This window comes from Kribbella sp. NPDC055110 (assembly GCF_053607525.1).
Map to the genome: position 1 here is coordinate 1 of NZ_JBSGTS010000024.1, position 50,198 is coordinate 50,198.

Below are 50,198 nucleotides of genomic sequence, written 5' to 3' on the forward strand. Positions count from 1 at the left end.
GCCCCCCCGGGGGGGGGGGTCCCCCCCCCCCGGGGGGGGCCCCCCCCCCCGCCGCTTGTCCCTGCCCGTCTCTAAGCTGTGGGTATGTGCGGTAGATATGCCTCCAGCCGGGAGCCGTCCGACCTGGTCGCGGAGTTCGAGATCCAGGCGGGCAACGTGCGCGAGACGGTCGAGGAGCTCGGCGAGAACTACAACGTCGCGCCGACCAACCAGGTGGTCGCGGTGGTCGAGCGGAAGAACCGCGAGCAGCCCGACGAGACGATCCGCAAGCTGACCACGGTCAAGTGGGGCCTGGTGCCGTCCTGGGCGAAGGACACCTCGATCGGCTCGCGGCTGATCAACGCCCGGATGGAGACGGTGGCGGAGAAGCCGGCCTTCAAGAAGGCGTTCGCCACCCGCCGCTGCATCCTGCCCGCCGACGGGTACTACGAGTGGTACACCGCCGAGGAGAAGGTGAACGGCAAGCCCGTCAAGCAGCCGTACTTCATCCACCCGCCGGACGGCAGCATCCTGTCGATGGCCGGGTTGTACGAGATCTGGCGGGACAAGTCGGTCGAGGACCCGGACAAGGACGAGGCCTGGCTCTGGACCTGCACGGTGCTGACCACGTCGGCCACCGACGACCTCGGCCGTATCCACGACCGGATGCCGCTCCTGGTCGAGCGCGAGCGGTACGACGCCTGGCTGGACCCGCTGTCCTCGGACCCCGACGACCTGCTCGAGCTCCTGGTCCCCGCCGCCCCCGGCCGCCTCGAGGCCTACGCCGTGTCGAAGGCGGTCAGCTCGGTGAAGAACAACGGTCCGCACCTCCTCGATCCGCTACCGCCTGACGGCGAGGACTCGCAGGACAGCCCGACCACTCTCTTCTGAGTTTCGTGCCCGCTCTTCACCGGTCGTGATGACAGGATGGGCCGGGTGACCGACGAACGGATTGTGGCGACGCTGCACGGAGAGGCCCGGATCGTGGCGCACCGCGCCCGCCGACCGGTGGCGACGCTGGCCCTCGGTCACGGTGCCGGGGCGGGGATCGAGTCGGGTGACCTGGCCGCGCTGGCTGCCCGGCTGCCGAAGCAGGACATCAACGTGTTCCTGATCGAGCAGCCCTGGCGCCGTGCCGGCCGCAAGCTGGCCCCCGCGCCGAAGGTGCTCGACGAGGCGTGGATCGCGATCATCGGGCAGCTCCGGGTCCGTACGCCGCTGGTGATCGGCGGCCGGAGCGCCGGCGCGCGCGTGGCCTGCCGCACCGCGAGTAGTCTGGGCGCTTCCGGCGTACTGGCTCTGGCATTTCCGCTGCATGCGCCCGGGAAGCCGGAGAAGTCGCGCGTCGACGAGCTCGAGACGGCCGGGCTGCCGACGCTGGTGGTCCAGGGGGAGCGGGACCCGTTCGGTACGCCGGAGGAGTTCCCGCCGCTCACCGAGATGGCCGTGGTGCCGGACGCCGACCATTCCTTCAAGGTGCCGAAGCGGGCGGAGCTGGACCAGCAGGAGACGTACGATCTGCTGGTCGAAGCCGTGTTCGAATGGGTCAGCCGCGAGGTGTCCGGATAGCGGGCCGCTGACCGGGAATGCTCCTGTGGCCGGTTGTGTTGTGACACACATGATGGCCACGAGGCAGGCTCCGGCGCGGACACCTGGGAAGACCCCGGTATTCTCGATCACGATGCCGACTCCCACCACGACTGAGACTCCCGAGCAGCGCACCGCGCGGTTCGAACGCGAAGCGCTGCCCTTCCTGGACCAGATGTACGCCGCGGCGATGCGGATGACCCGTAATCCGTCGGACGCCGAGGACCTGGTGCAGGACACCTTCGCGAAGGCGTACAGCTCGTTCCACCAGTTCACGCCGGGCACCAACCTGAAGGCGTGGCTGTACCGGATCCTGACCAACACGTTCATCAACGGCTACCGGAAGCGGCAGCGTCAGCCAACGCAGTCGCCGACCGAGGAGATCGAGGACTGGCAGCTCACCGCCGCCGAGTCGCACACTCCCGGTGGGCTGAAGTCGGCCGAGGCGGTCGCCCTCGAGCACCTGCCCGATTCCGACATCAAGTCGGCGCTGCAGGCCATCCCGGAGGACTTCCGCCTGGCCGTGTACCTGGCCGATGTCGAGGGCTTTGCCTACAAGGAAATCGCCGAGATCATGGGCACACCGGTCGGCACCGTGATGTCGCGGCTGCACCGCGGCCGGCGCCAGCTGCGTGAGCTGCTCGGCGATTATGCCCGGGACCGCGGCCTGATCCCGGCGGACGACAGCACGGATGTCAGCACGGGCGCGGCCGCGTCGAGCACCGGCGAAGCTGCGGAGAAGGAGGAGTCGTGAGCTGCGGCGAGCACCACGACGTCGACTGCGGAGAGATCCTGCAGCGGGTCTACGTCTTCATCGACAACGAACTCGAGGACGCCAGTTCCGACGAGATCCGCCAGCACCTCGAAGAGTGCGCCCCGTGCCTCGACGAGTACGACCTGGAACGCTGCGTCAAGAAACTGGTCCACCGCTCCTGCGGCTCCGACCACGCCCCCGACGCGCTCCGCCAGAAAATCCTCCTCCGGCTGACCCAAATCCAAATCGAAACCACCATCACTACGGACTGATTTGACTGCCGGTCAGATCGAGTAGCCCGTGAACCGGTAGCTGATGATTTCGCCGCTGCGGAGCTTTTCCAGTAGGTCCCGGGCATCCGCGATGTAAACCTCCGGTGCATTCCGGAGCAGCGTCATTGCAGCGTTCAACTGCTCGATCGCGGCGACCCGGTCGCCACGTGCCGCATTGATTCGCGCCAGTTCGATGCACAATCGTCCTTCCCGCAGGACATCGCGGGCGGCTCGCGACACCAGGAGACCGGATTCGATGTGGCCGGCTGCGGTGCTGTAGTCGCCTTGTGCGGCATAGATGACGGCGAGGAGGTGATAGCTGTCGCCCAGGAAAGTCGCCTCACCGGCCCGCTGCACGGTATCCAGAGCCCTCAGCGCCATCTGTACCGCAGCTTCGTGGCGTCCTACGTGGACATGTGCGATGGCCGCGTTCAGGCGCCGCTTGAAGACGGCCCGCGTGTCCTTGGCCTGCTCCGCCAGGCCGATGCCCTCGGCAAATGCCTCGTCGGCCAGGTCGAAGTCGCCGGTGCGATCGTAGAGCGCGCCGACCGCCGTCAGTGCGACGCCTTCCAGTGTGGCGTCCTGGATCGTCCGGCTCAGGGAGAGGGCCAACCGGCCGTACGCCAAGGCGTCGTCGAGCTTTCCCTCCAGGCCGAGCAAATAGGCAAGGGACGAGCAGGAGCGTGCCTGGCCGAACAGATCGTCGATCCCGGAGAACATCTGCAAAGCGATCCGGATCCTGTCGATGGCAGAACCGGTGTCGCCGCTCTCCGCGTCCGGGATCGCGCTGTCGTGCTGCAGCCAGGCGGCGGTCGCGAGGTGCTGGTGCCGTAGGGCCAGGCCGACCGCTCCGGCGCCGAGCTCGCGCATCTCCTGCCAGCGAATTCGCGACTCGTGATAGCTGAAGAACGCAAGTGGCAGCTCTGCGAGCAGCACGTGGCTTGCCAGGCCGGTCTGCCGCGCCTGCCGAAAGCGGTCCATCAGGTTTCGCTGCTCCGCGTCCAGCCAGCTCACGACGTCGTCTCGGCTGCTGAAGGTCGGCAGGAGCCCGCTGACGCCGACAGTTGCCAGCGGCAAGCGCGGACTGGTCGGATGCGTGAAGGCATGGCAGATCCACGCGGCCTCCGTGTACAGCCGGAGAACGCGGGCCAGGGCCTCGTCACGCTCAGCCGTAGACAGAGTCTGGTCCGCGACCTCTCGGCCGTACGCGCGGATGAGGTCGTGGAACCGATAGCGAGCCGGGGCGACAGACCCCAGCAGGTTGAGGTCGACGAGCCGCTCGACGATCGCGTCCGCCCGTCGGAGCGGAATCTCCAGGAGGGCGGCGGCGACGGCCGTCGTGATGTCGGAGCCGTCCGGGATGGACAGCAGCGGCAGGGCGTCGGCGGCCTGCTGATCGAGGCCGCGGTCGCTGGTTTCCAGGAAGTGCACCGAGCTGGCGATACTGGCACGCACTCCGGTTTCGTCGGAGCCCAGGCTGTCGAGGCGGCGCTCCTCGTCCTGAAGCAGGTCGACGAAGTGCTGGATCGGCCAGCTCGGCCGGGTCGCGAGTCGCCCGCCGACGAGCCGGATCGCCAGCGGCAGCCGGCCGGAGTAGGAAGCCAGAACCCGGGTGGCCTCCGGCTCCGCGGCGACCCGGGTCGGCCCGATGACGCCGGCCAGCAGGTCGACCGACTCCGACTCCGACAGTGCGTCGAGGAGGATCTGACGGGCGCCTGGCAGGCTGGCCAGCGAGCCCCGGCTGGTGATGATTGCCCCGGACCCGGGATGACCGGGCAGGAGCGGCAGGACCTGAGCGACGTCTGCGGCGTTGTCGAGAAGCATGAGCACGCGCCGGCCGGCGAGCTGGGATCGCAACAGGGCAGCTGCCTCGTCGACGTCGTCAGGGATCGAGGCGATGTCGGAGCCGAGCGAGCGCAGGAGGTGACGCTGTGCTTCGGCGGGGGTCATCGGCTCGCCCGGACCGTACCCCCGCAGGTTGAGGTAGAGGTGGCCGTCCGGGTAGCTCTCGTTCAGCTGGTGAGCGGCATGGACGGCCAGGGTGGTCTTGCCGATCCCGCCCATGCCGGTGACGGTGACCAGGCCGATGACCGCAGCGCCGTCACCGGTCGAATCCCGAAGTACAGAAAGGATGGCATCGACCTGGGCGACGCGGCCGGTGAAGTCCGGAGCGGCCGGTGGTAGCTGCCACGGGGTAGGGAGCTGGTCGGTAGCGGGCTCCTTCGGCGGTGTCCGGGGCGTGCCGAGCTTGCCGCGGGCAACGGAGAGGAAGCGGTCGGTTTCGGTGGGTGTAAGGGCGAGCGCTGCGGTGAGGGAGCGGACGGTGTCGATGCGTGGGCGGGTGCGGGTGCCGCGTTCCAGGACGCTGATGGCTTGTTCGCTGAGGCCCGCCTTCTCGGCGAGGGCGGCCTGGGTGAGGCCGGCGCGGATGCGGAACGTGCGTAGGAGTTCGCTCAGCGTTGGCATCGCCGGCTCGCTCATCGCGCCGCCCTCCTCGGATCCACGCCTCATATCGGTCAGTACCGGAAACATCCGGGCCCAACTCTAGAGGGATCCGCCGACGGCCGTCGGCCGCTATCCACAGGGTTCCCGGAGACCCAGCCGAATGCCAAACGATTGTTTGAAAGATAGCATTCAGTGTGCGCTTGAGAACTCTCCGAATACGAGACCTCTGGATAACTGGTCTGCTGTAAAGCTGTGACCAAATCGCAAAGACCCCGGATTTCCCCGGGGTCCTCGCTGTCCGTAGTCGCCTTGAGTCAGGCGTTCGGGCGCTTGCCGTGGTTCGCGCCCTTCTTCTTGCGTGCACGGCGCTTCCGGCCGGTCTTTCCCATTTCTAAGCCTCCCTGAAACAACTGCAAAGAGTCACAGTCTCTCATACCATGGCGGGTACTTCGAAGTCAGCGGCGGGTCACGGTCTGGCTTACAGTGTTTCGGCACAGCCGGGATGAGCAAAATTCAGATGAAGTCAGCGATGCGCTGTCTGCCCCCCTGGAGTCGCGGAATACCGCGAACCAAGACTACGTCGCTGATCGGAGGTGACATAGTATGTTCGATGAATGGGACTGGTGACCGACCGCGAAGGCCCTTGACGCCGGCATCACGCCGCGCAGGGCTGCGCCTGTACGTCTCGGTCGTTGCCGCTGCCGCGCTGGTCGTCTTCGTCGAGGCTGCACTCACACCGTCGGATTACCTGACGGTCTTCGTCCTCTGCTTGTTGGTCCTGTTCGGTACTGCGTTGCGCTCGCCGCACGGCCCGGCGCGAGGTGCCTCGCTGGGGTCGATCGTACTGATGGCGGTCTACGTCATCGCTGGGCCTTCGGCGGCTGTCCTGGTGGCCGGCGTCGCTTCCCTCGGGCAGCCCAGGCAAGTTCCGCTGTTGAAACGTGTCTTCAACAGCGGGCAACGTATCCTCTCCGCGGCCGGCGGCGCACTTGCCTTCGTCGCCGTTCACGGCCCGGTCGGTGAGTCGGCCCTGCACGACATACCGCGAGCCATACTCGCGGTGACCTTGACCGGGATCGGGTACCACGTCGTGAATGCTGTTCTTGTGTCGGGTGTCCTTTGGCTCGAGCGCGGCGGCACGGTAGTGCGCGCCTTCCTTCGGGAGGCCGTCTTGGCGACAGCTCTGCCGATGCTGGGCTACGGCTATCTGGGCTTGATCATGGCGTTCATGTGGCTGGGTGGCCTGGGGCTGATTGCAGGCATCCTCACCCTCGTGCCTCTGGTCGTCGCTCGATGGGCGCTCTCGCAAGATGCTGCTGAGCGCGCCGCTCAGGCAGCGACGATGCGGGCGTTCATCCAGGTGATCGAGACGAAGGACCTCTACACCCGGGGGCATTCCGAGCGGGTGAGCGAAGGCGCCGGGATGCTGGGGCGGCAGTTGCGGTTACCGGCCGCTCGGCAGCAGGCGCTCGAGCATGCCGGGTTACTGCACGATGTCGGGAAGGTCGGCGTACCGACGAGCATCATTCGCAAACCTGGGCGGCTGGACGACTCCGAGATGGACGCGATCCGCTTGCACCCGGCGCGCGGGGTCGAGTTGATCGGCAACATCCCGTTCCTGGAGGAGGTCAAGTCAGCGGTCCTGCATCATCACGAGAAGTACGACGGAACCGGGTACCCGGCAGGCCTCAGCGGGACCAACATCCCGTACTTCGCGCGCATCATCGGCATCGTCGACGCGTTCGACTCCCTGACCTCGACCCGGTCCTACCGTCCGGCCCGCACCATCGAGGAAACCGTCGCGATCCTGCTGCAGGACCGCTCCACGCACTTCGACCCGGACCTCGTTGACGCGTTCGTCGACGTGATCGGACAGGACGGCTGGAAGCCCGCGGCCGCCGAGCAGCCGGCTCCCAACGCCGAGCTCGAGACGCCGATCGACCACGACGACCTGAGCCTCGGCAGTGGCGGCGGGGCCACCGGATCTGCGGCCGGACCGACATGAGCATGTCCCGCGGGACCGAGGTCGGTGAGCTGCGCAGTTCGGGCAGCGGTGTGGTGATCCTGATCGCGGGCGCTGTACTCGGGGTCGCGGCCCTGATCCTGACCGCCAGGCGTGGCGTCACCGGCTGGCCGTTCGCACTCACCTTCGGGGTGCTGATCGCGGTCGGCGAGATGGTCCAGTTCCGAGTCGATGGGATGCGCAACCGGGCTCCCATCGCCACGAGTGCTGCCTTGGGCTACTGCTTTCTGTGCGGCCCGCAGGTCCCGATATCTCCGGAGGTCGCACAGGCGGTTGCCGTTGCCGCGGTGGCGACCGCTGTCGGCGTACTGCCGCGGATCGTGGCGGGACTGTGGTGGGACGCGGTGGTCTCGTGCCGGCGGCTGTTGTCGGTAGGCGCGGCCGCCGTGGTCTTCGCCGCGGTCGTGCCGAAGGGCGTGTTCTGGAACGGTACGGCATCGCATGCGGTGCCGTTGGGCGGTTCGATGCTGCTCGCGGTCTCCACCGCGGCCGCATTGGACGCGATCGTCGGAGCGGGTCAGGCGACCGAGCGGCTCGGCAAGCCGTTCCCGGCAGCGTTGCGGGACGAGCTCGGGGTGACGGCACGGATCGGGATGGCGATGGCGATCAGCGGCATGCTGCTCGCGGCCGGGACCTCGATCGCCGGCCTCTGGGCACCGCCGCTCGTTCTCGTGCCGCTGTTGCTGACGCAGTTCGCGTTCCGGCGGTACTCGTCGGCACAGCGGACCTATCGGAGCACGGTGCGGTCGATGGCCCGGAGTACCGAGATTGCCGGGTTCAGCAGTCCGGGGCAGAACGCGCGGACGGCGGCGTTGGCGGTGGCGATCGGCAACGATCTGGGGTTGACGCCGGCGCGGATGGAGGCCTTGGAGTACGCCGCTCTGCTGTCGGGCGTCGGCCAGCTGGCGTTGGCCGATCCCAGTCCTGGTGGGGCGTCGCTGCTCCGGACGCGGGAGGAGCGGCAGCGGGCGGCGGAGATCGGGGCGGCGGTGATCGAGCGGTCCGGCGTACTGGATCATGTCGCGGAGATCGTCCGGCATTCCAATGATCCGTACCGGCACGGGCGGGCGAACAACTCGGCGATCCCGGTGGAGAGCGGGATCGTGAACGTTGCCCTGGCCTACGAACAGCTCGTCGGCGAGGGGTCGGGACAGTCGCCGGACAAGGCGATGGAGTCGATCGGGCTGGGGATCGGCGCGGAGTACGACCCGATCGTGGTCGAGTCACTCCGCCGGATCGTCGGGCGCGGCTTTCGGTTCTGAGAGTTCCCGGCTCGCTTTCGGGGACAGGTGGAGCAGAGCCGGCGTACCGGCGCAGCGTTCTAGTTCGTCCCAGACTGGTGCGGTCGTCGCGGGCACGCGGCCCGAGCCGCCCATCCCGGCGTACAGCAGCAGACCGGCGCCGGCGGCAATCAGTACATCGCCTGGGCTGACCGCCTGTCCTAGGCCGGGTAGCGCCACCGGTACGACGTCACCGAGCCAGCGCAGTCGCGTCGCGGCGTCGGAGATCTCGTGCCGCGGATCGGTCACCACCACGCCGCCCACTCCGGCACGCGCCAACGCGTTCAGCGACACCGGCATGGCGCCGTTCAACGCGACGACGACGGCGTTGCTGAAGAACCCCAGCGCCAGCAGGCCGACGCCCGGGTGCCGCAGGTTCATCCGCAGGAAGACCGCGATGCAGACCGCCGACCCGATCAGGCCGACCGGGTACGCCGTACCGCCGAAGAGGGACCCGAGGAGCTGCCCGATCGCCGCCGCGGCCAGCCAGTGCACGCCGCTCAACGTGTTGCCGGACAACCGGCCGAACCGCCCGCCGGTCGCAACCGCCGCCCCGGCAGCGAGCACCATGACGAGGAGGACCAGCAGCACGCCTGCGATTCTGCCCAATCAACGGCCCGAAACCGGGCAAGCTGACCCCGCAGCGTGTCGATTTAACCGCAAACGGTGAGGGCGATCCGGGAAGGACCGCCCTCACCACCCTTCAGGACTTCGCCGGTGCGGCTCCGCCCTCGTCGAGCAGCTCCGGCAGGTCCTGCACGCCCGGGTCGCCGCGGTCCGCGACGAAGTCGGTCGGGTGCGTGCTGTCCTTGCCGTCCGGCACCTTCAGCGCCCGGAACAGGAACGTCAGCGCGATCACGACGACCAGGTTCAGCACGAACGCGGTCAGCGCGATGTAGGCCGGCGTACTGGTGCCCGGGATGTTCGCGATCGAACCGCCGAAATGCTTCTTGGTCGCCGGGTTCACCACGTTGTACGCCGAGATCGTGCCGAACACCATCGCCACCGCCCAGCCGGCCAGCAGCGCGTACCGGTGGAACCAGCGGGTGTACAGACCGACCACGATCGCCGGGAACGTCTGCAGGATCCAGATCCCGCCGAGCAGCTGCAGGTTCAGCGCGATCGTCTTATCCATCCCGAGCACGAACAGCAGCGCGCCCACCTTCACCACCAGCGAGGCGAGCTTGGAGACCTTGGCCTCCTGCGCCGGCGTCGCGGACGGCTTGATGAAGTCGCGGTAGATGTTGCGGGTGAACAGGTTGGCCGCCGCGATCGACATGATCGCCGCCGGCACCAGCGCGCCGACCGCGATCGCCGCGAACGCGATCCCCGCGAACCAGGACGGGAACTCCTGGTCGAACAGCCGCGGGATCGCCAGCTGCGGGTTCGCGAGGCCGTCCAGGCCCTTCACGTTGACGTTCGCCTTGATCGCCATGAAGCCGAGCAGGGCGAGCAGCCCCAGCAGCAGCGAGTACGCCGGGAGCAGTGTCGCGTTCCGCCGTACGACGTTCCGCGTCTTGGTGGACAGCACCGCGGTCACCGAGTGCGGGTACATGAACAACGCCATCGCGGACCCCAGCGCCAGGGTCCAGTACGACACGTAGCCGGCGTCGCCCGGGATGAACGCCCCGGTCGGCTTGCCGGTCGCCGGGTTCGGCTTGGCGAGCTTCTCCTGCGCCGCACCGAAGATCGAGTCCCAGCCGCCGAGCACGTGCGGCAGGTAGAAGATCGCGACCAGGATCACCAGGTAGATCAGGATGTCCTTGACGAACGCGATCATCGCCGGCGCCCGCAGACCGGAGGAGTACGTGTACGCCGCCAGCACCGCGAACGCGATCAGCAACGGCAAGTCCTTCGCGAGCGTGTTGTTGCCGCCCAGACCCATCGTCTCGAAGACCGCCTGCATACCCACGAGCTGCAGCGCGATGTACGGCATCGTGGCCAGGATGCCTGTCACGGCCACCGCCAGGGACAGCGCCTTGCTGCCGTAGCGGCCGCCGACGAAGTCCGCCGGCGTCACGTACCCGTGCCGGTGCGAGACCGACCACAGCCGGGCCATGAAGATGAACACGATCGGGTAGGCCACGATCGTGTACGGCACCGCGAAGAAGCCGCTGATCGCGCCGGTCGCGTACATGGCCGCGGGGACGGCGATGAACGTGTACGCCGTGTACAGGTCGCCGCCCAGCAGGAACCAGGTGATGAACGTGCCGAACCCGCGACCGCCCAGACCCCACTCGTCGAGGTTGTCCAGCTGGCCGGTCCGCCGCCAGCGGGACGCCAGGAAGCCCATCGCGGTGACACCGGCGAAGATCACGACGACGATGATCAGCTGCACCCAGTCGACCTTGGTGTTCACCGGTCACCCTCCTTCGCCGTACCGGCTTCCGGCGCCTCAGGATCACCAAGTCCCTGAGCCGCCCGCCGCCTGCGCTCCTCGGCGCGGAGCAGCCGGTAACTGATGCTGACCAGGATCGCGGAGAGGAAGACCCACATCAGCTGGTACCAGTAGAAGAACGGGAAACCCCACAGGTGCGGGTTCGCCTTGGCGTAGGTCGGCACCAGCAGCGGTACGACGACAGCCACCACCAGAAGCACACCGGAGATCCAGTACGCGGGTTTGACCGCGGACAATCGGGACACTGCAAACCTCCTCAAGACACAGGGCGCAACGCAGCACGCTACCGTTCGATCACAGCACGTACTAGACCCAACAGGTTGGTGCATGGATAACGAAAAGGCATGGTTCGTGCGGCGCGTCGTGCTGTCCGTGCTGTTCCTCGTCGTCGTTGCCGTGCCGCTGTATCCGGAGCTGTTCGGGCTGGACGAGGTGACGCCGTTCGCGCAGCTCGCCGCGTTCCGGCCGCAGGGCCTGGTCCTTGTCCTGGCCTTGGCGCTGCTGATGCTGGTACGTCGAGGTTGGCGGATCGCCGCCGCGCTCATCGCCGTACTGGCGTTGATCGGCGCAGCGCTGACCGCACCGCGGAAGTTCTCCGACGCGCGCCCGGCGCCGGCCGGAGCGCGGGTGCTGACGATCATGGTCGCCAACGTGCTGGGTGGCGGCGCCCGTGCCGCGGATGTCGCGCAGGTGATCCGGGACCGGAAGCCCGACCTGGTTTCGTTGCCGGAGGCACAGGTCGACGTCCGTGAGGAGATCCGGGCGCAGCTGCAGGACCAGCAGTACAAGGGGTTCACGGCCCAGCCGAGCCGGGCGGTCGAGAGCGCGACGAGTGTGCTGGTCTCTCAGGCGCTCGGCGACGTCGCGTTCGCGACCGAGGCCGGCACGACCTTCGGCAACATCGTCGTGACGGGCGGGAACCTCGGCGCGATCCGGCTGGTCGCGTACCACGGCTTCCCGCCGCTGCCGGACTCGGTCACCACCTGGAAGACCGACCTCCAGGCGGTACGGCGATGGTGCGCGCAGGATCCGCCGACGGTCGTCGCGGGCGACTTCAACGCGACCCTCGACCACGCGGACTTCCGGCAGGCGCTGGGTGGTTACTGCCGCAGCGTGGGCCCGACCGTGGGCGGCGGGCTGCACGGCACCTGGCCCGCGGATCAGCCGGCGGTGCTGCGGACGCAGATCGACCACGTGGTGGTGTCGCGGCAGTTCGAGCCCGGCCGCTTCACGACGTACCCGATCGAGGGGACCGATCATCGGGCCGTCGTCGCGACGGCCGCCGTGGTGCCTTAGGACGAACTTGTCGCAGGGCGGTAGATGTACGGCTGTGAGGACTGGACCGCTTCGGTCAGCATCAGCAGCAGATCCGCACGCGCCTCGATCGGGCGGCCGAACAGGTCGTCGTCGCCCGGGATCGGGAAGCCCTTCACGCCGATCGCGAGTTGGCTGAGCAGGACGTGCAGGACGCCGCGGGCGTTGAACACGTTCGGTGTCGGCCACTCCGGCAGCGTCTCGTGCATCAACGGCTGCTGGGCCGCGGTCGCCGCGATCGGCTTCAGCCAGCGCTCGAGCTCGTCGCTGGTCAGCATGTTCCGGTGCAGGATCGTCATCACCGCGTGCGCGACCCGGTCGTGCTCCTCATGCACCCAGCGGTACGGCGTGTCCTTGACGATCCGGTCCGCGAGAACGTCGAGCAACGCCCGCAGGACACCCGCGTCGCAATGCCGGGACCTCGCCAGCGCGCCGATCGCGTCGGCGCCGTGGGCAACAGCATGCGCCCAGCCGCAGTCCGCGACGTACCCGCGCAGGTCACGCTCCCGCAGCAGCCAGGTCGCCAGCCGGTCGCCCCAGCGCATCACCACCTCGTCGTGCACCAGGAACTCGGCGTTGTCGCGGTGGATCACCTCCGCCAGCGTCAGCGCCGTGAACGAGCGCCGGAAGACCGTGTCGGTGCCGTCCTCACCGAGTCCGTAGTTCAGCCCGGCGCAGAGACCGTCCCCGAACCCCGGCAGCAGGTCGTCGTACACCCCGCGCTCCAGCCAGGTGGCGAGCGTCGGGTAGGCCAGGGCGTCACGGACCTGCGGGTTGGTGCTCGCCAGGCCGCGCACGAGCTCCTCGGTGAGTTCGGTCAGCGTACGGTCGTGCGGTACCGCGTAGTCCGCGGCCATCACGTCCTGCCAGTACGTCGACTCCACCCGAGCATCCTTTCATCTGTGCCTGATCAATCAACACCTACACCCGCCCTCTTGTCGAGCGGACCAGCGGAGCGGCTGGTATAAGCGCTCGGTAGCATCGGGTCGTGCCGTCTTTGAGCGATGTGGCGCGCAACCACACCACGTTGGACCAGGCCGACCTGGATCGCCTGCAACTGCTCGTCTCGGACTGGCAGATGCTGGCCGACCTCTCGTTCGCCGACCTGGTGCTCTGGCTGCCGGACACCGAAGGGCTGGGGTTCTGGGCCGGTGCGCAGATGCGGCCGACGACCGGACCCACGGCGTACCTGGACGACATCGTCGGCAGTTTCATCCCGCGCGGCCGCCGGCACCTGCTGGACCAGGCGTACGACGGCGGCCGGATCTGCCGCGAGGGCGATCCGGAATGGCGCGACGACGTACCTGTGCGGGTCGAGACGATCCCGGTACGCCGGGGCTCCCGGGTGATCGCGGTGATCGCGCGGAACACCAATCTGCTCGGAGTCCGGACCCCGTCCCGCCTGGAGATCGCGTACCTGCAGAGCGCGACGGACCTGGCCCGGATGATCACCGACGGCATCTTCCCGTACGGCGGGGAACGGCTGCTGTCCACTACGCCAAGGGTCGGTGACGGCTGCATCCGGGTCGATCGGCACGGAATGGTGACGTTCGCGAGCCCGAACGCGTTGTCGGCGTACCGCCGGATGGGACTCGTCACCGACCTGGTCGGCTCGCGGCTGAAGGACATCACCGCGGACCTGCTGCAGTCCGGGCACAAGGTCGACGACGTCCTCGCGTCGGTGGTCACCGGGCGCGCGGCCAAGGAGATCGAGATCGAGAACTCCGACGCCACGCTGTTCCTGCGGGCGATCCCGCTGCGGGCCGACGGACAGCATGTGGGGGCGCTGATCCTGCTCCGGGACGTGACGGAGCTGCGGAGCCGGGAACGGGAGCTGGTCACCAAGGAGGCGACCATCCGGGAGATTCATCATCGCGTCAAGAACAACTTGCAGACGGTCGCCGCGTTACTGCGGATGCAGGCCCGAAGGATCACCGTCCCGGAAGGACAGGTCGCGCTGGCCGAGGCGGTACGGCGGGTCGGGTCGATCGCGATCGTCCACGAGACGCTGTCGGAGTCGTTCGACGAGCACGTGGACTTCGACGACGTGGCGGACCGGGTCGGCGCGATGGTCGCGGACGTGTCGACGGTGGCGACCGCGGTGGAGACACGGCGGAGCGGGTCGTTCGGCGTACTGGATTCCGAGATCGCGACCCCGCTGGCGATGGTGCTGACCGAACTGATGCAGAACTCGGTCGAGCACGCGTTCGGGGCCCGGGACGGGGGAGCGGCGAGCGGAACGATCGAGCTCACCGCCGAACGCTCGGTCGGCCGCCTGCACATCGACGTGATCGACGACGGGTCGGGCCTGCCGGCGAACTTCGACTCCGAACTGTCCGGAAATCTGGGCCTGTCCATCGTCCGCACTCTCGTCATCGGCGAGCTGGACGGAACCCTGGTCTTCGGCAACCGCCACGACGGCCGCCCCGGCGCCCAAGTCACCCTGGACATCCCGGTCAAGGACTAGAAGCGGCTGGAAACACAAAGGCCCCGCGGGTCTCCGCGGGGCCTCGAAGGAGGACTTGCTCAGGCGGTGCGGATGCGCTGGCGGGCGTTGCGGCGCTTCAGAGCGCGACGCTCGTCCTCGCTCAGGCCACCCCAGACACCGTGGTCCTGGCCGGCTTCGAGAGCCCACGCCAGGCACTGCTCACGCACGTCGCAGCGTCGGCACACCTGCTTGGCCTCTTCGATCTGCATGATCGCAGGCCCGGTGTTGCCGATGGGGAAGAACAGTTCCGGGTCCTCGTCGAGGCATACGGCCCGGTGGCGCCAATCCATGGCGGATCCCATCTCTCTCAGTAGTTGACGTATGCTGCGGGTCAGGTCTGTACCCGATCAGCGGTGCTGTACTCGTCGGTTCGTGTGGCACGGGGGGTTGGTGCCGCATTCGTTGTGAACGCATTCACGAACGAGACCATGTTCCCAATCTTGGGGGATCGAAACAAGGGTTATGCAGTTGTCGATCCGATCACAACGCTTCCTTAACACTTCGAACCGGAGTGCGGCGGTTCTCTCCATCCGGTTATCGGACGGAGCGGCCCTTCCGCAAGCACCCGTTCACTGCAAGTAACCGCTGCAACCTTCTTTTGGTTACGCACAACCTCAAATCCCTGTGGGGCTGGGGCTCGCGAACCTCCCGGGGACCGTGCACCGAACCGAGCACTAAGCTGGCGAAGTGCCGACCGACTCCCCAGTTGCCGCCGTCCCGAGACCGCTCAAATTAGCTGCGGCAGTGGTCGCTGTGGAAGGGGTTGTGCTCATCGTTCTCGGAATTGCCGAAGCCTTGACGATTCACAGCTCCCGGCTGGTGCTCGGCCTGACCACGACCGGCTTCTTCATCCTGTACGGCGCGGGGCTCGGTTTCGTTGCCGTCCGTGGCCTGTGGAGGGCGGCCCGCTGGAGTCGCGGGCCGACAGTGTTCACGCAGCTGATCCAGCTCCTGATCGCGTACAGCGTCTGGAACGGCGGCGCCCGCGTGATCGCTGCCGTGCTCGCCGTACTCGCCGTCGTCATCCTGGTCTGCGTGTTCCAGAAGGCCTCCACCGACGCGCTGATCGGTGGTGGCTCCAACGACCACCCGGTGCTCTAGGAGCTCTACTCCTTGAGCAGGCCGGCCCGGAGCTCGGTCAGCGTCCGGGCGAGCAGCCGGGAGACGTGCATCTGCGAGATCCCGATCTCCTCGGCGATCTGGGACTGCGTCATCCCGCGGAAGAACCGCAGTGTCAGGATCCGCTTCTCCCGGGTGTCCAGCTGCGCCAGCAACGGTTTCAGCGACTCCCGGTACTCCACACTCTCCAGCGCCTCGTCCTCGCCGCCGAGACCGTCCAGGACCGTGGTCGCGTCCGTCTCGTTCTGATCGGGAGCGTCCAAGGACAAGGTGTTGTAAGCGTTCGCGGACTCCAGGCCCTCGATCACCAGGTCCGGTGAGAGCCCGAGCCGGTCCGACAACTCCGCCACCGTCGGCGCGCGGCCGAGTTCCTGCGTCAGCTCCGCGGTCGCCGCGGTCAGCGACAACCGCAGCTCCTGCAGCCGCCGCGGCACCCGGATCGCCCAGCCCTTGTCCCGGAAGTACCGCTTGATCTCGCCGAGGATCGTCGGCGTCGCGTACGTCGAGAACTCGACGCCACGATCCGAGTCGAACCGGTCGATCGCCTTGATCAGCCCGATCGTGGCGACCTGCACGAGGTCGTCGTACGGTTCGCCCCGGTTGCGGAACCGGCGCGCCAGGTGCTCCACCAGCGGCATGTGCAGCGCGACCAGGCCCTCGCGCGCTCCGGCGTACCCCGGATCTGCCTGGCCGGCGGCCATCTGCCGGAAGAACGTGGCCGTCCGGGTCCGTAGATCCGGCGACTCCTGGGTTTCCTGAGATTCCTGGCCGCGCCCGTCACTCACGCGATCTCCGTGGCGGTCGCGGTGGCCGTCACGGTGATCGTCAGCCGGCCTTCGACGGTTTCTGCGGCGGCCGACTCCACCAGCGCGGTCAGCACTGTCCAGCCGAACGACGTGGTGTCCGGCCGCCAGCCGTTCGGTACGACGGCACTCGTCCGCACCGTCAACTGCGGCGGATCGATCGTGAAGACGCACTCCAGCACCCCGTCGGCCGACTGCGGCAGCAACAGCGCGCACGCCTCGTCGACCGCGATCCGCAGGTCGTCGATGGCGTCGAGGGTGAAGTCGTTCCGGGCCGCGAGGTTCCCGGCCACGGACCGCGGTACGGCGATGTAGGCACTGTCCGCCGGGATACTCAAGCGGACCTCGGCGGCTCGTCCCGTGCTGCTCACATCGTCTCCCTCGTATCGACCCACCACGCCGTACATCATCCAACCTCAACGAGCCTGATGCACGGCGAACGGGCCGACGGAGGGCAAGAACTTGCTACGGGTGTTCGTGTTCCGAGCGTAGGCGGGACAGGAACGCCTGGGTCCGGGAGTGTTGCGGGTTGCCGATCACGTCCTTCGGCGGGCCTGCTTCGACCACGACGCCGCCGTCCATGAACACCACAGTGTCCGCGACCTCCCGCGCGAACGACATCTCGTGTGTCACCACGATCATCGTCATCCCGTCCAGCGCGAGCTCACGCATCACCGCGAGCACCTCGCCGACCAGCTCGGGGTCGAGGGCCGATGTCGGCTCGTCGAACAGCATCAGTTTGGGCTGCATCGCCAGCGCCCGGGCGATCGCCACGCGCTGCTGCTGCCCGCCGGACAGCTGGGCGGGGTAGGCGTTGCACCGGTCCGCGAGACCTACCCGGTCGAGCAGTTTCATCGCCCGCTCCCGGGCCGGCTTCTTCGACTCGCCCTTGACCTGGGTCGGCGCCTCGACGATGTTCTCCAGCGCGGTCTTGTGCGGGAACAGGTTGAACCGCTGGAACACCATCCCGATCTCACGCCGCTGCGCCGCGATCTCCTTGTTCTTCAGGCGGTACAGCTTCCCGTCGCGGTCGGCGTACCCCATCAGCGCGTCGTCGACCCAGATCCGGCCGCCGTCGATCGTCTCGAGCTGGTTGATGCAGCGCAGGAAGGTGGTCTTGCCGGAGCCGGACGGCCCGAGCAGGCACACCACCTGGCCGCGGTCGACGTCCAGGTCGATGCCCTTCAGCACCTGGTTGTGGTGGAAGGACTTCGTCACGTTCACCGCATGAACGAGTGGCATCACGCACCTCCTGCGCCGGCCGGGCGGGCGGCCCGCGGGGCCTTGTTCCCGAAGCCGCGACCGAAGTGCCGCTCGAGGAAGTACTGCCCGACCATCAGCACGCTGGTCGCGAGCAGGTAGTACAGCGTCGCGGCGACCGCGATCGGGAACGTCTTGTAGAAGTTGCTGCCGATCGACTGCAGCTGGTAGAAGAGCTCGCCGATCACCGGGACCGCGAGCAGCAGCGAGGTGTCCTTCAGCATCGCGATCGTCTCGTTGCCGGTCGGCGGCACGATCACCCGCATCGCCTGCGGCAGCACCACCCGGCGCATCACCTTGCCGCGGCTCATCCCGAGCGCCTCCGCGGCCTCGGCCTGGCCCGGGTCCACGCTCATGATCCCGGCCCGGGCGATCTCGGCCATGTACGCCGCCTCGGACAGCCCGAGCCCGATCACACCGGCGACGATGCCGGTGAACACCTGGTTGGCGTCGAGGGTGAAGAACCGCCAGTCGCCGGACATCCCGAGCCAGTCGATGATCTTCCAGTCGAACGGGATCCCGAACGCGATGCCCTGCGGGAACAGGATCCCCAGTGTGCCCATCGTGAACAGCAGGATGTACCGCGGGATGCTCCGGAAGAACCAGGTGAACACCCACGACACCCCGGACAGGATCGGGTTGTCGGACAGCCGCATCACGGCCAGTACGACGCCGCCGCCGACGCCGACGATCATCGACAGCACGGTGACCAGGAGGGTGCCCTTGAGGAACCCGTTGATCACCGGCTGCTGGTTCATCGCCTGGAACACGAACTTCCAGTCGAACGCCTTGTTGGTGACCAGCAGGTGCAGCAGCATCGCGACCAGGACGACGATCACCGCGATCGCCACCCAGCGCCCGGGATGCCGGACCGGCACAGCGTTGATCGCGCCCGGCCGATCGGACTGCGCGTCCGCCGGCCGGGTCTCGGTATCAGTGGTCATGACGGATCACGGGTTGACGGCGAAGTCGGTGATCGCGCCCGAGTCGTTGTTCCACTTCTGCAGCGTGCTCTTGTACGTGCCGTCGGTGTTCAGCGCCTGCAGAGCCTGCACGATTCCCTGCGCGAACTGGGTCTCCGCCTTCGGGATCACATAGCCGTACGGCGCCGCGTCGTAGATCTCGCCGAGCTGCTCGAGCTGCCCGTTGGTCTGCTTGATCGCGTCCAGCACGACGGGGGAGTCGGCCAGCATCGCGTCGGCCTTGCCCGCCACCAGGTCCGCGGTCGCCTGGTCCTGCTTCTCCCGGACCACCAGCTTGATGTCCGGCTTGCCGGCCGTCTTGCATGCGGCCTGGCGCTTCGGGATGTCGTCCTCGAGTTGCGTCGTACCCTTCTGCACCGCGACCGTCTTGCCGCACGCGTCGTCGGCCTTGACGGCCTTCGGGTTGCCCTTCGCGGTCGCCCAGAGGGTGCCGGCGCTGAAGTAGCTGACCATGTTGACCTGCTGCTTGCGCTTGTCGTTGATCGTGAACGACGAGACGCCGACGTCGTACTTGCCGCTCTGCACACCGGTGATGATGGTGTCGAAGCCGGCCGGCTGCCAGTCGACCGTGACGCCGAACTTCTGCGCCACCGCGTCGAACAGGTCGACGTCCATGCCGACCACGGTCTTCCCGCCCTGCAGGAACTCGTTCGGCCGGTACGTCGCGTCGACGCCGACGACGATCTTGCCGGCCGACTTGATCTTCGCCGGCAGCGAACCGCTGAGGTCCGGCCCGCTGCTCGCCGGTGCGCTGGAGGGGGCGCTCGACGACGAACTGGGCGTACTACCTTCGAGAGAGTTCGAGCCGCACCCGGCGGCCGCGAGAACCAGGACGCCGGACAGCACCAGCGTCCTCCGCAGGACAGACATCTAGTCCTCCAAAACCGGGCACCGGTCGGCCCGGTGCCATGTGTCCGCATCTTGACACAACGACCTGCGGACAGCGCACCGACCAACCCCGAACAGAGACCGTTTCGTAGCTTGGCCGCCGTGACCCTACGTGTCCGGCAACCACCCGAACACGCAGCGTCACCCCCAGAGGTGTGTCAGGAGGTCGGCTCGACGTGGGTTGGGTCGAGGACCCGGCGGAGGAAGGTGCGGGTGCGCTCCTCCTTGGGGTTGCCGATCACCTCGGCGGGCGGACCCTGCTCGACGATCACGCCGGCGTCCATGAACACCACCCGGTCCGCGACCTCGCGCGCGAACGCCATCTCGTGGGTGACGACGAGCATCGTCATACCGTCGAGGGCGAGCTTGCGCATCACCGTCAGCACGTCGCCGACGAGCTCCGGGTCGAGCGCCGACGTCGGCTCGTCGAACAGCATCAGCGCCGGGTCCATCGACAGCGCGCGGGCGATCGCCACCCGCTGCTGCTGCCCACCGGACAGCTGCAGCGGATAGGCGGTCACCTTGTCGCTCAGGCCGACCCGATCGAGGTTGTCCCGGGCGATCTGCTCCGCCTCGGCCTTGCTGCGCTTCAGTACGGTCGTCTGCGCCACCGTGCAGTTGGCCAGCACCGACAGATGCGGGAACAGGTTGAACTGCTGGAACACCATCCCGATCTGCTGCCGGGCGGCGTCCAGGTGGCAGTCCCGGTCGGTGAGGTCCTCACCACGGACGAAGACCTGACCCTCCTGCGGTACCTCGAGCAGGTTGACACAGCGGAGCAGGGTCGACTTGCCCGAGCCGGACGGCCCGATCACGCAGACCACCTCGCCCTGCTCGACGGTGAAGTCGATACCGCGCAGGACGTGGTTGCTGCCGAACGATTTGTGCAGGTTCTTGATCTCGACCAGCGCCATCAGTGTGCCCTCGCAGCCTTGGCCTCCAGCCAGCGGACCAGGAGGCCGAGCGGCAGGGTGATGATCAGATAGCAGAAGCCGGCGGTGACCAGCGGAGTCAGGTTCGACTCGGTGTTGGCCAGGTCCCGGCCGAAGCCGGTCAGCTCGTACGCCGCCGCGGAGGTGCCGATGATGAACACCAGCGACGAGTCCTTCACCAGCAGGATCAGGTCGTTGGCCAGCGGCGGCAGCACGATCCGGAACGCCTGCGGCAGCACGATCTTGCGGGTCGCGACGCCGGCCGGCATACCGAGCGACCGGGCGGCCTCGATCTGCCCCTTCGGAACCGCCTGGATGCCGGCCCGGATCACCTCGGCCATGTAGGCGGCGGCGACGATGCCGAGCGCCAGCCAGACGGTGCCGTACGGGTCGAGCGGGATGACCAGGTCGGCGAACGCCAGCGGCAGCAGGCTGAACGCCACGAACACGACGATCGCCGGCAGCCCCCGGAAGAACTCGATGTAGGCCGTCGCGAGCCAGCGGTACGGCGCTACTCGGCTGAGCCGCATCAGTGCGAGCAAGGTGCCGCCGAGCAGGCCGATGACGAAGGCCCCGGCCGTGTACTCGATGGTCTTCAGGAACGCTCCGGGCAGTCCGCTGGTGAACGCGGACTTCACGAACTCCGGTTTGAAGAACACGCCGGCGATCTGGCCCCAGTTGGCCGTGAAGGCCGCCACCACGACGATGACGAACAGGACGGCGTACTGGATGCCGCGGGAGCGCTGCGCCCGTTGCCGCGGGCTGAGCCCGCGGCGCTTCTCGACTACCGCGTCGCTGACTGTCACTTCTTCGGCTCCACCCCGAACCACTTCTTGAAGATCTGGTTGTAGGTGCCGTCGGACTTGGCCTTGGCCAGCAGTTCGTTGAACTTGGTCAGCAACTTGGTGGCGCTGGGGTCGTCCTTCTTGGCCGCGAAACCGTACTGCTCGCCGGTGTTGAACTCGGCCGTCACCTCGGTGTCCGGGTTCGACGTGACGAAGTTGTACAGCGCGCCGTTGTCGTTGATGGCGGCGTCGACGCGGCCCGACTTGACGTTGTTGGTCTGCAGGGCCAGATCGTTGAACACCACGACTTCGAAGCCGATCTTCTTCGCCGCCGCGTCGGCGTAGTCCTTGCCGGTGGTGTCGGCCTGGACGCCGACCTTCTTGCCCTTCAGGTCCTCGAGCGACTTGTACGGCGCGCCCTTCTTCACCAGCAGCACCTGGGTCGCGTCCATGTACGGGTCGCTGATCCCGATCGCGGCCTTGCGGGACGCGTTGATCGTCATCGCGCCCATGCCCATGTCGCACTTCTTGGCCTGGTAGGCGGCGCCGGAGGTGACCTGGGCCCACTCGATGCTGATCACTTCCTGCTCCACGCCGAGGTCCTTGGCGAGCAGGTCGAGCAGGTCGACGTCGAAGCCGACGACCTTGGTGCCGTCCTTGTACTCGAAGGGCTTGTAGGACAGGTGTGTGCAGACCGTCAGCTTGCCGGGCTTCACCAAGGTGATGCCGGCCGCTTTCGCTTTGTCCTCGCCTCCTCCACCGCTGTCCGAGCCGTTGCCGCAGGCAGAGAGCGCGAGCGCGAACACCGCTACCGAGGCAACGGCCACGGTGCGGCGACTCTGGCGGAGGGTGGAGACGATCTTCATCGCTGGTACTCCTCGACACTGGTTGTGGTACGCCGGCCCCGGACGGTACCCGAGCCGGATTCCCCGCATCCTGACACAGCAAGCAGGTACGTGTCGGCTGTCAACTCCCGACGAGACTCGATCGTCACCGTCCCGGTCGCTTGTGGTGGCCCTCACAGAGCAGACCAGTGCGCCTGTGGTTTACTCGAGCGACGGGTGACCCCCTGGCAACGGCGCCGTTCGACGCACCCTCATCGAACGCCCACCACGACACGTTCCGCTCGAGTTCCCGAAGGGTCCCCGCATGGTCGCCCAGGCTGTTGAGCCCACCGTTCCTTCTGATCCGTACGCCGGTGACGCGGTTTTCGAACTGCACCGCGGCGGCAAGATCGAGGTCACGTCCTCGATCCACGTCAACGACGCCGACGACCTGTCGAAGGCATACACCCCCGGCGTCGCCCGGGTCTGCACCGCGATCGCCGAAGACCCATCGCTGGTACGGCGCTACACCTGGAGGTCGAACGTCGTCGCAGTCGTCACCGACGGCACCGCGGTCCTCGGCCTCGGCGACATCGGCCCGGCCGCGTCGCTGCCGGTGATGGAGGGCAAGGCCCTGCTGTTCAAGGAGTTCGGCGGCGTCGACTCGGTGCCGATCGCGCTGGACTGCACCGACGTGGACGAGTTCGTCGACACGGTCGCGCGGATGGCGCCGTCGTTCGGCGGGATCAACCTCGAGGACATCTCCGCGCCGCGCTGCTTCGAGATCGAGCGCCGGCTGAAGGAACGCCTCGACATCCCGGTCTTCCACGACGACCAGCACGGTACGGCGGTCGTCGTACTCGCCGCGCTCCGCAACGCGCTCCGGGTGACCGGGCAGGGTGGGACTCCTAGGCCGATCGAGGACATCCGCGTGGTGATCTCCGGCGCCGGTGCCGCCGGGGTCGCATGTGCCCGGATCCTTTTGCAGGCAGGCGTTGGCGACCTCGCGGTCGTCGACAGCAAGGGTGTGCTGCACGAGGACCGTGCCGACCTGAACCCGGTGAAGCTGTCGCTCGCGCGGGACACCAACACCGGCGGGATCTCCGGCCGGCTGGTCGACGCGCTCGCGGGCGCCGACCTGTTCCTCGGCGTCTCCGGCGGCACCGTCCCGGAGGAGGCCGTCGCGCAGATGGCCGACAACGCGATGATCTTCGCGCTGGCCAACCCGAACCCCGAGGTGCACCCGGACATCGCACACCGGCACGCCGCCGTCGTCGCCACCGGCCGCTCCGACTTCCCGAACCAGATCAACAACGTGCTGGCGTTCCCCGGCATCTTCCGCGGCGCCTTCGACGCCAACGCCTCCCGCATCACCGAAGGCATGAAACTAGCCGCCGCCGACGCCCTGGCAGACCTGATCTCCCCCGAAGACCTCCGCCCCGACTACATCATCCCGTCCCCCTTCGACGCCCGCGTCGCCCCAGCCGTCGCCTCCGCGGTAGCCACCGCCGCCCAAACCGACGGCGTAGCCCGCGACTGACTGACCCGCCCAAACCGGTTCGGGGAGGATCACCCACCTGATCCGGGCAGCCAGCCTCCCCGAACTGGTTTGGGGAGCGTCGCCTGCCTGGTACGGGGGGTAGCCTCCCCGAACTGGTTTGGGGAGCGTCGCCTGCCTGGATCAGGTGGGTGATCCTCCCCGAACTGGTTTGGGGGGTCTTGTCCGCCGGATTGGGGTGGCGGCTTCCCCACTGCGGTGCGAGGTGGGTGAGGTCGGTAACTGACTCTGGCCAGACCACCGCCTAGGGTGGTTCGCATGCTTGCTGCTTATGCCGCCAAGTTCGATGCCGACAATCCGATCGCTGCGCTGGAGGTGGGGGAGCGGCCCGATCCGGCGGTGCCCGAGGGGTGGGTGACGATCGACGTACGGGCGACTGCGCTCAACCATCACGATCTGTGGTCGTTGAAGGGGGTCGGGCTGGCTGAGCAGAATCTGCCGATGATCCTCGGGTGTGACGCGGCGGGTGTGGATCCGGACGGGAACGAGGTCGTCGTGCACGCGGTGGTCTCGGACCCGGCGTGGAAGGGCGACGAGACGCTGGACCCGAAGCGGTCGCTGCTGAGCGAGCGGTACCAGGGCACGTTGGCGGAGAAGGTCGCCGTACCGGCGCGGAACGTCGTACCGAAGCCGGCCGGGATGAGTTTCGAGCAGGCTGCGTGCCTGCCGACGGCGTGGCTGACGGCGTACCGGATGTTGTTCACGCAGTCGGGGCTGAAGCCGGGTGACACGGTCCTCGTACAGGGCGCGGGTGGTGGCGTGGCGACGGCGTTGATCACGCTGGCGCGGGCTGCCGGGATCCGGGTGTGGGCGACCAGCCGGGACGAGGGCAAGCGGGCCAAGGCGCTCGAGATCGGGGCGCACGACGCGTTCGAGTCCGGGGCGCGGATGCCGGAGCGGGTCGACGCGGTGATGGAGACGGTCGGGCAGGCGACGTGGTCGCACTCGCTGAAGTCGCTGAAGCAGGGCGGCACGCTGGTGATCTCCGGCGCGACCAGCGGCCAGGCGCCGAAGTCGGCCGAGCTGAACCGGATCTTCTTCCTGCAGCTCCGGGTGCAGGGCTCGACGATGGGCACCCGCACCGAGCTCGCCGAGCTGGTCCAGTTCATGGCGAACGCCGGGATCTCGCCGCACATCGACACGGTCCTCCCGCTCTCCGAGGCCCGCACCGGCTTCGAGAAGATGAACTCGGGCGACGTCTTCGGCAAGATCGTCTTTACTGTTTGAGTGCAACCCGAGATCCGGCCGGTTACGCCCGACGACGCGGAGGCCGCGGCCTGGTGTCATCTGCTCTGCTGGCGGGAGGCGTACGCCGGTCTCGTGCCGGCCGACCTGCTCTTGGAGCGTACGTCGAACCTCGAGCGCCGGATCGAACGCTGGACCACGCCGCTGGGCGAGGGCCGGCGACGCTGGATCGCGCTGAACCCGGACCCGGATGCGCCGGTACAGGACCGGGTGGCCGGGTTCGCCGGGATCGGCCCCGGCCGCGACGAGGACGCGCCGGTGCCGTTCGAGCTGGAGGCGATCTACACCCGCCAGGCGTTCTGGAAGACCGGCCTGGGCACCCGGCTGCTCGACGTTGCCGTCGGCAAGCAGCCCGCGTTCCTCTGGGTGTTCGAGGGAAACGAGCGGGCGCGGGGGTTCTACGGCCGGCACGGGTTCGCGCCGGACGGCGTCCGCAAGCACGACCCGTACTTCGACCTCTGGGAGATCCGGCTGGTCCGGAGATAGTGCCAGCGGCACATTTGTGACAACAAACCGGTATGACGTTTCATGGCTGAAACATTGGCGTCGCACCGGGGCAACGCGACGGGGTCACTCTGTTCCTACGATCCGCCCGATCGATGAGGAGCGATGAAGCCCATGAGGCCCACTTTGACGGTGATTGTCGACCCGGCCGACAACTGGATGGCGAAGGCCGCGTGTGTCGGTCAGGCGCCGTCGTACGACGAGACGGCCAGCTCGTGGGAGCAGCGCAAGGCCCAGGCCATCTGCCTGACGTCGTGCCCGGTGATCGAGGAATGCCGGGAGTGGGCCCGCCGGACGAAGTTCACCGGCACCGCCGCGGGCGAGAAGTTCCTCTCCGGCCGCCGCCGCGGCCGCCCCGGCCCGCAGGAACGCCGTACCCGCCCGATCATCGAAGAGCAGCAGGCCAGCTAGACCTTGACGACCTCGTCGGCGCGCTCGGCGTCGGCGAGCTCTTCGGTACGCCGGAACGGGGCGGTGATCGTCGGCACCAGCTGCTTGCGGTTGTGGATCGCCGCGCCGACGGCGAGCACCAGGTAGATCGCGCTGATTACGTAGCGCCCGGTCTGACCAGGTACGGCGAACTGGATCGCGAACAGCCCCAGCAACGTCCACGCCGCCCACCGCGGGAAGCGCAGGCTCAGCAGGATCGCGAGGCCGAGCAGCGTCTGCGTGGCCGTCAGCAGGAACTCCTCGATCTGCCGCCCGTCCAGGTGCAGCGCGGCACCGCCGCCGCCGATCCCGTACGCGATCGGCAGGCTCCCGATCAGCAGCGTCCACTGGTTCACCTTGGCGGAGATCAGCAGGCCCAGCGCCGCGGCGCCCTTGCCGCGCCAGGCGAACAGGAGCGCCACGATGAACTCCGGCGCCTCGGACGCCAGCGGCGCCAGCCACTGGACCAGCAGGAACTGGTCGATCCCCAGCGTCTGACCGCCTTCGACGAGCGAGTTCGCGAACGGCTCCGCGGCCGCCAGGATCACCCCGGCCGAGACCAGGAACATCGCGGTCACGGTGATCCGGCGCTGCAGCTTGGGCAGTGCGCCGATCGTCGCCGCCGGCCCGATCAGGTCCGGCTCGTCGTCGTGCTCCGACGTCGCCGCCCGGTACAGGTAGAACGCGAAGAACGCGAGCAGCAGGATCCCCAGCAGCAGGTGGATCTCGCCGGTCACCGGGATCACGAACGCGACCACACCGGCGACCGCGAGGAAGCCCAGCTCCCGCCGGTACCCGGTCTCGAGTACGAGCGCCTTCACCGAGCGCCCGCTCCGCCGCGAAGCGACGTACAGGCTGGTCAGGACGACGCTGGACCAGCCGAGGCCGAGCAGCAACCGGTTCGATCCGGTCATGTTGGCGGCGGCGTACTGCACGTACGCCGGGTTCGAGCCGGCGGTGTGTGCGAAGTAGAGGTCCACCGCGTACTCCGGCAGCACGGCGATGACCGCGAGCAGCGCGATCGCCAGACCGCCCGAGATGTCCATCTCCGCGGCTTCCGCGGCCCAGGCCAGCACGAACGATGCGGCGACCACGGCGAGGCCGAAGATCAGGATCGACGCGAGCGCCGGGGGATGGGTGCCGGTGACCCGGAGGGCGACCGCGGGGATCGCCACCAGGAACAGCAGCAGTACGGGGCGGAGTGCTCGGAACATGGTTCCAGCCTGCCACCGTTTTGATACTTTCGCAATTGCGAAAGTATGAGACCGTGCTCACGACGGCTCGGCGCGCTGTCCGGAGACCGGTCGACCGGTCACAATGACTGCGCGATGACCAACCGTGAACCGACGAAGGCACAGCTCGATTCCGCCGCGGGCACCTTCGCCATGCTCTCCGCCCCGGTCCGGCTGCACCTGGTGTCGCTGGCCGCCCAGGGGGAGTACGACGTCGGAACCCTGGCGGAGCGGGTCGGCGTGAGTATCGCCACCGCGAGTCAGCACCTCGGCAAACTCCGCCTGGCCGGGATCATCACCGCCCGCCGCGAAGGCCGCCGCCACATCTACACCGTCGACGACCCCCACGTCCTCAACCTCGTCGACCAGATCTTCGAACACATCGCCCCCGACGGCACCCTGGCCCCCGACCCACCCCGCCGCATCCCGCCGCCGCACACGGACTGAGGTGGATCTGCGTGCATGCAGAACCCCGCTCAAACGGGTGGAACGAGCCGGTTAGGGCCACTTGTGTATGCGCGCAGGTTCACAACACGTGGCGCAGGTACCGCTCGGGTGCCTGCAGGTACGCCTTCCAGTTCTGGACGAGTTCCAGGGCCTCCCACGTCGTGCGGCGGATGCCCCACTCGCCGACCTCGAGGATCGTCGCGCCGGGGAGAGCCGCGATCACGGGGGAGTGCGTTGCGCACAGGACCTGTGAGCCGGTCTCGGCGAGACTGTTGAGTACGCCGACCACCGCGAGGCTGCTGGAGAACGAGAGGGCGGACTCGGGCTCGTCGAGGCAGTAGAACCCCTCGCGGGTGAAGCGGTCGTTGATGAGGCTGAGGAAGCTCTCGCCGTGGCTCAGCTCGTGGAAGACCGGGTCCTCGCGGAAGGGGCTCGGATTCTGCTCCAGGTACGTGTAGAAGCCGTGCATGGTCTCGGCGCGGAGGAAGAACCCGGCGCGCTTGGAGCCGACGCCGCGGGTCAGTTGCAGGTCGTCGGCCAGTGACGACTCGGTCGCCCGCGTGGTCAGCCGGGCGCCGGTGGAGCCGCCTTCGGGGGACAGGCCGAAGGCGACGGCGATCGCCTCGACGAGCGTGGACTTGCCGGCGCCGTTCTCCCCGACCAGGAACGTGACGCCCGGATCGAGGTCCAATCCGTCCGTCAGCAGTTGGTGTACGGCGGGAATCGTGTGGGGCCAGCGTCCGGACGCGCGAATGCCCTCCGCCGCGGCAACCCGGCGTACCGGATGCGAGGCGAAGGGCATTCGCTCAGACTAATCGTCCTCGTCGTCCAACCGAGCGAGCCAGGTGGCGAAGCGCTCGATGGGCGTCTCGAACTCGGGGTTCAGGTCGACGAACTCGCGTAGCCGTTCGGCCACGAAAGCGAGCGTGACATCCTCCTCGCCACGCCGCTTCTCGAGCTCCTCGATCCCGCGGTCGGTGAAGTACACGTCAGCTGAACGCCTGCTTCAGCAGCGTCGCCTGCTCGGTGCCGTGCACACCGTGCGAGCCGACCGCCGGGGCGGACATCGCCGGCCGGGACACCCGGTAGAACGGCTTCCCGCCCAGGTGCTCGGTCAGGTTCAGCGCCATGAACGGCCACGGACCCTGGTTCGCCGGCTCGTCCTGCACCCAGCGGATCTCGGTCGCGTTCGGGTACTTGGCCAGCTCGGCGACGACCTCCTCGTGCGGCAGCGGGTAGAGCTGCTCGACCCGGAGGATCGCGGTGCTGATCTTGTCCGCCTCGACCTTCTTCCGCTCCGCGAGCAGGTCGTACACGATCCGGCCGGACGCCAGGATCACCCGCTCGACTCCCGCCGCGTTCGCCTCGGCCTCGGTGTCGCCGATCACCGGCTTGAAGGTGCCGTGGGTCAGCTCCTCCGGCTGCGACACCGCCTCCTTGCGCCGCAGCAGCTGCTTCGGCGTGAAGACGATCATCGGGACGTGCTCCTCGCCGAGCGTGTGCCGGCGGAGCAGGTGGAAGTACGACGCCGGGGTCGACGGCTGCGCGACGGTCATCGCGTCCTCCGCGCACAGCGCCAGGAACCGCTCGATCCGGGCCGAGGTGTGGTCCGGGCCCTGGCCCTCGTAGCCGTGCGGCAGCAGCAGCACGACGCCGGACTTCTGGCCCCACTTCGCCTCACCGGACGAGATGTACTCGTCGATGACCGACTGGGCGCCGTTCACGAAGTCGCCGAACTGCGCCTCCCACAGCACCAGTGCCTCCGGCCGCGCCACGGAGTACCCGTACTCGAAGCCGAGCGCGGCGTACTCGCTCAGCAGGGAGTCGTAGACGTGGAAGTTGGCCTGGTTCGCGTCCAGGTGCTGCAGCGGGACGTGGTCCTGCCCGTTGACCCGGTCGATGACGGCGGCGAACCGCTGGACGAACGTGCCGCGGCGGCTGTCCTGACCGGCGAGCCGGACCGGGCGCCCGTCGAGCAGCAGCGAGCCGAAGGCGGTGATCTCCGCGCTGGCCCAGTCGAGCGGGCCCTCGGTGATCGCGTGCGCCCGGCGCTGCAGCTGCGGCTGCACCTTCGGGTGCACGGTGAAGCCGCCGGGCAGCGTGGTGTACGCGTCCGCGATCTTCTTCAGCGTCTCGCGGCTGATCGCGGTCGCGTCCGGGCCGTCCGGCTTGTCCGGGTACTCCGGAGCGGTCACGTACGGCGGTGGCGTGTCGGGCTCGTTCTTCGCGTCCCGGACCTCGGCGAACACGCGCTCCAGCCGCTGCTGGAAGTCCTGCATGGCCTGCTCGGCCTCTTCGATCGTGATGTCGCCACGACCGATCAGGGCCTCGGTGTACAGCTTGCGGACCGAGCGCTTCTGCTCGATCAGGTCGTACATCAGCGGCTGGGTGAAGCTCGGGTCGTCGCCCTCGTTGTGACCGCGGCGGCGGTAGCAGACCAGGTCGATGACGACGTCCTTGTTGAACGCCTGCCGGTACTCGAAGGCCAGGTCCGCGACCCGGATGCAGGCCTCGGGGTCGTCGCCGTTCACGTGGAAGATCGGCGCCTGCACCATCCGGGCCACGTCGGAGGAGTACATCGACGAGCGGGACGAGGCCGGTGACGTGGTGAAGCCGACCTGGTTGTTCACGATCACGTGGATCGTGCCGCCGGTCCGGTAACCGCGCAGCTGGGACAGGTTCAGCGTCTCCGCCACCACGCCCTGGCCGGCGAAGGCCGCGTCGCCGTGCACCAGCAGCGGCAGCACCGGGAAGGCGGCGCCGCGGTTCAGGAGGTCCTGCTTGGCCCGGACGATGCCCTCGAGCACCGGGTCGACGGTCTCCAGGTGCGACGGGTTCGCCGCCACCGAGACCTTGATCTTGTCGCCGAACTCGGAGACGAACTCGCCCTCGGCGCCCAGGTGGTACTTGACGTCACCGGAGCCCTGCACGGTCCGCGGGTCGATGTTGCCCTCGAACTCGCGGAAGATCTGGCCGTACGACTTGCCGACGATGTTCGCGAGCACGTTCAGCCGGCCGCGGTGCGCCATCCCGATCGCGACCTCGTCCAGGCCGGCGCCGGCCGCCTCCTCGCAGAGCTCGTCGAGCAGCGGGATGGTGGTCTCCGCGCCCTCCAGCGAGAAGCGGCGCTGACCGACGTACTTGGTCTGCAGGAAGGTCTCGAACGCCTCGGCCTCGTTCAGCTTGGCCAGGATCCGCAGCTGTTCCTCGCGGGGCGGCTTGGTGTGCGGGCGCTCGACCCGCTCCTGGATCCACTTGCGCTGCTCGGGGTCCTGGATGTGCATGTACTCGATACCGGTGGTCCGGCAGTACGAGTCGCGCAGGATGCCGAGGATCTCGCGGAGCTTCATGAACCGCCGGTCGTTGCCGCCGAACGATCCGGTGGCGAACTCGCGGTCCAGGTCCCACAGCGTCAGGCCGTGGGTGGCGACGTCGAGGTCCGGGTGGCTGCGCTGCTTGTACTCCAGCGGGTCGGTGTCGGCCATGATGTGGCCGCGCACCCGGAACGCGTGGATCAGCTCGAGGATCCGGGCCTGCTTGCTGATGTCCTCCTCGTGGCTGTGCGGGAGGTCGGCGGCCCAGCGGATCGGCTCGTACGGGATCCGCAGCGACTGGAAGATCTCGTCGTAGAAGCCCTCGCCGCCGAGCAGCAGCTGGTGGATCCGGCGCAGGAACTCACCCGACTGGGCGCCCTGGATGATCCGGTGGTCGTACGTCGAGGTCAGCGTCATCACCTTGCTGACCGCGAGCTTGGCCATCGTCTCCTCGGCCGCGCCCTGGTACTCCGACGGGTACTCCATCGCGCCGACGCCGATGATGCAGCCCTGGCCGCTCATCAGCCGCGGCACCGAGTGCTGGGTGCCGATCGTGCCGGGGTTGGTCAGGCTGATCGTGGTGCCCTGGAAGTCCGGCAGCGCCAGCTTGTTGTCCCGGGCCCGGCGGACGATGTCCTCGTAGGCCATCCAGAAGTCGGCGAACGTCATCGTCTCGGTCGCCTTGATCGACGGCACCAGCAGCTGCCGGGTGCCGTCCGGCTTCTTCATGTCGATGGCCAGGCCGAGGTTGATGTGCGCCGGGTTGACCAGGGTCGGCTTGCCGTCGGTCTCGTCGTACGACGCGTTCATGTCCGGCAGCGTCTTCAGCGCCTTGACCAGCGCCCAGCCGATCAGGTGGGTGAACGACACCTTGCCGCCGCGGGCGCGCTTGAGGTGGTTGTTGATGACGATCCGGTTGTCGATCAGCAGCTTGACCGGCACCTGGCGCACGCTGGTCGCGGTGGGGACAGTGAGGCTGGTCTCCATGTTCTGCGCGGTCCGCGCCGGGGCACCGCGCAGAATCAGCCGCTCGGACTCCCCGCTGGTCGCGGGGGCGGGCTTGGGCTGGACCTTGGGCGGCTGGTTCACCGTGCCTCCGGTTGGGGCGCCGGACGTCGGCGCTTGCTTCGCTGCAGGCTGGTTCTGAGGTACGGCGGCCTGTGCAGGGGCCGTCGTGGCCTGAATGGCCGCGGCGGGTGCGCTCGAGGCGGGCGCGGTCGGCGTACTGCCGCGGCTCGGCGCCTCAGGCGTCTTGTTGTCGGACACCGCGTCGGGCCTTGGTGCGTCGGCCGGGGGAGTCGTCACCGGCTTCGCAGCGCCATCGGGGTTGTAGGTCTTGAAGAAGTCGAGCCACGCCGGATCCACCGAATTCGGGTCCTGCTGGTACTTCTCGTACAGCTCGTCGACCAGCCATTCGTTCGCACCGAAGGCTGCTAGGGGATTGGTGTCTGATGGCTCGGTGGCCACTTGGCAGTTCGCCTCTTCCGATTTCGGGTCCGGTACCGCGGTTCGTTAATGCTGATGTTATGGGTGGTGTCCCAAGCAAAGGCTAATAGCAGCGGGACCACTTCCACAGCTCGGGACCACCGGACCAGTGTGTCGAGTGGTCGGGCCCTGGCGACCGGATCCGCCGAGGCCTGAAACACTGCCCACAAAGGTGTTTCAGGCCACATGGCGTCTGCTCGGTGCTCGCCGGCGCGGTGAGCAACGGTCATAGCTCCGGGACGCCTTGCAGAGGTGGCATTTCGGCGGTCCCCGGTGGCTGGTCCGGGCGGCGCCCTGAGCGTGGTTGCCCACTGTATGCAGTTGTCCACTCGCCACCCGTGACGATCACCATCGCGCAGAAATGTGGCCAACGTCACGCTCGAAATCAGTCCACCTGGGCATGATTGGCCTTCATCGGCTCGACAGCCTCCGAACCAGCTTCAGGCCGGACCAGGTCGCGTCGATCGCACACACCTTGACGTCGACGACCCCGAGCGGCAGCGCCAGCTCGCGGATCCCGTTCTCGTCGAGGTCGGTCGCCACCCCGGACGCCCGCTTCGGCCAGGCAGTCCAGATCATGCCGGCGGTCGCGGTCTTCTCGAGCAGGACCGGCAGGCGCCTCGTCAGGCGGGCCCGATCGGGGCAGAACATCAGCACGACGTCGTACGGCGTACGCCCGGCTCGGCGCGCGATCGACGTACCCGATGGAAGTCCTTCGATGACGAACCCGGCCGGGGCGTTGTCGAGCAGGACCAGGTGCTCCGCCTTGATCCCGAGCTTGGCAGCCAGCGGCTTGCCCGAGTACCCGGGAGTGCTCATGTCCAGATGCTAGTGCGTCATCAACCAACCCCTCGACGCCTCACATCGCGGGCTGATCCGCTCCAACCCGATGCGAGCGAGTTGGGGAGGATCTACTGCCCGAAATGGGAAGGGATCCTCCCCAACCGACTACCTGCGGCGAAGCGAGGGCGAATCACGCCACGCCTGGCGTGCGGTCGGCAACCTGGTGCTCGTCGAGGGTGCGGAGCTCCGGGACGGCGTGGGTGCTGGAGACGGCGGCGGAGAGGGGGGTCTGCCAGATCTTCTCGAGGATCTGGACGAAGGCGGCGGCGTCCTCGCGGGTGGCGAAGTCGAGGTCGATGTGGACCTTGGCGGGGTCGTCGACGGGACGGCTGATGCGGTACGCGAGCACGTGGTGGTCGCGGCGGGCGCGGTCGTAGCGGTCGAAGGCCGCCTTCCACGCGTCGTAGTCGGCGATGGTGTTCTCGATGTGCAGTGTGATCATGCGATCAGCGTGCTCCGGCCGGGTGGTGCTGTCCCATCCCCGATCCTGGGGATCTTTCGTACGCTCACGGTGTGCGGGATCGGGTGGAGCGACTGTGTTCCGGCACGCTCGACGCGAAGGTGCTGCGCGAGCGGGCGCTGACCGAGCTGCGGCGTGCGGTGCCGTTCGACGCCCACGTCTGGACCCTCACCGACCCGGTCACCCGGATCGGCACCTCGCCGCTCGCGAACATCCCGGGTCTGGCCTGGGCCGAGCTGCCAGGGCTGATCCGAGCGCGCTACCTGAGTGAGGGCACGCGCTGGACCGACCTGCTCGCGTCCGGTCGCGTCGTGCGCGCGCTGTCGGCCGCCGCAGCCCATCGCCATCTTCTGGCGGGTGATGAACCTTCTGTATGGCGTCGTACGGATGACGTCGACGTGTTGACTGCGGTCTTCGCGGACCGCTTCGGCTGCTGGGCCTGGCTGGACCTCTGGCGCACCAGCAGTTCACCGTTCACGTCGACCGAACGTGACCTGATCGCGTCCGTCGTACCGCCCCTGACCACTGCTCTCCGAAGCGCTCAGGCACGAACCTTCACCACCCCGCTCCCGCCCACGTCTGGCGGACCGGCCGTTCTTGTTCTCGGCGCGGATCTGCAGGTCCAGGTCGGCACGCCCGCGGCTCGCGAGGCGCTGCATCGGTTGAACCCGCCGGACGATCCCGCCGTGGTCGAACAGGCGATCCCGGCGGCGGCGTACAACCTGGCGGCAGCGCTCGTTGCTGCCGAGTACGGCGTACCGGTCGGGTCGCCGTGGTCACGTGTCCACCTCGGTGCCGGCCGTTGGGTCACCCTCCGCGCCGCCCGCACCGCGCCCGACTCCGACATCGCGGTCACCATCGAGGAGTCGACCCCCGCCGAACGGCTGGAAGTCTTCGCCCTCGCGCACGCCCTGACACCTCGCGAACGCGAGATCCTCGCCGAACTGGCCACCGGCGCCGACTCCCGCCACCTCGCCCAGCGTCTGGTCCTGTCCGAACACACCGTCAACGACCACGTCAAGGCGATCCTCGCCAAGACCGGCGCGCCCACCCGCCCCACCCTCCTCGCACGGGTCGCCGGGACGGGGTGATGTACCTAAGGACAGGAGAAGGTGGGTGAAATCGGGCCGGCGCAGGCGGGAGGGGCTCGGCAGTCGACTACTACCTCCTGTCCTTGGGCTCGGGTGGCGGCATACTGATCGGATGGCGTTGACGGATGAGGCGATCGTCAAGATCAAGGGGATGATCACCTCGGGGGAGCTCGGGCCGGGAGACCGGTTGCCGAAGGAGGCGGATCTCGCCGCGCGGCTGGGGTTGTCGCGGAACTCGCTGCGGGAGGCAGTGAAGGCGCTCACGCTCGTCAACGTGCTGGATGTGCGGCACGGCGACGGCACGTACGTGACCAGCCTCGACTCGGCGCATCTGCTGGACGCGCTGAACTTCATGGTCGACCTGCACAGGGACGACTCGGTGCTGCAGTTCTTCGAGGTACGGCGCCTGCTCGAGCCCGGTGTGGCGGCGCTGGCCGCGACCCGGATCAGCGCCGAACAGGTGAAAGAACTGCGCTTGCTGACGAGCGATCTGGCGCCGGACGCTTCGGTGGAGGAGCTGGTCGCGAACGACCTGCGCTTTCATCGCGGGATCGCCGAGGCGACCGGGAACCAGGTGGTGTGCTCGCTGCTCGACGGGATCTCCGGCGCGACCCAGCGGGCCCGGATCTGGCGCGGCGTCACCCAGGCCGGCGCGGTCGAACGCACCCTCGCCGAGCACGCCGCGATCCTGGACGCCATCGAGATCCGCGACGCCGAGGCGGCCCGCGCCTGGATGACCGCCCACATAGCCGGCGTCGAAACCTGGCTCCGCAAGGCCTCCTGAACCTTCGCCAGGTAGTTCGAGGTCTGGTGTCGACGGGTGTGCTGGAGTAGTCCGGTGGTATGGCTTTCGAACCGCCTCCACCTCGTAGTGCGTTGACCTTGCGCATTGTGCTGGCGTGTTTCGGGCTGGTGCTGTGGATTGCGGCTGCGGTGTTGTCGGCGGTGCTCGACCTGCCGCGCGGATGGGTGGTCGCGTTCGGGGTGCTTGCCGTGGTGGCGCTCGTCGATCTGGTGGTCGTTGCCCGGCGCAAGCGTTCGGAAAGCGGTTGATCAACCCAACCAGGATCCGTACGCTGGGCGGTGTCACATTCCCGAGGGCAGGGGTTCGAGTTGTCGAACTGAGGTCATCTCCGTAACCGATTGATCGCCACCGTTCTGGTGTGCGGTCTCGTTCGAGACCTCAGCTGGAGTCGACACTCATGAGCATTTCCCTGTCCTGTACCGACCTCTTCTTCGCCTGGCCCGACGGCGAGGTGCTGTTCGACGGCCTGACGTTCGTCGCCGGTCCGGTGCGTTCCGGCCTGGTCGGCCGCAACGGCACCGGCAAGTCGACGCTGCTCCGGCTGATCGCCGGCCGGCTCACCCCGCAGCGCGGGGCGATCCGGGTCAGCGGCGAGCTCGGGTACCTGCCACAGGACCTGACCCTCGACACCGCGCTGCGCGTCGACCAGGCGCTCGGCATCGAGGCCGTCCGGCGGGCGATCACCGCGATCGAGTCCGGTGACGCCTCGGAGCAGAACTTCGGGATCGTCGGCGACGAGTGGGACGTCGACGAACGCGCCGAGGCGCTGCTCGGCAAGCTCGGGCTGGGCGCGATCGGCCTCGACCGCAGCGTCGGCGAGTTGTCGGGCGGCGAGACGATCCTGCTCGGGCTCGCGGCCGAGTTGCTGCGGCGTCCCGACGTACTGCTGCTCGACGAGCCGACCAACAACCTCGACCTGCGGGCGCGGCGGCATCTGTACGACGCCGTGGACCAGTTCCGTGGCGCGATGGTGATCGTCAGCCACGACCGGGAGCTGCTGGATCGCGTCGACCAGATCGGGGACCTGCGCAAGGGCGAGGTCACCTGGTACGGCGGGAACCTGTCCGCGTACGAGGAGGCGGTCGCGATCGAGCAGGAGGCCGCGGAGCGGATGCTGCGGGCGGCCGAGGCCGACGTACGGAAGCAGAAGAAGGATCTGGTCGAGGCGCGGATGAAGATGGATCAGCGCCGGGCCCGGGGGCAGCGCGCCTTCGAGCAGGGCGGGATCCCGAAGATCGTCGCGGGCGGGCTGAAACGGTCCGCGCAGGTGTCGGCGGGTAAGCATCTCGGGATGCAGTCCGAGCGGCTCGACTCGGCGCAGGAGGCGCTCGCGGACGCGGAGGAGAAGGTTCACGACGACGACGCGATCCGGGTCGACCTGCCGAAGACCGCCGTACCGGCTGGGCGCGTCGTGCTGCGGCTGGAGGATCACGTACTGCGGACCGGGGCGCACGTCGACCTGGAGATTCGTGGTCCGGAGCGGATCGCGTTGACCGGGCCGAACGGTGCCGGGAAGACCACGCTGCTGCAGTCGATCGTGGCGGGGGAGTTGCCGGCTGTGCCGTTCCGGTACCTGCCGCAGCGGCTGGATCTGCTGCGGGACGACCTGTCGATCGTGGACAACCTCGCGTTGCTGGCTCCGGGTACGGAGAACCAGGAGCGGCGGGCGCGGCTGGCCAGGTTCCTGTTCCGGGGGCGGGCGGCGGATCAGTTCGTCAGTACGTTGTCGGGCGGCGAACGTTTCCGGGCGACGTTGGCGGCGCTGCTGCTCGCGGAACCGCCGCCGCAGTTGCTGATGCTGGACGAGCCGACGAACAACCTCGACCTCGCCAGTGTGGCGCAGCTGAAGGACGCGCTGGCGTCGTACAACGGAGCGCTTGTGATCGCCAGTCACGACGTACCGTTCCTGCGCGACATCGGCATCACCCGATGGGTGGAGCTGACGCCGGAGACGCTGACCGACATCGATCCGCTGTAGGCACACCTTGAATTCCTATACCCCCTGGGGGTAACTTCTCGGGTATGAGCGAGCACGAGGAGCACGAACACGGTGGTCACGCGGACCACGGTGGCCATGGTGAGCATGGTGGGCATGGCGGTCACGGTGGGCATGGTGGGCACGGGGATCATGCGGCGCAGTTCAAGGACCGGTTCTGGATCAGCCTGGCGCTGGCGGTGCCGGTGGTGTTCTTCAGCGAGATGTTCGCGGACCTGCTCGGGTACATGCGGCCGGACTTCCCCGGGGCGGGGCTGATCGCGCCGGTGCTCGGTACCGTCATCTTCGTGTACGGCGGGCAGCCGTTCCTGACCGGTGGCTGGAGCGAACTGAAGTCGCGGCGTCCCGGGATGATGCTGCTGATCTCGATGGCGATCACTGTCGCGTTCGTCGCCTCGTGGGTGACGACGTTGAAGCTGGGCGGGTTCAACCTGGACTTCTGGTGGGAGCTCGCGCTGCTGATCGTGATCATGCTGCTCGGGCACTGGCTGGAGATGCGGGCGCTTGGCGCGGCATCCGGTGCGCTCGACGCATTGGCCGCGCTGCTTCCGGACACGGCCGAGAAGGTGACCGACGACGGGGTCGTCGAGGTGTCGCTCCACGAGTTGCAGGCCGGCGACGTCGTGCTGGTGCGTTCCGGTGGACGTGTACCGGCGGATGGCACGGTCGTCGAGGGACAGGCCGAGGTCGACGAGTCGATGATCACCGGCGAGTCGCGGCCGGTGTCGCGCGCCGTCGGCGACGCGGTCGTCGCGGGAACTGTTGCCACTGACAACGCTCTGCGCGTCGAGATCACCGCTGTGGGAGACGACACGGCACTGGCCGGCATCCAGCGGTTGGTGGCCGAGGCGCAGGCCTCGTCATCCCGCGCGCAGGCGCTGGCGGATCGCGCCGCCGCGTTCCTCTTCTACTTCGCATCGATCGCCGGTCTGATCACGTTCGTGGTCTGGGCGTTGCTGGGCAAGCTCGACGAGGCCGTGACGCGGACCGTGACCGTCCTGGTGATCGCCTGCCCGCATGCCCTCGGGCTGGCCATCCCGCTGGTGATCGCGATCTCCACGGAGCGCGCGGCCAAGGCCGGCGTACTCGTGAAGAACCGGTTGGCGCTGGAGCGGATGCGGACGATCGACGCGGTCCTGTTCGACAAGACCGGCACGTTGACCAAGGGCGAGCCGGCCGTCACTGGGGTCGCGACTGTCGGCGAGTTGTCGCACGACGAGTTGCTGGAGCTGGCCGCGGCGGTCGAGGCGGACAGTGAGCACCCGCTGGCGAAGGCAATCGTGCGGGTGGCCGACTCCCAAGTCGGCCCGCGCGTCGGTCGTGCCTCAGACGGCGGTGTGCAGGAGGGTGCTGCTGCCGGCGGAGGGCGGTCCGGAGTTGCGCACCAGCGGGCCTCGGCTGGAGTTGCTGGGAGCAACGGTCGGCTGGTGGCATCTGAGTTCCGGTCGCTGACTGGGCGGGGTGTGCAGGCAGTGGTTGAGGGGGCTGAGGTTGCGGTCGGCGGGCCGGCGTACCTGCGGGAGAGCGGGTTGATTGAGCCGGATCAGCTGACGGCGGAGGTTGACGGGTGGAAGGCTCGCGGGGCCGCGGTGCTGCATGTGGTTCGGGACGGGCAGGTGCTGGGTGCGATCGCGCTCGAGGACGAGGTCCGCGAAGAGTCCCGGCAGGCGGTCGCCGCTCTGCACAGACGCGGGGTGAAGGTCGCGATGATCACCGGCGACGCGCATCAGGTCGCCGATGCGGTGGCGAAGGAGCTCGGGATCGACGAGGTGTTCGCCGAGGTGCTGCCGCAGGACAAGGACGCGAAGGTCGCGGAGCTGCAGGCTCGCGGGCTGAAGGTCGCGATGGTCGGTGACGGGGTGAACGACGCCCCGGCGCTGGCTCGGGCCGAGGTCGGCATCGCGATCGGCGCCGGCACCGACGTCGCGATCGAGTCCGCCGGCGTCGTCCTCGCCGCCGACGACCCGCGCGCCGTCCTCTCGGTCATCGACCTGTCGAAGGCGAGCTACCGCAAGATGTGGCAGAACCTCGTCTGGGCGACCGGCTACAACGTGATCACCGTCCCGCTCGCGGCCGGAGTCCTCGCGTTCGCCGGCGTGGTCGTCTCACCCGCCGTCGGCGCGCTCCTGATGTCGATCTCCACGATCGTCGTCGCCCTCAACGCCCAACTGCTTCGCCGTCTCGACCTCTCACCCACCCGGTTGGCCGCGTAATCCGTCCAACGTGACCTGCACCAGGCGCCGTACCGCCGCTTTCGACGGTACGGCGCCTGCTGCTTGGAGAGCGTGCACGCAGTACGTCGCCAACTCCCTCGGCGGTACGTCGACGCGCACGTCACCCAACCGCTCCGCGATGAACTCCACCAGATGCTCGCGGGCATGACCGACCTGCTCCGACCGATGCAGGCCAACCGCCTCGGACGCTGGGTGCTCGTAACAGATGAAGGCATACGCCTCCAGTACGTCGTCGATCCGGCCGGTCCGCTCCCAGATCTCGTGCAGCTGTTGGAGATGGTTGGCGACCTGACGCTGGTGCCAGGCGGCGAGGGTCGAGTCGACGTCGGCGAAGTACTTGTAGAGCGTCGCCCGCCCGACGCCGGCGCGCTGCGCGACCTCGGCCATGGTGATGCCGGTCAGGCCGCGTTCGGCGACCAGGGCAGCGGTGGCATCGAGGATCGCTTCCCGGACCGCCTGGCGGTGGGTGGCGATGCTGTCGTTCCACAACTTCGGCATGGCTGGATTCTACCCGGACAGTCTGCCTATGATCGAGACACAGTGTATCGAAAAAGGAGGATGCCGTGGCGGCTCTCGAAGCACGGCTCGATACGGCGCGCGCGGATCGGTATCTCGCCCAGTTGACGAGCCACATGGCGCACGGCCCAGGTGGGTTGAAGGTCCTGTCCACGTCCGCCGAGGAGCTGGTCGTCGACCTCGGTACGGCGACCTGGTCGGTGCGCGCGACGCCCGAGGAGCTGGTCCTGCGGCTCGAGGCGGCGGACGCGTCCGAGCTCGAGCAGCAGAGCGCCCGGGTGGCGCACCGGGTCGAGCAGATCGCGCGACGCGACGGGTTGCAGGTCACCTGGAGTCCGGCGCCCTAGCCCGCTCTCCGGAAAGAATTTGTCGCTGGGTGACTGTTTCTTTCCGGAGAACGGGACTGGTCAGGCGGTCGGCAGCCTGCCGAGGAGCCTTTGCATCGTGGCGATCTCGGTGGTTTGAGCGGTCTGGATCTTCTTCGCCAAGGCGACCGAGGCGGCGTCCTTACCGCTGGTCTGTTCGGTCTTGGCCATGGCGACCGCACCCTGGTGGTGCTTGATCATCATCTCGACCCACATGCGGTCGAACATGCTGCCGGTCGCCTTGTTCAGGTCGTCCATCTCCTGCGGGCTCATCATCCCGGTCATGGTGTGACCGCTGTGCTCGTTCGGTGTGGGCACCGGCTTGCCCCAGCCGGTCAGCCACCCGGAGAGTTGCTCGATCTCCGGCGCCTGCGCGGCCTTGATCGCGGTCGCGAGGTTCTTCACCTCCGCGGTCGTTGCCTTCCGCAACGCCAGGTCCGCCATCGTCACGGCCTGCTGGTGATGCGGGATCATCTGCGTCGCGAACGCCACATCCGCGTCGTTGAAAACAGCTGCGGCCGATACCGGCGTACTCGGGCTGCCGTGGCTCATCCCCGGCATCGTGCCGGCGTCGGAGTCGCCACAGCCGGCGACGCCGAACACAGCGGCGAGCAGAGCGGCCGAAGCCGCGGTCGTACGGTAGACGTGCGTCATCACATTTCCTCTGTCGATGGTTGGTACGGCGAAACAGGCGCACGTCGGCCTATAAGCGCAGTACACCCAACGACCGCACCGACCGAGGCGGCGGCGACCGCTCACCCAGCACGAACCGTGCACTCGCGGCGGGCAGCGAAACCGCCCGCCAGACCAGCAGGCTCCGCAGACCCAGCGCCAACGCGAGCAACAACACGAGCCCGGTCAGCACCGCCATACACGCCCCGCCCATGTCATGCTCCGCGTCAGCCGGAGCGACCTGGGGCGCAGCCGGATCAGCTACGCGCATCGCCGGGGGGACGTGGGGCGCGGCCGGATCGGCTGCGCGCATCGGCGAGGTGGCGTGGGGTGTGGCCGGCTCGGTGTGCGTCATCACCGGCTCAGGCATCGCCATCGTGGTGTCGTGGTGCGAGGTCAGCCCGTGCATGGCGAAAACGCCGGCGACTACTGTGAGTACGCCGAGCAACCGCAGCATGCGACCGGTCATCGCGACAAGAGTAGCGAGCTGGGCCGGTTGCACAGTCAGCACCCACCGGGTGTGCAGATTCCACGGTGAGGCTCGCCGACGACCGACGTACGTTCAGTGAAATCCCCAGGGCTGGAGGTTTCCATGGCCGGTACATCTGTTGGTGCGGACGACTACGCGCTCGCCAGGGTCCCTGATCACGCGCGGTACTCCTGGTGGTCGGTCGCGACCCAGCGCTTCGGGCAGATCTCGGCGCTCAGCCAGTTCCTGCTCGGTGCGACGCTCGGGTTCGGGATGAGTTTCTGGACCGCGTTCTGGGCGCTGACGCTCGGCGCGGTGATCCTCGAACTCGTGGCGATCCTGATCGGCGTCATCGGCGTCCGCGAGGGCCTGCAGACCTCGGTGATCGCGCGCTGGACCGGGTTCGGCCAGGCGGGTTCGTCGCTGATCGGCTTGGCGATCGGGATCAGCCTGATCGGCTGGTTCGGCATCCAGTCGGCGGTGTCCGCGGCCGGGCTGAGCCAACTGATCGGCGTCCTGCCGACCTGGGGCTGGTCGCTCGTCTTCGGCCTCGCCGTGACGCTTGTCGTCCTGCGCGGCTTCCACTCGATGGCCTGGGTCGCCTACGTGACCGTGCCGGCTTTCCTTGTTCTGGTGGGCTGGTCGATCATCAGCGAGCTGTCCGACCACAGCCTCGGTTCGTTGGTCAACGCCGCACCGGCCGGTCCGCATCTGACCTTGCTGGAGGGTACGACGCTGGTCGCCGGTGGGTTCATTGTCGGCGCGGTGATCACGCCGGACATGACCCGCTACAACCGGACAGTCGGCGACGTGGTCAAGCAGACCGTACTCGGCATCACCCTCGGCGAGTACGTGATCGGTCTGGTCGGCGTACTGCTGGCACACGCGATCGGCTCGGCGAACGTGGTCACCATCGTCACGTCATCGGTCGGCTGGGTCGGCACGCTGGTGATCATCCTCGGCACGATCAAGATCAACGACTGGAACCTCTACAGCTCCGGTCTCGGCGTGGTGAACTTCATCGGCACCGTCTTCGGCCGGCACGTCAACCGGGCGGCTGTCACGCTCGTCGTCGGCGTCCTCGGCAGCGTGCTCGCGGCCGGCGGGATCCTGGACAAGTTCACCGACTTCCTGATCGTGCTCGGCGTCGCTTTCCCGCCGATCGCCGGGATCATGGTCGCGGAGTACTTCGTGGTGAAGCGCTGGCGCCCGGAGCTCGAGGCGTCCCGCGCGAGCGGCTCGCTGCCCGCGACCGCGCCGACCTGGGTACCGGCCACGATCGTGATCTGGATCGGCGCCGCGCTGATCGGCAAGTACGTCGCGTGGGGCCTGCCGAGCATCAACTCGCTCCTCGTCGGCTTCCTCGCGTACGTCGTGGCAGGCAAGCTCGGCCTCATCCGAGGCTTCGGAACCAGCCGCACGATGGACAGCCAACCCGCCCCGGCAACCGCTATACCCGCCACGAGCTAGCCGCCCACGCGGCACGCACTTTGTGCACCGGATCCGTGCCGAAGCGACGACCTGACGCGGACCTGGTGCACAAAGTCGGAAAAGGCCGGCCGGCGGCGTGGTTGGCTGGAAGTGAACGAAACGGGAGGAACGGAATGCGTATCGGCATCGATGTCGGTGGTACGAACACCGACGCCGTGCTGCTGGACGGCACGACCGTGCTGGCGGCGAACAAGTCGGCGACCAGTGCGGACGTGACGGCCGGCATCATCGACACCCTCGACCGGCTGCAGGCGGAGCGATCCTTCGACCCGGCGCAGGTACAGGCCGTGATGATCGGCACCACGCACTTCATCAACGCGCTGATCGAGGCCCGGCGCCTGGCACCGACTGCGGCGCTGCGGCTCGGACTGCCCGCCACCGCGTCGCTGCCCCCGCTGGTCGATTGGCCGGAACGACTGGTCGAGGCGATCAGCGGCCGCAGTTACCTGGCGCACGGCGGTCACGAGTTCGACGGCCGCCACATCGCCGAGCTCGACCCGGACGAGCTGCGGCGGCACGCCGGCGACATGATGAAGCACGGCGTACGGTCGGTGGCGATCTCGTCGGTGTTCTCGCCGGTGAGCAACGAGTTCGAGCTGCGTGCGGCCGAGATCCTGCGGTCCGAGCTCGGCGATGACGTGGCGATCTCGATGTCGCACGAGATCGGCAGGATCGGCCTGCTGGAGCGGGAGAACGCGACCATCATCAACGCCGCGCTCCGCGAGCTGGCCGCTTCGATCGTCGATGGACTGGCCGGCGCTGTCGCGGGTCACGGCATCGCGGCGCCGCTGTACCTGAGCCAGAACGACGGCACCCTGATGGACGTCGACTTCGCCCGCCGGTACCCGGTCGCCACGTTCGCGTCCGGCCCGACCAACTCGATGCGCGGCGCGGCACTGCTGTCCGGTCTCGACACGTGCGCGGTCGTCGACGTCGGCGGTACGACGAGCGATGTCGGCGTACTCACCCACGGCTTCCCGCGGGAGGCGACGACCGAGGTCGATGTGGCTGGAGTACGGACCAACTTCCGGATGCCCGACGTACTGAGCATCGGGATCGGTGGCGGCAGCTTGGTGGCCTCGGACAACGATCTCGTGACCGTCGGCCCGCGGTCGGTGGGGTACCGCCTGACCGAGGAGGCGCTGGTCTTCGGCGGTAAGACCCTGACGGCGACGGACATCGCGGTCGCGGCCGGCCGGGCTGTTGTGGGAGACGCGGACGCGGTCGCGGACCTGGATCCGACGCTGGTGAAGGCGGCTCTGGCGCGAGTGGCTGCTGATATCGCGGACGCAGTGGAGCGGATGCGTACGTCGCCCGACCCGTTGCCGGTGGTGGCCGTCGGCGGTGGGTCGATCCTGCTGCCGGACGATCTTCCCGGGAGTCTCGCCGTGCATCGGCCGGACCACTTCGCGGTCGCGAACGCGATCGGTGCCGCGATCGCGCAGGTCGGCGGCGAGGTCGACCGGGTGTACGCGATCGACCCGGGCCGCCGGGACGCGGTGGTGGACGAGGCGCGGCAGGAAGCCGTCGACCGCGCGATCGCGGCCGGCGCCGACCCCGCCGCCGTGCGGATCGTGGACTTCGACGAGGTCCCGATCCCGTACCTCCCCGGCAACGCAACCCGGATCCGCTGCAAGGCGGTCGGCGACCTGCGGCTGGGGGCTGCGTCATGAGCACGGACCGCCACGCCATCACAACTGCGCCGCAAGCGACCGGTCACGCGGGACGGGCGGCGGATCACGCAATGGTGATGGCCTGGGCGTCCGGGGTGGAGTGGTTGCGATGAAGCTGCGTGCTGAAGATCTGGGGCCCCTCGCTCGCGGTGCTGCCGTGCTGGGCACCGGGGGTGGGGGTGATCCGCACATCGGGCGGCTGCTGGCCGAGCAGGCGTTGCGCGAACACGGCCCGGTCGAGATCGTTGCTGTCGGCGACCTTCCGGACGACGCGTGCGTACTGCCGGTGGCGATGATGGGCGCGCCAACGGTGATGGTGGAGAAGCTGCCGTCCGCGGACCAGATCTCGGTCGCGGTGCAGACGCTGGCGAAGTACGTCGGGAAGACGCCGACCCACCTCGCCTGTATCGAGGCCGGCGGGGTCAACTCGACCGTCCCGGTGATCGCCGCCGCGCAACTCGGGCTGCCGCTGGTAGACGGCGATGGCATGGGCCGCGCGTTCCCCGAACTACAGATGGTGCTGCCGACGCTCGCGGGGATCGAGGCGACGCCGATGTCGATCGTCGACGAGAAGGGCAATCGCGGCATCTTCGACACGGTCAGCAACGAATGGGCCGAACGGCTGGCCCGGTCGGCGACCGTCGACATGGGCTGCTCGGCGATCGTCTCGCTGTACGCGATGACCGGCGCGGACGTCCGCGGCTCGTTCGTCGCCGGCACCCTCAGCAAATGCGTCACGATCGGCCGGGCGATCGAGCAGGCCCAGCGTGCGCACACCGATCCGGTCGCGGCGGTCGTGGACGAGTTGGGCGGGCGACTGCTGCACGTGGGCAAGGTCGTCGACGTGCAACGCCGCACGACGACCGGCTTCGCGCGTGGTGACGCGGCGATCGACGGGCTGGATGCGTCACACGGCCGGCTGCTGGTGCTGCGGTTCCAGAACGAGCACCTGGTCGCGGAGCTCGACGGTACGGCGGTGGTGACGACACCGGACCTGATCATCGTGCTCGATACCGAGTCGGGCGAGCCGATCACGACCGAGGCGCTGCGCTACGGCCACCGGGTGAGCGTGCTCGCCGCACCGGCCGACGAACGCTGGCATTCTCCGGAAGGTATCGATCTGGTCGGCCCGCGGTACTTCGGCTACGACCTCGACCCGATCCGGGCACTGGCATGACCGAGCGGAGCGAGGGCATCAGAAAGCACAGTGCGATTCGTGCCTCATGTCCGCCCGGAGCGAAGCGAGGACGGACATGAGTTGGCAGCTCGGTCTCGAGCATCTGAAGGATCTCGCCCGCGGGGCGGCGATCCTCGGGACCGGTGGTGGCGGTGATCCGCTGATCGGGCGGCTGCTCGTCGAGCAGGCGATCCGCGAGCACGGCCCGATCACGGTTCTCGATCCGGACGAGCTGGACGACGACGCGTTCGTCATCCCGACCGCGCAGATGGGCGCCCCGACCGTGATCGTGGAGAAGATCCCGCGCGGCAGTGAACCGGTCGGGGCCCTGCGCGCGCTCGAGAAGCACCTCGGCCGGCACGCCGACGCGACGATGCCGATCGAGTGCGGCGGCATCAACTCGATGATCCCGCTCCTCGTCGCCGCGCGGACCGGGCTGCCCGTCGTCGACGCGGACGGGATGGGGCGCGCGTTCCCCGAACTGCAGATGGAGACGTTCTCGGTGTACGGCGTACCGGGGTCACCGATGGCGATCGCCGGGGAACACGACGAGACCGTGGTGATCGACACCGGCGCGGACAACAAGCAGATGGAGTGGCTGGCGCGCGGGATCACCATCCGGCTCGGCGGGGTCGCGCACATCGCGGAGTACTCGATGACCGGCGCCGACGTGAAGCGGACCGCCGTACCGCGGACGCTGTCGCTCGGGTTGTCGATCGGGCGCGCGGTCCGGGAGGCGCGGGCGGCGCACGAGGATCCGATCGAGGCTCTCCGTGCTGCGCTGGCGCCGACGCTGTACAACCACCTGCGGGTGCTGTTCCGCGGGAAGGTCGTCGACGTGGAACGTCGTACCCTCGAGGGCTTCGCGCGTGGGCGGGGCCGCTTCACCGGGTACGACGGGACGTCGCAGCTCGAGTTGCGCTTCCAGAACGAGAACCTGGTCGCGGAGGTCGACGGTGAGGTGGTGTGCACCGTGCCGGATCTGATCTGCGTACTGGAGGCGGACACCGCGGAGCCGATCACCACGGAAGGCCTGCGCTACGGCCAGCGCGTGACCGTGGTGGGCATCTCCACGCCGGACCTGATGCGGACACCTGAGGCGCTGGCGGTGTTCGGTCCGTCCTGCTTCGGGCTGGACGTCGAGTTCAGCCCCGTCGAGCGCCGTACCGAGGCGCTCGCCTCATGACCCTCGGCCCGCCGCGCTGACCCCTCCACGGCGGGCTGAGGTTCCACCCGGACGCCCGCCACTCACTAAGTGCGTGGTTCACCGGTCCGGCACGCTCAGCCCGTGGGTGATTTGGCGCGTTGGTGAGTGCTGCAGGTCCGCCAGTGGCAGGATCGGCGCATGACGACAGTCATCCGGGAGCACGACCTGGAGGCGCTCGTCGTCGGGGTCACGTTGCTCGGCTCCGGTGGCGGCGGTGACACGGGTGCGTTCGGCCGGATGCTGCGTCGACGGCTCGGTGCGGGCGAGTTGGTACTGCGGGACGCCGCGGACGTGCCTGGTGTGTCGGTGAGTCCGATCGGCGTGGTCGGAGCGACCAGTGTGCTGATGGAGAAGCTGCCCGGTGGTGGTGAGTTCGAGGCGGCGGTGCGGGCGGTCAGCCGGTGGACTGGTACTGAGGTCACCGGGCTGATGTCGCTGGAGGCGGGTGGGCTCAACGGGCTGACACCGCTGATCGCTGCGCTGGACCTGGGCCTCCCGGTGGTCGACGCGGACCTGATGGGACGGGCGCTGCCGCGGCTCGACCAGTTCTCGTGGGCGGTGGCCGGTCGCTCGCTGACACCTTGTGCGCTGAGTGAGCCGAGCGGTCAGGTGATCGTTGTGGACAACGTCGACGCCGCGGGTCTTGAACGAGCAGTGCGCAGCTTCGTCGCGCACACCGGCGGGTGGGCGGTGCTGGCATTGGCGCCTACTCCGGTGGAGGCCGCGGCGGCGGACGCGGTGCAGGGCAGCCTGACTCGAGCGCTGGCACTCGGCCGAGCCCACGCCGCGCTCGAACCGGGCGCCACACCGGCTGTTGTCGCCGAGGGTCTGGGCGGACGGTTGCTGGGCAGCGGCCGTGTCGAGGAGGTCGCCCGGCATGTCATCGGCGACGGCGGGGCTGCGTTCGGTCGCGGAAGTGTCTGCGTTGTTGACGCCGGCAGCCGCGCGGTGATCCGCATCGAGACCGAGAACGAGTACCTGCTCGCACTGGTCGACGGCACGCCTGTAGTCACCACACCGGACCTCCTGTGCGTCCTGGACCGCCGCACCCTCCAGCCGATCGCCGTGGACGCCATCCGTACCGGTGACGAGGTGGTGATCGTGGCGCTACCCGGGCCTACCTGGTGGCGGCGGGCCGACCGCATCACCCACGTAGGCCCAGAAGCCTTCGGGCTGGCGTGCGCTCCGCAACTCCTGGAAGCGTCATGAGGGACCTGGTGCCGACGCTGGCCGCGATGCTCAGCTCACCCGGCTGGAGCGACGTGGTCGTGCTCGCCGCCACGCCCGCTGCTGGTTCGGGGCCTCGGCTGACCGGGTCCCGGGTGTTGCTGGAGGTCTCTGCTCACCCGGAGTCGCTCAACGGGCAGTTGCTCGTCGTACTGCTGGCGGATGACCACACCGACTGGCGGATCGATGCTCTGATCAGTAGAGCGTCGGCCGCGGGCGCAGGTGCGTTGCTGCTCGCTGGTGTGGAGCCGTTGGGGCGTGGCGCTCAGCTGCTGGCGGAGCGGTTGCAGCTGCCGGTGCTGGGTTGCTCGGATCCGCTGGCGGCACATGAGTACGTGCGACGCGTGACAGCCGAGCCAGAGGTAGTCCGGTCAGACCTGGTGCTGCGGGCGGTCGCAGCGTTGCGGCGCGCGGGAGGTGACCTCACCTCGGTACTGCGGACAACGTCCGACGTACTGGAACGCCCTGTCACGTTGGCCGGGGCGGACGGCGGCACGCTGGCCGGGGCGCCGTTGGAGGCTGGTGAGCGTACGGCGTTGGTGGCTGCGCTGCCGCGTGTGCCGGTGGCGTGGGCGGCGCCGTACCGGGTTGATCTGCCGAGTGGTGCGGTGCTGATCGCGGTTGCTGTGGTCGGAGTCGGCCCAGTGTGCTGGTTGGTGGCGCGACTGCCCGGTGTGGTGCCGGCTGAGGTTGCCGCCGTGCCTGATGTGCTCAGCGTCGTGGCACCGGCAGTGGGGGAGCGGCTGGCGTTGCGACGGTTGGAGTTGGAGCGGGACGCCCGTCAACGTACGTCGTTGCTCGGTGAACTCCTACACGGTGAGCCGTCCGAGGCCACGCGGCGGCGCGCAGTGGACCTGGGATGGCAGCTCGACGGTTGGCACACGGGCATCCGGATCGGTGCAGAGGGGCAAGTGGACGTTGCTGGTCGGCGGACCGATGTGGTGGAGGCGTTCGACGCGGAGGGGTTGCGGGCGGTCGTGGTGGAGCAGGGCGATGGCTGGTCCGCGTGGATCACCGCCGTACGCGAACCGACCGCGCCTGAGGTGCAGGAACAGGCCGCCGCGATCCGCCGCGTGCAACGGCGACTGGTGCAGACGGTGGATGCGTACGTCGGCGTTGGGCGGGTGCAGGCGGGTCCGAGTGGAATCGCTACGACACTGGCCGAAGCGGGTGACGCGGCCGGTCTGGCACGCGGGCGAGCTGAGACGGGGCGCTTTCTCCACGTGGACCGTCTCGGGCTGGCACAGCTCCTGCTGGCGTGGACCCGGACTGACACGTTCCAGCCCGCTGCTCAGGCGCTGCTGGCTCCCATCAAGGACCAGCCCGGCGACCTGGTCACCACGCTGGCCGTCTACCTGGACACCGAGTCGTCCCTGGCCGAAACAGCCGCAGTACTAGGCATTCACCGCAACACCGCCGCAGCCCGCATCACCAAGATCCAGCACCTGTTAGGCGTAGACCTCACCAACCCAGACGAACGCCTAGCCCTACACCTCGCCTCCCGCACATCCCCCACGGAATAGAACTCCCCACGCGCGGGGAGAGCTGCGGGCCGCCCGCGCGCACATCTCCTACGGAGTAGGACCGTCCCGCGCGGGGGAGAGGTTGCGGGCGGTCCGCCTGC

Annotated in this window: 50 protein-coding genes; 26 read left to right on the top strand and 24 right to left on the bottom strand. The window is 68.4% G+C overall.

Translation table 11 applies throughout. From position 1 onward, the window contains the following. The first annotated feature begins 84 nt into the window (after positions 1–84). The 4 genes from ACWF0M_RS29340 to rsrA all read left to right on the top strand — a co-directional run bounded on the left by ACWF0M_RS29340 (position 85) and on the right by rsrA (position 2,592). Positions 85–870 (top strand): SOS response-associated peptidase, encoded by a 786-nt coding sequence (locus tag ACWF0M_RS29340; protein ID WP_452238953.1) that lies wholly within the window; start codon positions 85–87, stop codon positions 868–870. 36 nt (positions 871–906) lie between these two features. Next, on the top strand, positions 907–1,548 hold the full coding sequence (locus ACWF0M_RS29345) for an alpha/beta hydrolase family protein (protein ID WP_452238954.1): 642 nt from the start codon (positions 907–909) through the stop codon (positions 1,546–1,548). A gap of 112 nt (positions 1,549–1,660) precedes the next feature. Further along, complete coding sequence (locus tag ACWF0M_RS29350) at positions 1,661–2,320, top strand: sigma-70 family RNA polymerase sigma factor (protein WP_452238955.1); 660 nt, start codon at positions 1,661–1,663, stop codon at positions 2,318–2,320. Continuing rightward, positions 2,317–2,592 (top strand): mycothiol system anti-sigma-R factor, encoded by a 276-nt coding sequence (gene rsrA, locus ACWF0M_RS29355; protein ID WP_452238956.1) that lies wholly within the window; start codon positions 2,317–2,319, stop codon positions 2,590–2,592. The genes ACWF0M_RS29350 and rsrA overlap by 4 nt, the downstream gene beginning before the upstream one ends. A 12-nt stretch (positions 2,593–2,604) precedes the next feature. Here the strand turns inward: rsrA and ACWF0M_RS29360 are convergent, their stop codons facing one another. Next, positions 2,605–5,073, bottom strand: a complete 2,469-nt coding sequence (locus ACWF0M_RS29360; RefSeq protein ID WP_452238957.1) for a helix-turn-helix domain-containing protein — start codon at positions 5,071–5,073, stop codon at positions 2,605–2,607. A 278-nt stretch (positions 5,074–5,351) separates the two neighbouring features. Next, positions 5,352–5,426 carry a 50S ribosomal protein bL37 gene (locus ACWF0M_RS29365; RefSeq protein WP_369759046.1) on the bottom strand — a complete coding sequence of 25 codons (75 nt, stop codon included), beginning with the start codon at positions 5,424–5,426 and terminating at the stop codon, positions 5,352–5,354. A gap of 221 nt (positions 5,427–5,647) precedes the next feature. Here ACWF0M_RS29365 and ACWF0M_RS29370 point away from each other — a divergent pair, with 221 nt between their 5' ends. Both ACWF0M_RS29370 and ACWF0M_RS29375 read left to right on the top strand, forming a co-directional pair. Further along, a complete protein-coding gene (locus tag ACWF0M_RS29370) occupies positions 5,648–7,042 on the top strand; it encodes an HD-GYP domain-containing protein (protein WP_452238958.1) in 1,395 nt (464 codons plus the stop codon). 2 nt (positions 7,043–7,044) lie between these two features. Beyond that, on the top strand, positions 7,045–8,322 hold the full coding sequence (locus ACWF0M_RS29375; RefSeq protein WP_452238959.1) for an HD-GYP domain-containing protein: 1,278 nt from the start codon (positions 7,045–7,047) through the stop codon (positions 8,320–8,322). Here the strand turns inward: ACWF0M_RS29375 and ACWF0M_RS29380 are convergent. The 3 genes from ACWF0M_RS29380 to ACWF0M_RS29390 form a co-directional block, all read right to left on the bottom strand. Then, positions 8,284–8,931 carry a DUF5317 domain-containing protein gene (locus ACWF0M_RS29380; protein WP_452238960.1) on the bottom strand — a complete coding sequence of 216 codons (648 nt, stop codon included), beginning with the start codon at positions 8,929–8,931 and terminating at the stop codon, positions 8,284–8,286. The two genes, ACWF0M_RS29375 and ACWF0M_RS29380, sit on opposite strands and share 39 nt — an antisense overlap. Positions 8,932–9,043: 112 nt before the next feature. Beyond that, positions 9,044–10,699 (bottom strand): monocarboxylate uptake permease MctP, encoded by a 1,656-nt coding sequence (gene mctP / locus ACWF0M_RS29385; protein ID WP_452238961.1) that lies wholly within the window; start codon positions 10,697–10,699, stop codon positions 9,044–9,046. Continuing rightward, on the bottom strand, positions 10,696–10,983 hold the full coding sequence (locus tag ACWF0M_RS29390; RefSeq protein ID WP_452238962.1) for a DUF3311 domain-containing protein: 288 nt from the start codon (positions 10,981–10,983) through the stop codon (positions 10,696–10,698). Before ACWF0M_RS29390 ends, mctP begins: the two co-directional genes overlap by 4 nt. A gap of 82 nt (positions 10,984–11,065) precedes the next feature. On the opposite strand from ACWF0M_RS29390, the gene ACWF0M_RS29395 reads away from it, so the two are divergent. Continuing rightward, positions 11,066–12,034 (top strand): endonuclease/exonuclease/phosphatase family protein, encoded by a 969-nt coding sequence (locus tag ACWF0M_RS29395; RefSeq protein ID WP_452238963.1) that lies wholly within the window; start codon positions 11,066–11,068, stop codon positions 12,032–12,034. On the opposite strand, the gene ACWF0M_RS29400 is transcribed toward ACWF0M_RS29395, so the two are convergent. Further along, the gene (locus ACWF0M_RS29400; protein WP_410784801.1) at positions 12,031–12,936 is read right to left on the bottom strand and encodes a DUF2785 domain-containing protein; all 906 of its coding nucleotides are present in this window, start codon (positions 12,934–12,936) and stop codon (positions 12,031–12,033) included. The genes ACWF0M_RS29395 and ACWF0M_RS29400 overlap by 4 nt on opposite strands. Before the next feature lie 104 nt (positions 12,937–13,040). Between ACWF0M_RS29400 and ACWF0M_RS29405 the strand changes: the two genes are divergently transcribed. Next, positions 13,041–14,519 carry a sensor histidine kinase gene (locus ACWF0M_RS29405; protein WP_452238964.1) on the top strand — a complete coding sequence of 493 codons (1,479 nt, stop codon included), beginning with the start codon at positions 13,041–13,043 and terminating at the stop codon, positions 14,517–14,519. Between the two features lie 59 nt (positions 14,520–14,578). Here ACWF0M_RS29405 and ACWF0M_RS29410 read toward each other — a convergent pair whose 3' ends face one another. Continuing rightward, a complete protein-coding gene (locus ACWF0M_RS29410; protein ID WP_130383822.1) occupies positions 14,579–14,830 on the bottom strand; it encodes a WhiB family transcriptional regulator in 252 nt (83 codons plus the stop codon). A gap of 475 nt (positions 14,831–15,305) precedes the next feature. Between ACWF0M_RS29410 and ACWF0M_RS29415 the strand changes: the two genes are divergently transcribed. Continuing rightward, positions 15,306–15,641, top strand: a complete 336-nt coding sequence (locus ACWF0M_RS29415; protein ID WP_452238965.1) for a hypothetical protein — start codon at positions 15,306–15,308, stop codon at positions 15,639–15,641. Positions 15,642–15,646: 5 nt separating this feature from the next. On the opposite strand, the gene ACWF0M_RS29420 is transcribed toward ACWF0M_RS29415, so the two are convergent. The 8 genes from ACWF0M_RS29420 to ACWF0M_RS29455 form a co-directional block, all read right to left on the bottom strand. Further along, positions 15,647–16,444 (bottom strand): RNA polymerase sigma factor SigF, encoded by a 798-nt coding sequence (locus tag ACWF0M_RS29420; RefSeq protein WP_452238966.1) that lies wholly within the window; start codon positions 16,442–16,444, stop codon positions 15,647–15,649. After that, positions 16,441–16,833, bottom strand: coding sequence for an ATP-binding protein (locus ACWF0M_RS29425; RefSeq protein WP_452238967.1), 393 nt, complete (start codon positions 16,831–16,833; stop codon positions 16,441–16,443). Before ACWF0M_RS29425 ends, ACWF0M_RS29420 begins: the two co-directional genes overlap by 4 nt. 94 nt (positions 16,834–16,927) lie before the next feature. After that, on the bottom strand, positions 16,928–17,704 hold the full coding sequence (locus tag ACWF0M_RS29430) for an amino acid ABC transporter ATP-binding protein (RefSeq protein WP_452238968.1): 777 nt from the start codon (positions 17,702–17,704) through the stop codon (positions 16,928–16,930). Further along, complete coding sequence (locus tag ACWF0M_RS29435; protein ID WP_452238969.1) at positions 17,704–18,666, bottom strand: amino acid ABC transporter permease; 963 nt, start codon at positions 18,664–18,666, stop codon at positions 17,704–17,706. The genes ACWF0M_RS29430 and ACWF0M_RS29435 overlap by 1 nt, the downstream gene beginning before the upstream one ends. 6 nt (positions 18,667–18,672) lie before the next feature. Then, entirely contained in the window at positions 18,673–19,575 is a 903-nt protein-coding gene (locus ACWF0M_RS29440) for an ABC transporter substrate-binding protein (protein WP_452238970.1), read from the bottom strand. Positions 19,576–19,751: 176 nt separating this feature from the next. Then, positions 19,752–20,507, bottom strand: coding sequence for an amino acid ABC transporter ATP-binding protein (locus ACWF0M_RS29445; RefSeq protein ID WP_452238971.1), 756 nt, complete (start codon positions 20,505–20,507; stop codon positions 19,752–19,754). Further along, positions 20,507–21,331 (bottom strand): amino acid ABC transporter permease, encoded by an 825-nt coding sequence (locus tag ACWF0M_RS29450; protein WP_452238972.1) that lies wholly within the window; start codon positions 21,329–21,331, stop codon positions 20,507–20,509. Before ACWF0M_RS29450 ends, ACWF0M_RS29445 begins: the two co-directional genes overlap by 1 nt. Continuing rightward, positions 21,328–22,176 (bottom strand): ABC transporter substrate-binding protein, encoded by an 849-nt coding sequence (locus ACWF0M_RS29455; protein ID WP_452238973.1) that lies wholly within the window; start codon positions 22,174–22,176, stop codon positions 21,328–21,330. The genes ACWF0M_RS29450 and ACWF0M_RS29455 overlap by 4 nt, the downstream gene beginning before the upstream one ends. Before the next feature lie 283 nt (positions 22,177–22,459). On the opposite strand from ACWF0M_RS29455, the gene ACWF0M_RS29460 reads away from it, so the two are divergent. The 4 genes from ACWF0M_RS29460 to ACWF0M_RS29475 all read left to right on the top strand — a co-directional run bounded on the left by ACWF0M_RS29460 (position 22,460) and on the right by ACWF0M_RS29475 (position 25,852). Next, a complete protein-coding gene (locus tag ACWF0M_RS29460; protein WP_452238974.1) occupies positions 22,460–23,674 on the top strand; it encodes an NAD(P)-dependent malic enzyme in 1,215 nt (404 codons plus the stop codon). A gap of 276 nt (positions 23,675–23,950) precedes the next feature. Further along, on the top strand, positions 23,951–24,919 hold the full coding sequence (locus tag ACWF0M_RS29465) for a zinc-binding dehydrogenase (protein WP_452238975.1): 969 nt from the start codon (positions 23,951–23,953) through the stop codon (positions 24,917–24,919). After that, positions 24,920–25,423 (top strand): N-acetyltransferase family protein, encoded by a 504-nt coding sequence (locus tag ACWF0M_RS29470; protein WP_452238976.1) that lies wholly within the window; start codon positions 24,920–24,922, stop codon positions 25,421–25,423. 132 nt (positions 25,424–25,555) lie between these two features. After that, entirely contained in the window at positions 25,556–25,852 is a 297-nt protein-coding gene (locus ACWF0M_RS29475; protein ID WP_410784786.1) for a WhiB family transcriptional regulator, read from the top strand. Here the strand turns inward: ACWF0M_RS29475 and ACWF0M_RS29480 are convergent. Further along, the gene (locus ACWF0M_RS29480; RefSeq protein WP_452238977.1) at positions 25,849–27,084 is read right to left on the bottom strand and encodes a sodium:proton exchanger; all 1,236 of its coding nucleotides are present in this window, start codon (positions 27,082–27,084) and stop codon (positions 25,849–25,851) included. The genes ACWF0M_RS29475 and ACWF0M_RS29480 overlap by 4 nt on opposite strands. Before the next feature lie 114 nt (positions 27,085–27,198). Here ACWF0M_RS29480 and ACWF0M_RS29485 point away from each other — a divergent pair, with 114 nt between their 5' ends. Then, entirely contained in the window at positions 27,199–27,549 is a 351-nt protein-coding gene (locus ACWF0M_RS29485; RefSeq protein WP_452238978.1) for an ArsR/SmtB family transcription factor, read from the top strand. Positions 27,550–27,628: 79 nt separating this feature from the next. Here the strand turns inward: ACWF0M_RS29485 and ACWF0M_RS29490 are convergent, their stop codons facing one another. The 5 genes from ACWF0M_RS29490 to ACWF0M_RS29510 all read right to left on the bottom strand — a co-directional run bounded on the left by ACWF0M_RS29490 (position 27,629) and on the right by ACWF0M_RS29510 (position 33,633). Next, positions 27,629–28,351 (bottom strand): AAA family ATPase, encoded by a 723-nt coding sequence (locus tag ACWF0M_RS29490; protein ID WP_452238979.1) that lies wholly within the window; start codon positions 28,349–28,351, stop codon positions 27,629–27,631. Positions 28,352–28,360: 9 nt separating this feature from the next. Then, positions 28,361–28,537, bottom strand: a complete 177-nt coding sequence (locus tag ACWF0M_RS29495; protein ID WP_165546322.1) for a DUF6104 family protein — start codon at positions 28,535–28,537, stop codon at positions 28,361–28,363. 1 nt (position 28,538) lies between these two features. After that, entirely contained in the window at positions 28,539–32,330 is a 3,792-nt protein-coding gene (locus tag ACWF0M_RS29500) for a multifunctional oxoglutarate decarboxylase/oxoglutarate dehydrogenase thiamine pyrophosphate-binding subunit/dihydrolipoyllysine-residue succinyltransferase subunit (RefSeq protein ID WP_452238980.1), read from the bottom strand. A 429-nt stretch (positions 32,331–32,759) separates the two neighbouring features. Continuing rightward, positions 32,760–33,167 carry a DUF3052 domain-containing protein gene (locus tag ACWF0M_RS29505; RefSeq protein ID WP_452238981.1) on the bottom strand — a complete coding sequence of 136 codons (408 nt, stop codon included), beginning with the start codon at positions 33,165–33,167 and terminating at the stop codon, positions 32,760–32,762. 154 nt (positions 33,168–33,321) lie between these two features. Then, positions 33,322–33,633, bottom strand: a complete 312-nt coding sequence (locus ACWF0M_RS29510) for a hypothetical protein (RefSeq protein WP_452238982.1) — start codon at positions 33,631–33,633, stop codon at positions 33,322–33,324. Between the two features lie 71 nt (positions 33,634–33,704). On the opposite strand from ACWF0M_RS29510, the gene ACWF0M_RS29515 reads away from it, so the two are divergent. The 5 genes from ACWF0M_RS29515 to ACWF0M_RS29535 all read left to right on the top strand — a co-directional run bounded on the left by ACWF0M_RS29515 (position 33,705) and on the right by ACWF0M_RS29535 (position 39,756). Further along, positions 33,705–34,742: a response regulator transcription factor gene (locus tag ACWF0M_RS29515; protein ID WP_452238983.1), complete on the top strand. Its 1,038-nt coding sequence runs from the start codon at positions 33,705–33,707 to the stop codon at positions 34,740–34,742. 112 nt (positions 34,743–34,854) lie between these two features. Next, entirely contained in the window at positions 34,855–35,526 is a 672-nt protein-coding gene (locus ACWF0M_RS29520; RefSeq protein WP_410784776.1) for a FadR/GntR family transcriptional regulator, read from the top strand. A gap of 59 nt (positions 35,527–35,585) precedes the next feature. Then, positions 35,586–35,795 carry a DUF6343 family protein gene (locus ACWF0M_RS29525; RefSeq protein ID WP_452238984.1) on the top strand — a complete coding sequence of 70 codons (210 nt, stop codon included), beginning with the start codon at positions 35,586–35,588 and terminating at the stop codon, positions 35,793–35,795. A gap of 149 nt (positions 35,796–35,944) precedes the next feature. Next, positions 35,945–37,525 carry an ABC-F family ATP-binding cassette domain-containing protein gene (locus tag ACWF0M_RS29530; protein WP_452238985.1) on the top strand — a complete coding sequence of 527 codons (1,581 nt, stop codon included), beginning with the start codon at positions 35,945–35,947 and terminating at the stop codon, positions 37,523–37,525. A 44-nt stretch (positions 37,526–37,569) separates the two neighbouring features. Next, complete coding sequence (locus tag ACWF0M_RS29535) at positions 37,570–39,756, top strand: heavy metal translocating P-type ATPase (protein ID WP_452238986.1); 2,187 nt, start codon at positions 37,570–37,572, stop codon at positions 39,754–39,756. On the opposite strand, the gene ACWF0M_RS29540 is transcribed toward ACWF0M_RS29535, so the two are convergent. Beyond that, positions 39,733–40,275 (bottom strand): TetR/AcrR family transcriptional regulator, encoded by a 543-nt coding sequence (locus ACWF0M_RS29540; RefSeq protein ID WP_452238987.1) that lies wholly within the window; start codon positions 40,273–40,275, stop codon positions 39,733–39,735. The genes ACWF0M_RS29535 and ACWF0M_RS29540 overlap by 24 nt on opposite strands. A gap of 65 nt (positions 40,276–40,340) precedes the next feature. Here ACWF0M_RS29540 and ACWF0M_RS29545 point away from each other — a divergent pair, with 65 nt between their 5' ends. Further along, entirely contained in the window at positions 40,341–40,640 is a 300-nt protein-coding gene (locus tag ACWF0M_RS29545) for a DUF2218 domain-containing protein (protein WP_452238988.1), read from the top strand. Positions 40,641–40,700: 60 nt separating this feature from the next. Here the strand turns inward: ACWF0M_RS29545 and ACWF0M_RS29550 are convergent, their stop codons facing one another. Both ACWF0M_RS29550 and ACWF0M_RS29555 read right to left on the bottom strand, forming a co-directional pair. After that, positions 40,701–41,312 (bottom strand): DUF305 domain-containing protein, encoded by a 612-nt coding sequence (locus tag ACWF0M_RS29550; protein WP_452238989.1) that lies wholly within the window; start codon positions 41,310–41,312, stop codon positions 40,701–40,703. 49 nt (positions 41,313–41,361) lie between these two features. Next, a complete protein-coding gene (locus tag ACWF0M_RS29555; protein WP_452238990.1) occupies positions 41,362–41,799 on the bottom strand; it encodes a hypothetical protein in 438 nt (145 codons plus the stop codon). Positions 41,800–41,922: 123 nt separating this feature from the next. Here ACWF0M_RS29555 and ACWF0M_RS29560 point away from each other — a divergent pair, with 123 nt between their 5' ends. The 6 genes from ACWF0M_RS29560 to ACWF0M_RS29585 all read left to right on the top strand — a co-directional run bounded on the left by ACWF0M_RS29560 (position 41,923) and on the right by ACWF0M_RS29585 (position 50,097). After that, on the top strand, positions 41,923–43,269 hold the full coding sequence (locus ACWF0M_RS29560; RefSeq protein WP_452238991.1) for a purine-cytosine permease family protein: 1,347 nt from the start codon (positions 41,923–41,925) through the stop codon (positions 43,267–43,269). A 134-nt stretch (positions 43,270–43,403) separates the two neighbouring features. Then, the gene (locus tag ACWF0M_RS29565) at positions 43,404–44,963 is read left to right on the top strand and encodes a hydantoinase/oxoprolinase N-terminal domain-containing protein (protein ID WP_452238992.1); all 1,560 of its coding nucleotides are present in this window, start codon (positions 43,404–43,406) and stop codon (positions 44,961–44,963) included. Positions 44,964–45,072: 109 nt separating this feature from the next. Beyond that, positions 45,073–46,140, top strand: a complete 1,068-nt coding sequence (locus ACWF0M_RS29570) for a DUF917 domain-containing protein (protein WP_452238993.1) — start codon at positions 45,073–45,075, stop codon at positions 46,138–46,140. 76 nt (positions 46,141–46,216) lie between these two features. Continuing rightward, a complete protein-coding gene (locus tag ACWF0M_RS29575; protein WP_452238994.1) occupies positions 46,217–47,326 on the top strand; it encodes a DUF917 domain-containing protein in 1,110 nt (369 codons plus the stop codon). A 159-nt stretch (positions 47,327–47,485) separates the two neighbouring features. Continuing rightward, entirely contained in the window at positions 47,486–48,556 is a 1,071-nt protein-coding gene (locus ACWF0M_RS29580) for a DUF917 domain-containing protein (protein WP_452238995.1), read from the top strand. Beyond that, complete coding sequence (locus tag ACWF0M_RS29585; protein WP_452238996.1) at positions 48,553–50,097, top strand: PucR family transcriptional regulator; 1,545 nt, start codon at positions 48,553–48,555, stop codon at positions 50,095–50,097. The genes ACWF0M_RS29580 and ACWF0M_RS29585 overlap by 4 nt, the downstream gene beginning before the upstream one ends. Positions 50,098–50,198 lie beyond the last annotated feature (101 nt).

Coding starts and splice junctions, on each gene's coding strand:
- ACWF0M_RS29340 (WP_452238953.1), top strand. CDS start 85: ATGTGCGGTAGATATGCCTCCAGCCGGGAGCCGTCCGACCTGGTCGCG.
- ACWF0M_RS29345 (WP_452238954.1), top strand. CDS start 907: ATGGGCCGGGTGACCGACGAACGGATTGTGGCGACGCTGCACGGAGAG.
- ACWF0M_RS29350 (WP_452238955.1), top strand. CDS start 1,661: ATGCCGACTCCCACCACGACTGAGACTCCCGAGCAGCGCACCGCGCGG.
- ACWF0M_RS29360 (WP_452238957.1), bottom strand. CDS start 5,073: ATGAGCGAGCCGGCGATGCCAACGCTGAGCGAACTCCTACGCACGTTC.
- ACWF0M_RS29370 (WP_452238958.1), top strand. CDS start 5,648: ATGAATGGGACTGGTGACCGACCGCGAAGGCCCTTGACGCCGGCATCA.
- ACWF0M_RS29375 (WP_452238959.1), top strand. CDS start 7,045: ATGTCCCGCGGGACCGAGGTCGGTGAGCTGCGCAGTTCGGGCAGCGGT.
- ACWF0M_RS29395 (WP_452238963.1), top strand. CDS start 11,066: ATGGATAACGAAAAGGCATGGTTCGTGCGGCGCGTCGTGCTGTCCGTG.
- ACWF0M_RS29410 (WP_130383822.1), bottom strand. CDS start 14,830: ATGGATTGGCGCCACCGGGCCGTATGCCTCGACGAGGACCCGGAACTG.
- ACWF0M_RS29430 (WP_452238968.1), bottom strand. CDS start 17,704: ATGCCACTCGTTCATGCGGTGAACGTGACGAAGTCCTTCCACCACAAC.
- ACWF0M_RS29435 (WP_452238969.1), bottom strand. CDS start 18,666: ATGACCACTGATACCGAGACCCGGCCGGCGGACGCGCAGTCCGATCGG.
- ACWF0M_RS29440 (WP_452238970.1), bottom strand. CDS start 19,575: ATGTCTGTCCTGCGGAGGACGCTGGTGCTGTCCGGCGTCCTGGTTCTC.
- ACWF0M_RS29445 (WP_452238971.1), bottom strand. CDS start 20,507: ATGGCGCTGGTCGAGATCAAGAACCTGCACAAATCGTTCGGCAGCAAC.
- ACWF0M_RS29455 (WP_452238973.1), bottom strand. CDS start 22,176: ATGAAGATCGTCTCCACCCTCCGCCAGAGTCGCCGCACCGTGGCCGTT.
- ACWF0M_RS29460 (WP_452238974.1), top strand. CDS start 22,460: ATGGTCGCCCAGGCTGTTGAGCCCACCGTTCCTTCTGATCCGTACGCC.
- ACWF0M_RS29465 (WP_452238975.1), top strand. CDS start 23,951: ATGCTTGCTGCTTATGCCGCCAAGTTCGATGCCGACAATCCGATCGCT.
- ACWF0M_RS29475 (WP_410784786.1), top strand. CDS start 25,556: ATGAGGCCCACTTTGACGGTGATTGTCGACCCGGCCGACAACTGGATG.
- ACWF0M_RS29480 (WP_452238977.1), bottom strand. CDS start 27,084: ATGTTCCGAGCACTCCGCCCCGTACTGCTGCTGTTCCTGGTGGCGATC.
- ACWF0M_RS29485 (WP_452238978.1), top strand. CDS start 27,199: ATGACCAACCGTGAACCGACGAAGGCACAGCTCGATTCCGCCGCGGGC.
- ACWF0M_RS29490 (WP_452238979.1), bottom strand. CDS start 28,351: ATGCCCTTCGCCTCGCATCCGGTACGCCGGGTTGCCGCGGCGGAGGGC.
- ACWF0M_RS29505 (WP_452238981.1), bottom strand. CDS start 33,167: ATGAGCACTCCCGGGTACTCGGGCAAGCCGCTGGCTGCCAAGCTCGGG.
- ACWF0M_RS29510 (WP_452238982.1), bottom strand. CDS start 33,633: ATGATCACACTGCACATCGAGAACACCATCGCCGACTACGACGCGTGG.
- ACWF0M_RS29520 (WP_410784776.1), top strand. CDS start 34,855: ATGGCGTTGACGGATGAGGCGATCGTCAAGATCAAGGGGATGATCACC.
- ACWF0M_RS29525 (WP_452238984.1), top strand. CDS start 35,586: ATGGCTTTCGAACCGCCTCCACCTCGTAGTGCGTTGACCTTGCGCATT.
- ACWF0M_RS29530 (WP_452238985.1), top strand. CDS start 35,945: ATGAGCATTTCCCTGTCCTGTACCGACCTCTTCTTCGCCTGGCCCGAC.
- ACWF0M_RS29535 (WP_452238986.1), top strand. CDS start 37,570: ATGAGCGAGCACGAGGAGCACGAACACGGTGGTCACGCGGACCACGGT.
- ACWF0M_RS29540 (WP_452238987.1), bottom strand. CDS start 40,275: ATGCCGAAGTTGTGGAACGACAGCATCGCCACCCACCGCCAGGCGGTC.
- ACWF0M_RS29550 (WP_452238989.1), bottom strand. CDS start 41,312: ATGACGCACGTCTACCGTACGACCGCGGCTTCGGCCGCTCTGCTCGCC.
- ACWF0M_RS29555 (WP_452238990.1), bottom strand. CDS start 41,799: ATGACCGGTCGCATGCTGCGGTTGCTCGGCGTACTCACAGTAGTCGCC.
- ACWF0M_RS29560 (WP_452238991.1), top strand. CDS start 41,923: ATGGCCGGTACATCTGTTGGTGCGGACGACTACGCGCTCGCCAGGGTC.
- ACWF0M_RS29565 (WP_452238992.1), top strand. CDS start 43,404: ATGCGTATCGGCATCGATGTCGGTGGTACGAACACCGACGCCGTGCTG.
- ACWF0M_RS29570 (WP_452238993.1), top strand. CDS start 45,073: ATGAAGCTGCGTGCTGAAGATCTGGGGCCCCTCGCTCGCGGTGCTGCC.
- ACWF0M_RS29575 (WP_452238994.1), top strand. CDS start 46,217: ATGAGTTGGCAGCTCGGTCTCGAGCATCTGAAGGATCTCGCCCGCGGG.
- ACWF0M_RS29580 (WP_452238995.1), top strand. CDS start 47,486: ATGACGACAGTCATCCGGGAGCACGACCTGGAGGCGCTCGTCGTCGGG.
- ACWF0M_RS29585 (WP_452238996.1), top strand. CDS start 48,553: ATGAGGGACCTGGTGCCGACGCTGGCCGCGATGCTCAGCTCACCCGGC.